General features: G+C 49.0%; 52 protein-coding genes (1 of these 52 cut by a window edge). 31 read left to right on the top strand and 21 right to left on the bottom strand.

Features of this window, described 5'->3' with window-relative positions:
- From ACYVB1_RS02495 to ACYVB1_RS02510, 4 genes are all read left to right on the top strand, one after another.
- The coding region (locus ACYVB1_RS02495) for an IS1 family transposase (protein ID WP_460920165.1) at positions 1 to 364 on the top strand (364 nt) is incomplete at its 5' end.
- 1 nt (position 365) lies between these two features.
- Positions 366 to 710 carry an STAS domain-containing protein gene (locus ACYVB1_RS02500; protein WP_460920167.1) on the top strand — a complete coding sequence of 115 codons (345 nt, stop codon included), beginning with the start codon at positions 366 to 368 and terminating at the stop codon, positions 708 to 710.
- Between the two features lie 6 nt (positions 711 to 716).
- Positions 717 to 1,091, top strand: coding sequence for an STAS domain-containing protein (locus ACYVB1_RS02505; protein ID WP_460920169.1), 375 nt, complete (start codon positions 717 to 719; stop codon positions 1,089 to 1,091).
- 232 nt (positions 1,092 to 1,323) lie between these two features.
- Positions 1,324 to 2,592, top strand: coding sequence for a metal-dependent hydrolase family protein (locus ACYVB1_RS02510; protein WP_460920171.1), 1,269 nt, complete (start codon positions 1,324 to 1,326; stop codon positions 2,590 to 2,592).
- Between the two features lie 13 nt (positions 2,593 to 2,605).
- On the opposite strand, the gene ACYVB1_RS02515 is transcribed toward ACYVB1_RS02510, so the two are convergent.
- Positions 2,606 to 3,523: a mechanosensitive ion channel family protein gene (locus ACYVB1_RS02515; RefSeq protein WP_460920173.1), complete on the bottom strand. Its 918-nt coding sequence runs from the start codon at positions 3,521 to 3,523 to the stop codon at positions 2,606 to 2,608.
- A 256-nt stretch (positions 3,524 to 3,779) separates the two neighbouring features.
- Here ACYVB1_RS02515 and ACYVB1_RS02520 point away from each other — a divergent pair, with 256 nt between their 5' ends.
- The 3 genes from ACYVB1_RS02520 to ACYVB1_RS02530 all read left to right on the top strand — a co-directional run bounded on the left by ACYVB1_RS02520 (position 3,780) and on the right by ACYVB1_RS02530 (position 8,108).
- Positions 3,780 to 5,195, top strand: coding sequence for a sugar MFS transporter (locus tag ACYVB1_RS02520; protein ID WP_460920175.1), 1,416 nt, complete (start codon positions 3,780 to 3,782; stop codon positions 5,193 to 5,195).
- A 171-nt stretch (positions 5,196 to 5,366) separates the two neighbouring features.
- The gene (locus ACYVB1_RS02525; protein WP_460920178.1) at positions 5,367 to 6,266 is read left to right on the top strand and encodes an alpha/beta hydrolase family protein; all 900 of its coding nucleotides are present in this window, start codon (positions 5,367 to 5,369) and stop codon (positions 6,264 to 6,266) included.
- A gap of 468 nt (positions 6,267 to 6,734) precedes the next feature.
- Entirely contained in the window at positions 6,735 to 8,108 is a 1,374-nt protein-coding gene (locus tag ACYVB1_RS02530) for an ammonium transporter (protein ID WP_460920180.1), read from the top strand.
- A 208-nt stretch (positions 8,109 to 8,316) separates the two neighbouring features.
- Here the strand turns inward: ACYVB1_RS02530 and ACYVB1_RS02535 are convergent, their stop codons facing one another.
- Positions 8,317 to 8,895 carry an AraC family transcriptional regulator gene (locus tag ACYVB1_RS02535; RefSeq protein ID WP_460920182.1) on the bottom strand — a complete coding sequence of 193 codons (579 nt, stop codon included), beginning with the start codon at positions 8,893 to 8,895 and terminating at the stop codon, positions 8,317 to 8,319.
- Between the two features lie 257 nt (positions 8,896 to 9,152).
- Between ACYVB1_RS02535 and ACYVB1_RS02540 the strand changes: the two genes are divergently transcribed.
- On the top strand, positions 9,153 to 9,560 hold the full coding sequence (locus tag ACYVB1_RS02540; protein ID WP_460920184.1) for a hypothetical protein: 408 nt from the start codon (positions 9,153 to 9,155) through the stop codon (positions 9,558 to 9,560).
- Positions 9,561 to 9,626: 66 nt separating this feature from the next.
- Here the strand turns inward: ACYVB1_RS02540 and ACYVB1_RS02545 are convergent, their stop codons facing one another.
- On the bottom strand, positions 9,627 to 10,496 hold the full coding sequence (locus ACYVB1_RS02545; RefSeq protein WP_460920186.1) for a pirin family protein: 870 nt from the start codon (positions 10,494 to 10,496) through the stop codon (positions 9,627 to 9,629).
- 380 nt (positions 10,497 to 10,876) lie between these two features.
- On the bottom strand, positions 10,877 to 11,533 hold the full coding sequence (locus ACYVB1_RS02550; RefSeq protein WP_460920189.1) for a response regulator transcription factor: 657 nt from the start codon (positions 11,531 to 11,533) through the stop codon (positions 10,877 to 10,879).
- Positions 11,534 to 12,023: 490 nt separating this feature from the next.
- Between ACYVB1_RS02550 and ACYVB1_RS02555 the strand changes: the two genes are divergently transcribed.
- Positions 12,024 to 12,422, top strand: coding sequence for an STAS domain-containing protein (locus ACYVB1_RS02555; RefSeq protein ID WP_460920191.1), 399 nt, complete (start codon positions 12,024 to 12,026; stop codon positions 12,420 to 12,422).
- 197 nt (positions 12,423 to 12,619) lie between these two features.
- On the opposite strand, the gene ACYVB1_RS02560 is transcribed toward ACYVB1_RS02555, so the two are convergent.
- Entirely contained in the window at positions 12,620 to 13,483 is an 864-nt protein-coding gene (locus ACYVB1_RS02560; RefSeq protein ID WP_460920193.1) for a hypothetical protein, read from the bottom strand.
- A gap of 140 nt (positions 13,484 to 13,623) precedes the next feature.
- Positions 13,624 to 14,412, bottom strand: coding sequence for a hypothetical protein (locus ACYVB1_RS02565; protein WP_460920195.1), 789 nt, complete (start codon positions 14,410 to 14,412; stop codon positions 13,624 to 13,626).
- 191 nt (positions 14,413 to 14,603) lie between these two features.
- Between ACYVB1_RS02565 and ACYVB1_RS02570 the strand changes: the two genes are divergently transcribed.
- The 3 genes from ACYVB1_RS02570 to ACYVB1_RS02580 all read left to right on the top strand — a co-directional run bounded on the left by ACYVB1_RS02570 (position 14,604) and on the right by ACYVB1_RS02580 (position 16,796).
- Positions 14,604 to 15,338, top strand: a complete 735-nt coding sequence (locus tag ACYVB1_RS02570; RefSeq protein ID WP_460920198.1) for a DUF72 domain-containing protein — start codon at positions 14,604 to 14,606, stop codon at positions 15,336 to 15,338.
- 121 nt (positions 15,339 to 15,459) lie between these two features.
- Entirely contained in the window at positions 15,460 to 16,476 is a 1,017-nt protein-coding gene (locus ACYVB1_RS02575) for an NAD(P)/FAD-dependent oxidoreductase (protein ID WP_460920201.1), read from the top strand.
- Positions 16,473 to 16,796: a 2Fe-2S iron-sulfur cluster-binding protein gene (locus ACYVB1_RS02580; protein ID WP_460920203.1), complete on the top strand. Its 324-nt coding sequence runs from the start codon at positions 16,473 to 16,475 to the stop codon at positions 16,794 to 16,796. The genes ACYVB1_RS02575 and ACYVB1_RS02580 overlap by 4 nt, the downstream gene beginning before the upstream one ends.
- A gap of 83 nt (positions 16,797 to 16,879) precedes the next feature.
- Here ACYVB1_RS02580 and ACYVB1_RS02585 read toward each other — a convergent pair whose 3' ends face one another.
- The gene (locus tag ACYVB1_RS02585) at positions 16,880 to 17,620 is read right to left on the bottom strand and encodes a (Fe-S)-binding protein (protein WP_460920205.1); all 741 of its coding nucleotides are present in this window, start codon (positions 17,618 to 17,620) and stop codon (positions 16,880 to 16,882) included.
- 2 nt (positions 17,621 to 17,622) lie between these two features.
- Positions 17,623 to 18,468 carry a hydroxymethylglutaryl-CoA lyase gene (locus ACYVB1_RS02590; protein ID WP_460920208.1) on the bottom strand — a complete coding sequence of 282 codons (846 nt, stop codon included), beginning with the start codon at positions 18,466 to 18,468 and terminating at the stop codon, positions 17,623 to 17,625.
- Positions 18,469 to 18,630: 162 nt separating this feature from the next.
- On the opposite strand from ACYVB1_RS02590, the gene ACYVB1_RS02595 reads away from it, so the two are divergent.
- The 8 genes from ACYVB1_RS02595 (at position 18,631) to ACYVB1_RS02630 (ending at position 29,711) form a co-directional block, all read left to right on the top strand.
- A complete protein-coding gene (locus tag ACYVB1_RS02595; protein WP_460920210.1) occupies positions 18,631 to 20,058 on the top strand; it encodes an aldehyde dehydrogenase in 1,428 nt (475 codons plus the stop codon).
- A gap of 144 nt (positions 20,059 to 20,202) precedes the next feature.
- On the top strand, positions 20,203 to 20,598 hold the full coding sequence (locus ACYVB1_RS02600; RefSeq protein WP_460920212.1) for a hypothetical protein: 396 nt from the start codon (positions 20,203 to 20,205) through the stop codon (positions 20,596 to 20,598).
- A gap of 78 nt (positions 20,599 to 20,676) precedes the next feature.
- Positions 20,677 to 21,735: a CNNM domain-containing protein gene (locus ACYVB1_RS02605; RefSeq protein WP_460920214.1), complete on the top strand. Its 1,059-nt coding sequence runs from the start codon at positions 20,677 to 20,679 to the stop codon at positions 21,733 to 21,735.
- 1,393 nt (positions 21,736 to 23,128) lie between these two features.
- Entirely contained in the window at positions 23,129 to 26,323 is a 3,195-nt protein-coding gene (locus ACYVB1_RS02610) for a PA14 domain-containing protein (protein WP_460920216.1), read from the top strand.
- Positions 26,324 to 26,591: 268 nt separating this feature from the next.
- On the top strand, positions 26,592 to 27,608 hold the full coding sequence (gene murB / locus ACYVB1_RS02615; RefSeq protein WP_460920219.1) for a UDP-N-acetylmuramate dehydrogenase: 1,017 nt from the start codon (positions 26,592 to 26,594) through the stop codon (positions 27,606 to 27,608).
- Positions 27,609 to 27,865: 257 nt separating this feature from the next.
- Positions 27,866 to 28,348 carry a lipocalin family protein gene (locus ACYVB1_RS02620; protein WP_460920221.1) on the top strand — a complete coding sequence of 161 codons (483 nt, stop codon included), beginning with the start codon at positions 27,866 to 27,868 and terminating at the stop codon, positions 28,346 to 28,348.
- A gap of 333 nt (positions 28,349 to 28,681) precedes the next feature.
- Positions 28,682 to 29,014 carry a lipocalin-like domain-containing protein gene (locus ACYVB1_RS02625; RefSeq protein ID WP_460920224.1) on the top strand — a complete coding sequence of 111 codons (333 nt, stop codon included), beginning with the start codon at positions 28,682 to 28,684 and terminating at the stop codon, positions 29,012 to 29,014.
- Between the two features lie 283 nt (positions 29,015 to 29,297).
- Positions 29,298 to 29,711: a hypothetical protein gene (locus tag ACYVB1_RS02630; RefSeq protein WP_460920226.1), complete on the top strand. Its 414-nt coding sequence runs from the start codon at positions 29,298 to 29,300 to the stop codon at positions 29,709 to 29,711.
- 121 nt (positions 29,712 to 29,832) lie between these two features.
- On the opposite strand, the gene ACYVB1_RS02635 is transcribed toward ACYVB1_RS02630, so the two are convergent.
- Positions 29,833 to 32,226 carry an endonuclease MutS2 gene (locus ACYVB1_RS02635; RefSeq protein WP_460920228.1) on the bottom strand — a complete coding sequence of 798 codons (2,394 nt, stop codon included), beginning with the start codon at positions 32,224 to 32,226 and terminating at the stop codon, positions 29,833 to 29,835.
- Between the two features lie 159 nt (positions 32,227 to 32,385).
- On the opposite strand from ACYVB1_RS02635, the gene ACYVB1_RS02640 reads away from it, so the two are divergent.
- Positions 32,386 to 32,835, top strand: a complete 450-nt coding sequence (locus ACYVB1_RS02640) for a NanQ anomerase/TabA/YiaL family protein (protein ID WP_460920230.1) — start codon at positions 32,386 to 32,388, stop codon at positions 32,833 to 32,835.
- A 70-nt stretch (positions 32,836 to 32,905) separates the two neighbouring features.
- Positions 32,906 to 33,907: a nucleoside hydrolase gene (locus tag ACYVB1_RS02645; RefSeq protein WP_460920233.1), complete on the top strand. Its 1,002-nt coding sequence runs from the start codon at positions 32,906 to 32,908 to the stop codon at positions 33,905 to 33,907.
- 97 nt (positions 33,908 to 34,004) lie between these two features.
- Here ACYVB1_RS02645 and hemA read toward each other — a convergent pair whose 3' ends face one another.
- A complete protein-coding gene (hemA, locus tag ACYVB1_RS02650) occupies positions 34,005 to 35,273 on the bottom strand; it encodes a glutamyl-tRNA reductase (RefSeq protein ID WP_460920235.1) in 1,269 nt (422 codons plus the stop codon).
- 376 nt (positions 35,274 to 35,649) lie between these two features.
- On the opposite strand from hemA, the gene ACYVB1_RS02655 reads away from it, so the two are divergent.
- From ACYVB1_RS02655 to tcmP, 4 genes are all read left to right on the top strand, one after another.
- On the top strand, positions 35,650 to 36,303 hold the full coding sequence (locus ACYVB1_RS02655) for a (2Fe-2S)-binding protein (protein ID WP_460920237.1): 654 nt from the start codon (positions 35,650 to 35,652) through the stop codon (positions 36,301 to 36,303).
- Positions 36,300 to 37,283: an FAD binding domain-containing protein gene (locus tag ACYVB1_RS02660; RefSeq protein ID WP_460920239.1), complete on the top strand. Its 984-nt coding sequence runs from the start codon at positions 36,300 to 36,302 to the stop codon at positions 37,281 to 37,283. The genes ACYVB1_RS02655 and ACYVB1_RS02660 overlap by 4 nt, the downstream gene beginning before the upstream one ends.
- A 22-nt stretch (positions 37,284 to 37,305) precedes the next feature.
- Entirely contained in the window at positions 37,306 to 39,504 is a 2,199-nt protein-coding gene (locus ACYVB1_RS02665) for a xanthine dehydrogenase family protein molybdopterin-binding subunit (RefSeq protein WP_460920241.1), read from the top strand.
- 355 nt (positions 39,505 to 39,859) lie between these two features.
- Positions 39,860 to 40,993, top strand: coding sequence for a three-Cys-motif partner protein TcmP (gene tcmP, locus ACYVB1_RS02670; protein ID WP_460920243.1), 1,134 nt, complete (start codon positions 39,860 to 39,862; stop codon positions 40,991 to 40,993).
- Positions 40,994 to 41,018: 25 nt separating this feature from the next.
- Here the strand turns inward: tcmP and ACYVB1_RS02675 are convergent, their stop codons facing one another.
- Both ACYVB1_RS02675 and ACYVB1_RS02680 read right to left on the bottom strand, forming a co-directional pair.
- Entirely contained in the window at positions 41,019 to 41,429 is a 411-nt protein-coding gene (locus tag ACYVB1_RS02675) for a hypothetical protein (RefSeq protein WP_460920246.1), read from the bottom strand.
- Between the two features lie 101 nt (positions 41,430 to 41,530).
- On the bottom strand, positions 41,531 to 41,836 hold the full coding sequence (locus tag ACYVB1_RS02680) for a hypothetical protein (RefSeq protein ID WP_460920248.1): 306 nt from the start codon (positions 41,834 to 41,836) through the stop codon (positions 41,531 to 41,533).
- A gap of 135 nt (positions 41,837 to 41,971) precedes the next feature.
- Here ACYVB1_RS02680 and ACYVB1_RS02685 point away from each other — a divergent pair, with 135 nt between their 5' ends.
- Positions 41,972 to 45,088 carry an adenylate/guanylate cyclase domain-containing protein gene (locus ACYVB1_RS02685; RefSeq protein WP_460920250.1) on the top strand — a complete coding sequence of 1,039 codons (3,117 nt, stop codon included), beginning with the start codon at positions 41,972 to 41,974 and terminating at the stop codon, positions 45,086 to 45,088.
- A 187-nt stretch (positions 45,089 to 45,275) separates the two neighbouring features.
- Positions 45,276 to 46,214, top strand: coding sequence for a ribokinase (locus tag ACYVB1_RS02690; protein ID WP_460920252.1), 939 nt, complete (start codon positions 45,276 to 45,278; stop codon positions 46,212 to 46,214).
- Between the two features lie 52 nt (positions 46,215 to 46,266).
- On the opposite strand, the gene ACYVB1_RS02695 is transcribed toward ACYVB1_RS02690, so the two are convergent.
- From ACYVB1_RS02695 to ACYVB1_RS02705, 3 genes are read right to left on the bottom strand one after another with little or no spacing between them, the layout of a single operon-like run.
- Entirely contained in the window at positions 46,267 to 47,367 is a 1,101-nt protein-coding gene (locus ACYVB1_RS02695; RefSeq protein ID WP_460920254.1) for an ATP-binding protein, read from the bottom strand.
- Entirely contained in the window at positions 47,316 to 48,194 is an 879-nt protein-coding gene (locus ACYVB1_RS02700; protein ID WP_460920257.1) for a tetratricopeptide repeat protein, read from the bottom strand. The genes ACYVB1_RS02695 and ACYVB1_RS02700 overlap by 52 nt, the downstream gene beginning before the upstream one ends.
- Positions 48,191 to 48,655, bottom strand: coding sequence for a DUF1569 domain-containing protein (locus ACYVB1_RS02705; protein WP_460920259.1), 465 nt, complete (start codon positions 48,653 to 48,655; stop codon positions 48,191 to 48,193). Before ACYVB1_RS02705 ends, ACYVB1_RS02700 begins: the two co-directional genes overlap by 4 nt.
- A gap of 489 nt (positions 48,656 to 49,144) precedes the next feature.
- Between ACYVB1_RS02705 and ACYVB1_RS02710 the strand changes: the two genes are divergently transcribed.
- The gene (locus tag ACYVB1_RS02710) at positions 49,145 to 49,630 is read left to right on the top strand and encodes a VOC family protein (protein WP_460920261.1); all 486 of its coding nucleotides are present in this window, start codon (positions 49,145 to 49,147) and stop codon (positions 49,628 to 49,630) included.
- Positions 49,631 to 49,733: 103 nt separating this feature from the next.
- Here the strand turns inward: ACYVB1_RS02710 and ACYVB1_RS02715 are convergent, their stop codons facing one another.
- The 4 genes from ACYVB1_RS02715 to ACYVB1_RS02730 form a co-directional block, all read right to left on the bottom strand.
- A complete protein-coding gene (locus ACYVB1_RS02715) occupies positions 49,734 to 50,528 on the bottom strand; it encodes a TIGR02757 family protein (RefSeq protein ID WP_460920263.1) in 795 nt (264 codons plus the stop codon).
- A gap of 83 nt (positions 50,529 to 50,611) precedes the next feature.
- Positions 50,612 to 51,331 carry a pirin family protein gene (locus tag ACYVB1_RS02720; protein WP_460920265.1) on the bottom strand — a complete coding sequence of 240 codons (720 nt, stop codon included), beginning with the start codon at positions 51,329 to 51,331 and terminating at the stop codon, positions 50,612 to 50,614.
- A gap of 172 nt (positions 51,332 to 51,503) precedes the next feature.
- Positions 51,504 to 52,292: an XRE family transcriptional regulator gene (locus ACYVB1_RS02725; protein ID WP_460920267.1), complete on the bottom strand. Its 789-nt coding sequence runs from the start codon at positions 52,290 to 52,292 to the stop codon at positions 51,504 to 51,506.
- A gap of 345 nt (positions 52,293 to 52,637) precedes the next feature.
- Positions 52,638 to 52,793 carry a hypothetical protein gene (locus tag ACYVB1_RS02730; protein ID WP_460920270.1) on the bottom strand — a complete coding sequence of 52 codons (156 nt, stop codon included), beginning with the start codon at positions 52,791 to 52,793 and terminating at the stop codon, positions 52,638 to 52,640.
- 129 nt (positions 52,794 to 52,922) lie between these two features.
- On the opposite strand from ACYVB1_RS02730, the gene ACYVB1_RS02735 reads away from it, so the two are divergent.
- Positions 52,923 to 54,305 carry a S8 family serine peptidase gene (locus ACYVB1_RS02735; protein WP_460920272.1) on the top strand — a complete coding sequence of 461 codons (1,383 nt, stop codon included), beginning with the start codon at positions 52,923 to 52,925 and terminating at the stop codon, positions 54,303 to 54,305.
- Between the two features lie 72 nt (positions 54,306 to 54,377).
- Here the strand turns inward: ACYVB1_RS02735 and recQ are convergent, their stop codons facing one another.
- The gene (gene recQ, locus ACYVB1_RS02740) at positions 54,378 to 56,519 is read right to left on the bottom strand and encodes a DNA helicase RecQ (protein ID WP_460920274.1); all 2,142 of its coding nucleotides are present in this window, start codon (positions 56,517 to 56,519) and stop codon (positions 54,378 to 54,380) included.
- 172 nt (positions 56,520 to 56,691) lie between these two features.
- Here recQ and ACYVB1_RS02745 point away from each other — a divergent pair, with 172 nt between their 5' ends.
- Positions 56,692 to 57,027, top strand: coding sequence for a four-helix bundle copper-binding protein (locus ACYVB1_RS02745; RefSeq protein ID WP_460920276.1), 336 nt, complete (start codon positions 56,692 to 56,694; stop codon positions 57,025 to 57,027).
- An 81-nt stretch (positions 57,028 to 57,108) separates the two neighbouring features.
- On the opposite strand, the gene ACYVB1_RS02750 is transcribed toward ACYVB1_RS02745, so the two are convergent.
- Positions 57,109 to 57,358 carry the 3' portion of a phage holin family protein gene (locus tag ACYVB1_RS02750; protein WP_460920278.1) on the bottom strand. It continues 89 nt past the right edge of the window, so only the last 250 of its 339 coding nucleotides appear in the window; the start codon falls outside the window, past its right edge; it ends in the stop codon at positions 57,109 to 57,111.

Here is a 57,358-nt window from a genome sequence, read left to right on the forward strand (position 1 = left end):
AGACGAGGTGTGGACCTTTGTCAGGCGGCGCAAAGAGTGCAAGCGCTGGCTTTTCTACGCCTACGCGCCGGAAACAGACGAGGTGCTGGCCTGGAGTTGGGGAAATCGCAGCCAGCACACAGTCGCAAAGCTATACAAGCAGCTGCAGGCGCTGGAAATCGGCAGGTTCTGCACTGATGACTTGCCGGCTTTCACCAAAGTGCTGCCGGAGGAAAAGCACATGATTGGAAAGGTAAACACCAGGAACATTGAAGGGGTGAACCTGTGCCTGAGAACAAGAAACAGAAGATTGGTCAGAAAAACAGCCTGCTTCTCTAAAAAAGAGCAGAATCACTACAACGCCNTTAGTGATAAGAGGTTTTAGCATGGCGTTAATAGTGCAACAGGTACAGGATTGTCTTTTTGTGACAGCAAACGGCTGCCTGGATGCTGAAGACTGCCGTCAGCTAAGGCAGGTTATTGCAAATGCAAAGGAAAATCATACCCGGCACGTTTTATTTGACTGTCAGCGGATTACTACCGTTACAACCGAAGCCCTGCGCATCGTACTTTCCCAGACTACACACGCAGAAACAACCGGAATAAATCTATTATTTTATCATGTTAATCCAAATTTGCAGGAAATTATAGACAAAACCGGACTCAATTCCGTACTACACATTGATCTGAATTTAAAAGAAGCATACCAGTACTGTAAACAACATACCTAGCCTTATATGAACAATTCCCTGCACCATTTTACTACTGATTTTATGCCTGTTGAGAATGGCATTATCTTAAGTATGACAGGTGAACTTGATGCAAGCTCGTCACTTATGGCCATCAACATACTGGAAAATATGGTGGCATCTGGTGTGGGTCATTTAATTTTAGACTGCAGCCAGCTTTCTTCAATTTCCTCGGCAGGTATCGGCGTAATTCTTTCTGTATACCACCTCTCCCTGGAAAAGCATACCAGACTGACACTATACGGTTTACAACCCCAGATTAAAAGCATGTTTGATGCGTTAGGCATCGACAAAATCATGCACATCACCCTGACCAGAGAAGAAGCAATGGCGCCTACGGCAATAGCTTCGCGCCTGGCTTAGGCCCACACTGTATTGTATTCGCCATAGCTGGGCCAAGATTGTGCTACCAGAGGGCAAAATCTCATAAAGCAGGGGAAAGTTTATTTTGAAATAGCTGTAGCACTTGCACCTGATGACGCACGCCATATACGGCTGCTTCTTTTTGAACCTCTACCTGAGTTTTCAACTAAAAAAGCATCTTTTCAGCTTTATTTTATAGTTTAGAACTGCTAAACTATTCGCGTATATGCACATGCTCCACATTAGAGTTCTTTTTCTGTTCATTTTCCTCTTCTCTTTTTCACTTCTTAACGCACAACCCACAGATACCTATTACCTCCTGAAGCCGGACAGAGTGTTTGACGGGGAAAAGATGCACACAGGTTGGCAGGTGCTGGTAAAAAACAACCTGATTGAAGCTGCAGGTGTCAGCCTGACGGCACCACCTACCGCCAAAATTATCGAACTGAAAGGCCAGACCTTACTACCAGGGCTGATTGAGGGACACAGTCACCTGTTCCTGCACCCTTACAATGAAACTCCCTGGAACGACCAGGTACTGAAAGAGTCGCGGGTAGAGCGTGTAGCAAGGGCAACGGTGCATGCCAGAAACACCCTGCTGGCCGGCTTTACCACAGTAAGGGACTTAGGCACAGAAGGAGTAGGCTATGATGATGTAGGCCTGAAGCAGGCGATTCAGAAAGGTGTGATTCCCGGGCCCCGCATGCTGATTGCCACCAAGGCCATTGTGGCATCGGGCAGTTATGGCCCTAAAGAATTAAGCTATGAGATAGAGACTCCAATTGGTGCCGCAGTGGCCGACGGTATTGAGGGGCTGACAAAAGAGGTAAGAACGCAGATCGGCAACGGAGCCGATGTCATAAAAGTGTATGCCGACTACCGCTGGGGCGTAGATGGCGCCGCAGCCCCTACCTTCACTATAGAGGAACTGAAGACGATTGTAGAGGTTGCTGGCGCAGCAGGCCGGCCGGTGGTAGCGCATGCCTCCACCCCGGAAGGGATGCGGCGCGCTATTCTGGCAGGTGTATCCACAATAGAGCATGGCGACGATGCCACACCTGAAATTTACCGGCTCATGAAAAAGCACAAGGTGGCGCTCTGCCCTACCCTCGCCGCCGGCGACGCCATCTCACAATACCGTGGCTGGCAGAAAGGCAGCCAGCCGGAACCGGATCGCATACAGCAGAAACGCAGAAGTTTTAAAGAGGCACTGGATGCCGGCGTTACCATTTGCATGGGAGGCGATGTGGGCGTTTTCACCCACGGCGACAACGCACGTGAGATGGAGATGATGGTGGCCTATGGAATGAAGCCGCTGCAGGTGCTGCGTGCTGCCACCTCTGTGAACGCTAACGTGTTTCAGCTACAGGACAAAACAGGCCGTATCAGGCCTGGGTTGCTGGCAGATATTATTGCGGTGGAAGGAGACCCCACAGCGGATATCTCGCATGTGAGAAACGTGCGCCTGGTCATGAAGGACGGAAAGCTCTATAAGCAATAGCCGCCTACCTGCGCTAAAGGGGTTGCTGCTCCGGCCCCTGCCGTGCTGTGCCTTGGTAAAAACGGGTGGTAGGGTAAGCGAAGTGTATATCCGGAGCGGCCAGAAACCGTGTCAGCACCTCTTCCCATATAAGATGGGAACTCTGTCGGCGACGCATTACCCCGCACAGGTACCGGACTGTGAGTTGGATGCCGTTCTCACGGACAGTGGTATAGAGTTTCGGCTGCAGGTCCTCGTAAAAAATGAGGTGCCGCTGCGACTGTCGCTTTACCTGCTGCACGGCTGCCTCGCTGAGTTGCTCCGCATGCCGGGCTGTTATTTCCTGCAGTATTTGCTTCGCTTTCTGCCAATTGCTTTCAAACGTGATGTTTACCGGTATCTCCTGCCACACAAAAGGAAAGCCATAGTTGTAATTGGCCTGTGGCTCCATGAACACCCGCGCGTTTGGCACATTCACCACCCGGCCTGTCGCCTGATCAGCGTCCACCCAGCCCCTGATCTCGTTCAGGGTAAACTGGAACAGCCGGATATCAATCACATCTCCGATGGTGTCGCCTACCTGAATGCGATCCCCTATCCTGAAAGGCCGCTTCCAGAGAATATAGAGCCACCCGGCCATGCTCAGCAGCGGGTCCCGCAGGGCCAGCACCAGACCAGCCGACAGAAGCCCCAGAAATGTAGCAATGGATTCAAACCCATTGAACCAGATGTTCGAGAGGAGCAAAATGGCAATACCAGTGGCCACATAGTTGGTAAACCTTCGCCATTGGTATTGCTTCCGCAAATCATTTTCGCGCCGGAAGATGGCCCACAAAAGTATTCTGCTGAGCAGCCAAAGTACCAGTATCACCCCTGCCGAGTAAAACAGGTCGTGATAGAATCCTGCTGTCAGGCCAGTGTTTGTCTCAAGCCATAAGGTTATTCTGCGCATTACGAAAGGTTTTCCCTTGCTTACGGAAATCAAGGACTCTTATGTTTTTTCCTGAACCGGGGAGGCTACCGTCACTTCTGCTGTATGGCCCAACCTGAAAATTTTATTTTACGGCTTCAGAGAGGGGCATTGGTAATTGTACAGAATCATTCTAACTTGATAACCTTTATCTGCTATGCATAACTTATTACCTTAATGAGAAGCTTAGCAGCTGGAATACCTTACCTGTTTCTTACTCAAACAACAGCAATCATTTATGGCCGGAATTTCACAACAAGCACAAAAGGAATATACCGCAGCGCCGTCGCGCAACTACAGTGCCCCCCTGGTTATTGTGACCCTCCTATTCTTTATGTGGGGATTCATCACCTGTATGAACGATATCCTCATCCCGAAGCTACAGCAGGTGTTTACGCTGCAGCTCTGGCAGGCGATGCTCATTCAGACCGCCTTCTTCGGAGCTTACTTTATCGTGTCGCTGTTGTACTTTATTTTTTCCATCACCAAAGGCGACCCAATCCAGAAGATTGGCTATAAGAACGGAATTATAGTAGGACTGGTGGTAGCCGCAGCAGGCTGTGCCTTGTTTTACCCGGCTGCCAGCATGCTGAGCTATGCTTTTTTCCTGCTAGCCCTTTTCATACTTGCCTCCGGTATCACGATTCTGCAGATTGCCGCAAACCCCTACGTTGCCATATTGGGTCCTCCTGAAGGAGCCGCCAGTCGCCTGAACATGACGCAGGCCCTGAACTCACTGGGTACTACGGTGGCTCCGATTATTGGAGGTTACCTTATTTTTGAGGGGGTTAACGCCGTACAAAATACGGGTGCCGACTCTGTAAAGCTTCCTTACCTGGGGCTGGCAGCCACGCTGCTTGCCATTGCCGTGCTGATTAAAGTAGCAAACCTGCCGCGCATCCAAAGTGAAAATGGGGAACAGCTGGCACCTGATGCAGGCGCTCTGAAGTACAGGCACCTTGTGCTGGGTATTATCTGCATCTTTATGTACGTGGGAGGCGAAGTAACCATTGGCAGTACGCTTATCAACTTCTTCAGGCTGCCAGAAATTGCCGGCTTGGAGGAAGCAGCAGCAGGCCACTACCTGGCCTTTTACTGGGGTGGTGCCATGATTGGCAGGTTCTTTGGTGCGGTGGCACTGGCCCAATTCCGAAACAACAGCTACAAATACCTGATCATTGCCCTTATCAGTATTATCTCTTTTGTGCTGCTCTTCACCATCTATGGAATGAACGAGGCATTGATTGGCATAGGGCTGATTACACTGAACTTTGTGGTATTGCTTTTAGGTAAGTTCCTGCCAGGCAGAACGCTGGGTTTCTTTGCAGGTACAGTAATCATCCTGCTCCTCTTCACAACCTTTGCCTCCGGTACTGTGGCAATGTGGTCTGTGATTGCCATCGGCTTGTTCAACTCCATCATGTTCCCGACAATCTTCACACTGGCTATAGAGGGCCTTGGGGTGCACACCAGCCAGGGCTCTTCGCTACTGGTTATGGCTATTGTAGGTGGTGCCATTATTCCTCCGCTTCAGGGCTGGGTAGCAGACGCATCTAGCAGCCTGCAGCTTTCCTTCCTGGTGCCGATGGCCTGCTATGCTTACATTGTTTACTATGGCTTCGTTGGCTCAAAAGTGAAAAAGGTAGCCGCTTAGCCACAGCGCGCCCACCAATGAAGAAGCCTGCCGTTTTACTTCGGCAGGCTTCTTCATTGGTGGGTATGCTGACCGAAGTACAGGAGGAACAGGTTGCAAAATTCAACCTACACGCCTCCAGGCACGGCGGAATTGCTATTTTTGCATTCTAACGGCACCAGCAGCACGACTATGTCACGTATATTCAGTTTATTTATCTTAAGTTTTACGCTTTTGACCACAAACAACCTCTTCGCTCAGGAACAGCAGCCTAAACTGGTTTCCTGGCAGGACATAGCGGCACTCCCTGTTCCTCCTGCCGATAAAGTTATTTCCTATGGGCCTGATTCGTTGCAGTTTGGCGAGTTACGTCTACCCAAGGGAGAGGGTAAATTTCCTGTCGTGGTGGTGGTGCATGGCGGTTGCTGGCTTTCAGCCTATGACAGGCAGTACATGGCGCACCTGAGCGAGAAACTCACCCAGGCAGGCTACGCCACCTGGAACCTCGAGTTCCGCCGGGTAGGTGATGCGGGAGGTGGCTGGCCGGGCACTTTTCTGGATGTAGCCGCAGGTACCGACTACGTGCGCGAGCTGGCAAAAACCTACCCACTTCACACCAGGAAAGTAATCGTGATGGGGCATTCTGCCGGTGGCCACCTGGCACTATGGCTGGGGGCGCGGCACAACCTGCCCAAGAACAGCACACTCTACACCAAAAAGCCGCTGAAGATAAAAGGGATTGTTTCACTGGCCGGTATTCCTGACCTGGCAACCTACAGCCAGCAGAAAGGGAGCTGTAACGAGGCGGTTCCTCAGCTAATGGGTGGTATGCCAGATGAGCAACCTGAGCGTTATACAGATGCCTCCCCTACCACGCTGCTGCCGCTGCGCGTGCCCTCCCGGCTCATACAGGGTGCCCTTGATCCGATTGTGCCGGTTATTCAGAGCCAGCGGTTCGCTGAGCAGGCCAAAGCCAGCGGTGATGACTCCAAACTTATTTTACTCGAACAAGCCGGACACTTTGATATAGTGGCTCCACATTCTCCGGTATACAAGAAGGTGGAGCAGGCTGTGCGGGAGCTTCTGAATTAGATGGTAATGGCTCCTACCTTCGCAAGAGAGGCCACTGCTTAAGTGACGGTAGCCTTTTTAATAACAGCAGGGATTCCACGTAAATCACTCAGGTCGCCCAGCCGGTGCCGGAGCGGAACTGTTGGCTGCAGGCTTCATATCCGGTCAGGACCCCATTCCGATTTCTCATAGAACTTGCTCTTTACCTTCCCTTCTACAAGAAGGTGACACCTGCATGTACTTAACATAATAAACAAACCGAAGAAGCATCTTTACTGAACACCTTCGCCCATTCATTTGTCCGGAGTAAGGACTTACTTATACTCCACACTTTCTACAGTATTAACCAAATGTTATTTATTTTAAAAATTATTCATATTAAACTTTACATTAAAAGTATTTTATTAATAATTTAGGCTTTATCATTCCATTTTCACAAACAAACATAGTGTTAACTAGCTTATTGTAATACTTTTTACGAAATTAAGTATGGCTCCAAGTTTATCTAGAATCCCCTTTTTACTGCTGTTGCTGGTTGTGGCAGCCACTTTTGTGTTTCCCTCCCTGCCCTCCACTGAAAGTGCAGCGGAGATAAGTGCCGCAGACACAGCCTGGATGCTGACAGCAACAGCTCTAGTGCTGATCATGACGCCCGGCTTAGCTTTTTTCTATGGTGGTATGGTACGCAAAAAGCACGTGCTTTCTACAATGCTGCAGAGTTTTATCTGTATGGCCATTGTGACAGTTATATGGGTTGTATTCGGCTTCAGCCTTGCCTTTGGCGAGTCAGTAGGAGGTGTATTCGGCAACCCTGCTACCTTTTTTATGATGCAGGGCGTGATAGATGGTGCTCCCTGGCCGGCAGCCCCTACTATTCCATTGCTGCTCTTCGCAATGTTCCAGCTTAAATTTGCCATCATCACTCCAGCGCTTATAACAGGAGCTTTTGCAGAGCGAATCCGTTTCATTTCCTACACCGTTTTTATCGGGCTCTTCTTTGTCTTTATCTATGCACCTTTAGCTCATATGACATGGCATCCGGATGGGTTACTTTTTAATTATGGAGTACTGGATTTTGCCGGTGGAACTGTCGTACACATGTCGGCTGGCTGGGCTGCGCTTGCTTCTGCCATTTTCCTGAAAAGGCGCCGCGACGCTAGTCACCACAAGCCGGCACACATTCCTTACGTCATGCTGGGAACCGGGCTGCTTTGGTTTGGCTGGTTTGGTTTTAATGCAGGTTCGGCGCTGGGCGCTAATGCTTTGGCCGTTGTAGCATTGGCTACCACCACTACAGCCTCCGCTTCCGCAGCCATTGCCTGGATATTTTTTGATGCAATCAAAGGGCGCAAGCCTTCCGCTATGGGTACTTGCATTGGTGCCGTTGTTGGTCTTGTGGCTATCACGCCTGCCGCTGGATTTGTAACCATACCGCACTCCCTGGCCATTGGTGTTATTGCCGCTATTGTTAGTAACATAGTGGTAGACTGGCGCACACGTACCAGCCTCGACGATACATTGGACGTGTTCCCTTGCCACGGTGTTGGCGGAATGGTAGGGATGCTGCTGACAGGTGTATTCGCAAGCCAGGCTGTGAACCCAGGTAACGAAACAGGTAACGGGCTCATCTTCGGTGAAACCACCCTATTCATCGTTCACCTGTTGGCTTTGATAGCTGTGTCTGTATTTGCTTTCGGGGGCTCCTGGGTGCTTCTGAAAATAACAGATCTGATTTCGCCGCTTCGCGTAACAGCTGAGGAGGAGTTTGAGGGCCTTGACCTGAGCCAGCATGACGAAAGTCTGAATGATATAGAAGTACCTCTCCCTAACGTAGAAAAGGAACTGGCTACTTCCCGGGCCTGAACAGTGTATTCTCTTTAGTTTTTAGTTTATAGTTTAGTCCCTTACCCACATCTGCCATGCTTCACCGCTGGCGGGTGTGGGTTTCTTTTTACCCATTACACTACAATGGTTAAATTTACAGCATAAGGCAGCGATAAGCTCAGATACAAAAAAAGCGTGACAGGCCCCTTTCTGCCCATCACGCTCCTTTCATTTATGGGACCGGAACCTACTCCTGTACCCTGTCTATTGTTTTCCGTTTCTCAGCTTTTACCTGCTTAAAATGGCTCGGTGTGAGGCCGGTCACTTTTTTAAACTGGTTGGATAAATGTGCGACACTGCTGTAACCCAGCTTATAGGCAATTTCCTTCAGGCTTAACTCATTGTACACCAATAGCTCTTTTACCCGCTCTATGCGCTGCAGGATCAGGTATTTTTCAATGGTGATGCCCTCGAAAGAGGAAAACAGGTTGCTAAGGTAGTTGTAGTCAAGGCCTACTTTTTCGGCTATATAATCAGAGGTATTCACCTGCAGCTCTGCCTCCTCGCCCTGGTGCACCAGCTCTATGATAACTACTTTTACCTGCTCGATAAGCTTCGTTTTGCGATCATCCAGTAGCTCAAAACCATTGTCATGCATTACAGTGCGTATCTGCTCCAGGTCAACTTCTTTGCCTGTGGTGGCAAGTTCTGCCTCGCCTAAACTTACCTGTAATACAGTATAGCCCAGATTAGTGAGTTCCTCTGCTACTACCCTTTTACAGCGGTCGCAGACCATGTTCTTAATATAGAGTTTTATATTCGCCATAGTATAAAGCTAAAAGATTAAACAGGTAAAGGCATAAGATGCATCATAAAGGGAATCCAACAGGACAAAGCACCTGCTCAGCCTTCAAACAAGATAGAACAAACATAAAGACAAGTTATCTATTATTTCTGACTTCAGATAATAAACAACGTGCTACTGAAAAGGTCTGAGACCTTTAGCCTGCTTCCTTCTCCTAGCCTCTGTAGCTTAATTTATTGTTATATAGCTATTTTTAACTATATTCGTCAGCGAACGTGATGAATATGGTTACTGAAGTACACGATTACCTTTCGATATCCTTGAAGAAGGAAGAACAGCTGTTGCATTCCAAATGGCTTCGGAACGTAACCAGCGCTGAGTACAGGGAAGGCGTTGCTGCCATGAAGGACATTATCATCAAAGAAAGCGTGTCACTCTGGCTGACAGACTCCCGTCTGCTGGATACTATCCCCTTTGCTGATCAACAATGGATAAAGCGCGAAATCGGCCCACTCTTCAAATCCTCAAACCTTCAGCGGATTGCCCGCGTGCTCACCGATGATGTTTTCAATTATATCTCGTTTGAAAACATCATGGAACAAATTTCCAAAGAGCATAATGTTCCTGTGGAACTGGCACAGTTTTCCTCGCTGGAAGCAGCTTATGACTGGCTCCGGTTGGATTAAACACCCCCCGCGCAATCAGACCTGTTGCAGTGAAACTTCTACGTTCCCTCTTTTATAATGCCGTCGTTAATCCTCCACCAGCATTCCCATCTTTCCCTGCTGGTAATCGCGCATGGCCTGCAGAATCTCTGTCTGGTTGTTCATCACAAAAGGGCCATGAGAAGCAACCGGTTCGTTTAAAGGCATGCCTGCTACCAGCAAAATACGTGTGGGTTCTTTTGCCGTGATGGTGCACCCTTCCCCGTCGCGGTTTAGCTGAACAAGGTGGTGCCCCTCCACATCTCCATAGCCTTCCAACCTGATTTTCCCATCCAGGAGATATAGGAAAGCATTATGTTGCTCCGGAATCGGAAACGCATAAGTAGCGTCTGGCTTCATCTCGATGCGGAGCACCAGCACAGAGGTGGGTGGTTTTATCGGCCCCTGAATTTCCCCGAAGGTTCCTGCCACCACTTTCACCTGTATGCCGCCGCCCTCCAGTGCCAGTACCGGTGTTTCCTCTGCCTGTAGCGGCGTATACTCCGGCTGGTTCATTTTGTGGGCCTTTGGCACATTCACCCATAATTGTATAATTTCCTGTACCCCTCCCCGCTCATGTATATCAGCAGGCGGGCGTTCGCTATGCACCACGCCCATTCCTGCGTTCATCCATTGAGTGCCTCCTTCGTACACCACACTGTTATTGCCCCGGGAGTCGCGGTGGTGCACACCACCCTTGTAAACGAATGTAACAGGAGAGAACCCCCTGTGCGGATGTGGTCCTACACCTGAGTAGTGCGGCACAGCCCCCTCAGGCACCTCAGTAACATGATGGTGCAGTAACAGGAAGGGGTCAATTTGCTCTACCTGCTGCGTAGGTAATGGCTGCCGCACAGGCACTCCGCCCATGTCCACGTTGTCAGCATATAGCAACCGGTTTACAGTTCGATTCTTCATAGTACAGTATTTTTTTTATTTGTTGGCATGCATGGTGCATCCTGCACCTCTTTCTACACAAACAACATACAACAGCAACCTGCCTGTACTATTAAAAACGAATTTAATATAGAAATGTGTGCGCCTGAAAGCACGAACGCTGGCTAAACTTGGCCACACCACCTGTAACAGCCTGTGCTTAGCTTTTAATACACAGCACCAAATGGCCTTAGCCACTCATTTAAAAGAAAGACAAAGAGGGCAGCGTAAAAGAGAAGAGCTTCGGACCAGGCCCGGGCTTCATTCTCTGAGCTGCAAACAGAGGTGCTTTAACAGCACAAGGCGGGAAAGCAAACGCGCAGGAGTTCATTCCTGGAGAGGCGTGGAGGCGTGTTTTCTCTTCAGGAGATGATGCCGTTCAGAACAGCAAACTTGATTAGGGCGGCAGTATTCTTGGTTTGGGTCTTCTCGAGCAGGTTCTGGCGGTGTGTTTCTACGGTTCGTTTACTGGTGAACAACACCTCTGATATTTCCGCATTGGTGTGTCCTTCAGAAATGAGCTGCAGTACCTCTGTTTCCCGCTTCGAAAGTTGTTTATATGCTTTTTTGCCGTTCCCCTGGTTAAAGAGAAACTGCGGAGACTTCTTAACCCTGTGCAGCAGGTTTAAAGTTAGTGCAGGGCTGACATACTGTATTCCACCTGCTATCAGCTGTATAGCAGACAGCATCTCGTTCACACTGGTGTTCTTCAACAGGTAACCGGCGGCCCCACCCTCCAACATCTGATGCACATGCCGCTCATCATCCATCATGGAAAGTACAAGTACCTTAACGTCCGGATAATTTTTGCGAAGCAACTTCATAGTCTCATAGCCATCCATATCAGGCATACTGATGTCCAGCATCACGATATCAACAGGCGTGTGCGCGAGGAATTCCAGTAGTTCTTTGCCGCTGGCAGCCTCCCCGGCCACCTGCACAGAATTGTCCTGGTTTAACAATGCTTTGATACCTTCCCTTACTATTTTGTGGTCATCAGTGAGAACCAATCTTACCATAGTTACTTTAAAATGTCAGTTTATTTGCGTAGTTAGGCATCCGGGAAACAGGTGCTGTGAAAAACTTGTACCTGCAAATATAATGTCTTTGTCATTTCTGCCTGTTTAAAAACAAACAGAGCTTATCCTCTGCCAGCGTACATACTGCCTGCTTTTGAACTTTAAGAACAGAAAAAGAATATTTACCTATATCTATATTGCTAAATATATGGCCATGCGCACTTAATTTACCAGTTCGTACCAGCACTTTACGTAATAAACCTAGTATGATTAAGTATAAACCGCTACATTTTTGCTCATTCTGAGTGGCTATATTTGTTTCAGGCTAGGTTTTTTCATTTTCCTCAGGGCTTCCATAAAATTGCATTTTTGAGCAACGCAGGCGCTTCCTGAGGCGATTTAAGCTAATGCATCCGGACACTGTATGTTTAGCTCAAACAGGAGTGGCAACGAAGAAACATGATATTGAAGAAGACAGGTTTAGCAGTATATGAAAAAGACAGCGGAAGAGTACGGCGCTCAGCCTTTTCACGTAAAAGTGGAGCAGCTAAATAAAGTAGCCGTGATCCAGCTTGCAGGAGAACTGGATGCAAACACAGCTGTTGCAGCAGACGATGCGCTCTCTAACACTGTACAGGCTTCTTTTGAGTATCTGTTGGTCGATTGCCAGGAATTACACTACATTTCCTCTGCAGGTGTCGGTGTGCTCCTGTCCTCCCTGCACGCCTGCACAGAAAAGAAAATCAAGATTATCTTCTGTGGCTTACAGCCCAAAATTAAGAACGTGTTTTCTATACTTGGCCTGGAAAAAATCATCACCCAAGCCGATACCCTGGAAGAGGCCTTACAAGATACAACTCCTTCGGACAGGCCTACCCTGCATTCGTAAAGCAACCCTTAGTTCTAAAGAGATTGTACCTCGCCGCTACTACAGTTCTCTCCAGAACTACAGCAGGAAATACTCCTGGCAAGAAAACATAGAAAAAGCCTACCTAGAGAGGCAGGCTTTCCCTAAAAACATGACTGCCAAGTACGGGGATAAAAAAGGCACTACAGCTCATTACCTGCATACTTGAACCAGCTTAATTAGTAGTCACGGTTGCGGTCTCTGTTCACATAGCCACCCCGGTCTGAATTGGATGAATAACGTTCTTCATCCAGGATAGACCGGCCGCTGTACCCGGATGTTCCCTGGCTTCTGGAGCCATACCCGTAATTATCTGAGGAGTTGCCTCTGATATTTCCTGCACTTTCACCGTATGTACTTCCGGTACCAGCGCCATATCTGTCTTCAAAGTTACGTGTGCTGTAATCTGGCTGCCCCCTGTCTGAGTAAGAAGAGCTGCCATATCCTGATGAGTTTGACAGGTTATCCATGTCGCCCCCGCTTCCACTCATAGATCCGTAGTTGGAAGAACCGCCGAAATCGCCATGCGCACTGTAGTTAGAGCCACCATAACGTGAGCCACTGTAGCCGCCGATCGTGCCACTGCCATAGCCCTGGTCATTCTGCGCGCTTCTGTTTCGCTGCATGTCGTTTATCCTGTCATAGCGGTCTGAGGTACCTGAAAAGCCAGAAATTCCGTAGCCCTGCCGAACGTTACCAAGGGTCCCCCTGTCGCCTCTTGTATTGCTGTAGTAGTTGCGCTCCATGTCATAGTCGCGGTTGCGGTAGTCACGCGAACTGTCCCTGTCACCGAAACGGGCATTATCAGCATAGCGGTCGTTGTGATGGCTTTGGTATTCCCTTTCAAACTGCTGCTTCAGTTCTCGTCCCGGTCTTTCCTCCCGGTCGTAGCGGTCATTGCGGTCATACCTGTTATACCGGTCGTTTCTATCGTCATCATACCGGTCGTAGCGGTCTCTGTTGTTGTTATTGCTGTAGTCGTAATCGTACCTGTTGTCGCTGTAGCCACCTGTGTAGTAGCGGTCTCTGTCGTTTCTTTCCATAGTGTTTTTAGTTTTGTTTAGGTTATCAATTCATTTACTTCTTACTCTAACGGAGCACGGTAGCTTCAGTTTACATCGCTGTCACCCGAAGCCTTCAAAAAGAAGTGCCCGCGTATGATGCGGGCATTTCTCCTGTTTTTCTATCTGTCGCGGCGGTCGCGGTTATAGCGGCTTCTGTCAAAGTCACTGTCTCTTCTCTCTCCCCGCTGGTCATAGTCACGGTCGTAAGCCGATCTGCCTTCCTGGTCTGAGCCCCTGTAGCTGTTCCGGCCGGAGGTGCCCCTCATGCGGTCTTCGTCGCGGTTGTTGTAGCCTGTAGAGCCGTAGCCTGTATGCCTGTACTCGTCGAAGCTGTTATCATACCCGGTGCTGCCACGGCCAGTGTCTCCAAAGTCGGTTCCTCTGTTTCCGGATCTTTCAATGCCTCCACGGTGGCGGGACTCATTGTTGCGGTTTACGTAGTCGTTGTAGTCCCTGCCGTCAGCAAAACTACCGTAGTTACGGCTGCTGTAATCTGCAAAGTTTCCGTAACCGTTTCGCACATTCTCAGATTGGTTTCTGTCCCCGCCTAAATTGCGTGGGCCCTGCATGCGGGATGAGCCGTAGTTAGAGTGGCCGTAGGCAGAACCACCGCCGTAGGTGCTGCCGCCTTCGCCATAGCGGGTGCCTCCGCTGTAATCGCCTTGTGCACTTGCCCCGAAGGTAGAGCGGCTATAATCATCGTCGCGGCTGCCCTCGTTGTGACGGTCTCTGTAGCTGGTGAACTCACTGTTCCTGTCACGGTTAGACGAACGATATTGTTCATGGTTTACCTGGTTGTTTCTGTTGTTGCTATCGCCTTGCCCCCTTTCACGGCGCGACCCGTCTTCGTTGAAGTCGGCGTAGTGGTTGCGGTATGAGCGGTTGTTATTATCATCGTTTCTGTTCATAGCTTTCGTTTTTTAAGTCAAATATTTACCTGTTATAACGAAGCCCCCAGGTGCCATGTTTTATTCTTCCCTTTCCAGGTATCCTATTCTGCGTCTTCACTGCCTGCATTCAGAACCACAGAATCCGGCCCCTGCAAACTAAGGTGGTTCTATAAAAGTATAACCCCTGAATTAACTTATGGCACAGACGCATGGAACAACAGATTCACATTGGCACTTCAGGCTGGCACTATAAACACTGGATGGGGACCTTCTACCCCCCGGAGGTAAAGCAGAAAGGTTTCACGGATTATTACACGCGCTTTTTCAGGAGTGTGGAGATAAACAACTCCTTTTATAAACTCCCCTCTGCCGAAACGTTTGGCAACTGGCGCGCCTCTGTGCCCGACGACTTTCTTTTTGCGGTGAAAGCCAGCCGCTTTATCACGCACATGAAAAAGCTGAAGGACCCGCAGGAAAGCATTGCCCGTTTTTTTAACAACGTAAACGCGCTGGAGGAGAAACTAGGCCCTATCCTGTTTCAGTTGCCCCCGGGCTGGAGCGTAAATGTTGACCGGCTACGTGATTTCCTGACCCTGCTGCCCCCCTACTACAAGTATACGTTCGAGTTCCGGCATCACAGCTGGTACAATCCGCAAGTATTGGACCTGCTTCGAAACTTTAATGCCGCTTTTTGTATTTATGAACTGGAATGGCACATGTCGCCGATGGAGGTAACGGCAGACTTTGTGTATGTGCGGCTGCACGGGCCGGAGGGAAAATACTCCGGCAGCTACAGTGAAGAGACCCTGCGGTGGTGGGCAGGCAACTGCCTCAACTGGAAGAACCAAGGCTTACAGGTATACATATATTTTGACAATGACCAGTCGGGCTACGCTGCCTTTAATGCGAAGCGGCTGCAGGAAATTGTACAGGAGCAGGGATAAAAGCTGTAAATTGTACTGAGGCAAAACCAGAAGCCGGATAAAACCTGAATTTTTCTGTGTAAGCTGCCATTTCAATATTAAATTTGCCTCCACAACATTTGTTGCAACAAAAATTAACGTAATGAACAGAATAACAACTGATATATGCATCGTAGGGGCTGGCCCGGTAGGCTTGTTTGCCGTATTTGAGGCAGGCCTTCTGAAGATGCGCTGCCATGTAGTGGACGCACTGCCTGCCGTGGGCGGTCAGCTCTCTGAGATATACCCTAAAAAACCGATATACGACATACCTGGTTTCCCTGAAGTATTAGCGGGCGACCTGATTAAAAACCTGGAGCAGCAGATAGCACCTTTCCACCCTACTTTTACGCTGGGTGAGCGTGTGGAGCACCTGGACAAGCAGGAAGACGGGTCTTTTATAGTAACCACAGTAGATGGCACGGAGATAGCCTGCAAGGTGGTGGTGATAGCCGGTGGCCTGGGTTCTTTTGAGCCCCGCAAGCCTGCCATCGAGAACCTGGAGAAGTACGAGGGCAATGGTGTGACGTATATGGTGCGCGACCCGGAGCATTTCCGCGACAAGCGTGTGGTGCTGGCCGGTGGTGGCGACTCCGCACTTGACTGGGCTATTTACTTGTCCGGCCTGTGTAAGGAACTGACGCTGGTGCACCGTGGCACTACTTTCAGGGGTGCCCCTGAGTCGGCTGAAAAAGTAGTAAGCCTGGCAGAGGAAGGCAAGCTTAACCTGATTCTGAAATCCAACGTGACGGAAGTGCACGGAGGTGATAGCCTGGAGAAGGTAACGGTGGTCGTAGACAATGCAGCTCCGCTTGAGATAGAGGCAGATTACTTCATCCCGCTTTTCGGCCTGGTGCCAAAGCTGGGGCCTTTAGAAAACTGGGGACTGGAGTTGGAGAAAAACGCCATTGTGGTGAACACAGAGGATTACTCTACCAACATACCGGGAGTATACGCCATCGGCGACATTAACACCTACCCTGGCAAGCTGAAGCTTATCCTGTGTGGTTTCCATGAGTCGGCCCTGATGGCGCAGAGTGCGTACAACATCATTAACCCAGGCAAGAAGTTTGTACTGAAATACACCACTGTGAACGGTATACAGGAACTACAGGCATGACAGATTCAATAAACATTTATGTGGAGCAGGACAACGGCGAGCGCATCGCCCTTGAAGCTCCGACGGACATGGGCCTTTCGGTGATGGAAGTGCTCAAAGCAAATGAGTTTGAGGTGCAGGCCGTATGCGGTGGCATGGCCATCTGTGCCACCTGCCACGTGGAGGTGCTGCAGAGCGGCGAATTACCAGAAATGAGCGACGATGAGGCTTATATGCTGGAAACGCTTCCGCACGCCACTGAAAGCAGCCGCCTGAGCTGCCAGCTGCGGGTAAACCCCGAGTTGGATGGTCTGGTGGTGCGCATCATGCCGGAGGCTTAGTAAGAAGCAAGTACTAATTCTAATTAAAGAAGGCCTGAGCAGTATTTGCCCAGGCCTTCTCTGTTTTATAGCGGCTCACGAACTTACCACCCACTGGCCAGCACGTCCGCAATGTGCATCGTCTTAATCGGCTTGTTCTGCTTCTGAATATAAGCTTCGAGATGCATCAGGCAGCTGCTGTCCGTTGACACAATGTAGTCGGCACCGGTGGCAATGGCATTCTCAACCTTCTGCTCGGCCATGGCCGTGGAAATAGCCTCGAACTTTACGGCGAAGGTACCACCAAAGCCGCAGCAAGTCTCGCTATCCTCCATTTCTACCATTTCCAGCCCCTGTACCTTACTGAGCAGGGCGCGGGGCCCCTCTTTGATGCCGCATTCGCGCAGGGCACTGCAGGAGTCGTGGTACGTAAACTTTCCTTGTAGGGCAGCGCCCGGTATAGCCGTCACTCCCAGCACATCTGTCAGAAACTCCGTCAGTTCATACACCTTCTTCTGCATGGCGCGGTACTTCACAAGCTTCGAAGATTTCACGAAAATATCCTGGTAGGCGTTGCGCACCATACCCACGCAGGAGGCAGACGGGGCTACAATGTAATGGGAAGTTTCATTTGAGAAATCATCCAGAAACTTGTTGGCCACTTCCCGGGCTTCGTCAAAAAAACCGGCATTGAAAGCAGGCTGACCGCAGCAGGTTTGGTTTGGATTGTAGTTTACCTCACAACCAACTTTCTCCAGCACCTTCACCATGTTCATGCCTGTTTCCGGAAAAAGCTGGTCTACAAAACACGGAATAAATATATCTACAATTATTCTTCTTGCCATAGTTAGGAAAACACAGCGCCCGACTGGGTCATTGCGGATGCAAACGCTGCTTTGTTCAGGTTCAAATTTAAACCAATATTTTCGAAGTAAGCGATCAAATTTTCAGTAGGCATGTTCCCAACCAGTTCGTCTTTTGCCATAGGGCAACCCCCATACCCCCTTACGGCACCATCAAAGCGGCGGCAACCGGCCTGGTAGGCAGCCTCCACCTTCTCCTGGCAGGTGGAGGGGGTAGTGTGCAGGTGCGCCCCAAACTCAATGTCTTGAAACGATGGAATAAGATGCTGAAACAGGTAGGTGATATTGGCCGGATCTGAAACGCCAATGGTATCAGACAAAGAAATAATCTTTACCTGGAGCCGGTGCAATTCCTCCACAAATTTTATCACCGTCTCCGCACCCCATGGGTCGTTGTATGGGTTGCCAAAGCCCATGGAGATATAGGTTACCAGGATTTTGCCGTGCTTGTGGCAGATGTCCTGGATCCGGGCCAGCTGTTGCATGGCCTCTGCTATGCTTTTGTTTGTATTGCGCTGCTGAAATGTCTCCGATACTGAAAGCGGAAACCCAAGGTAAGCTACTTCCCGGTGCTGGGCGGCATCCTCGGCTCCACGCACATTGGCAACAATGGCCAACAGTTTAGAGTTTGTCTCCTCCAGCTCCAGGTTGGCCAGCACCTCGGCAGTATCACGCATCTGCGGAATGGCTTTGGGCGAGACAAAACTACCAAAGTCAATCGTGTCGAAACCTACCTTTAAAAGCTGGTTGATGTATGCGATTTTCTGCTCTGTCGGTATAAACGCTTTGATGCCTTGCATGGCATCGCGGGGGCATTCAATTATTTTCATAGTGTGGCTTTTCGTCTTCCAGGCCACCTGGTGGCCTCCATCAAAGATACAAATTTAGAGGAAGCATCTGGTGTAAAATATACAGCGCAAAACTTTCTGGTACGGTTTTATTTACCTACATTAATCTACTTTTCCTGTGTTTTAAACAAAAGATTTAGCACAATGGCCTTACAAAACTTTGCTCATACCACAGCCTCTCCTATGGCAAGCGACCGGCAGCGCATAGAGCAGCTGGTTCAGAAGCAGCGTGCTTTCTTCGCTACCGGGAAAACACTGGAACTGCCGTTCCGCAAAGAGCAGCTCAGGAAGCTGCAGCAGGCAATCAGGAAGTATGAGCAGGAACTTTTTGACGCCATGTATGCCGACTTCCGCAAACCCGAGTTTGAGTCGTTCATCAGTGAGGTGGGGTTTGTGGAAACAGAATTAAAGCTCACGCTGAAGCAATCAGAAAAATGGGCGAAGCGCAGGCGGGTGAAGGATTCGCACATAAACTTTCCGTCACGCAGCTACATTTACTCCTCCCCTTACGGTGTCAACCTCATCATAGGGCCCTGGAACTACCCTTTCAACCTGCTGATGACGCCCCTTATAGGGGCCATGGCCGCAGGCAATTGTGTTATCCTCAAGCCCTCTGAACTGGCATCCAACACGTCTGCAGTTATTGCAAAACTCATCGGAGAGAACTTTGATGAAGGTTATATTGCAGCTGTAGAGGGCGGCGTAGAAACAACACAGCACCTGCTGGCACAACGTTTCGACCACATCTTTTTCACGGGCAGCACACGGGTAGGGCAGATAATTATGAAAGCTGCGGCAGAACACCTAACGCCGGTTACACTGGAACTGGGCGGAAAGAGCCCGACCATTGTAGCCGAAGATGCGGATCTGGAACTGGCAGCCCGCCGCATCACCTGGGGTAAGTTTCTGAATGCGGGCCAGACCTGTGTGGCCCCGGACTATCTACTCGTGCATGAGCAGGTAAAGGAGGAACTGGTACAACTCATTTCCCAATGCATTACTGACTTCTATGGCGACGAACCGGATAAGAGCCCTGATTTTGCCCGCATTGTTAACGACAGGCACTTTGAGCGGCTGCAGGCTTACCTGCAGAATGGTGTTGTGCGTGCAGGTGGGAAAACAGATGCGCAGCAACGGTACATATCACCAACCCTGCTGGACCAGGTGAGCTGGGAGCACCCGGTGATGCAGGAGGAGATATTTGGCCCTATCCTGCCTGTGCTAACCTACAGAAACCTGCAGGAAGCCATAGAAACTGTAAACAGAGGTGAAAATCCACTGGCGCTGTACTTCTTCTCCTCCAGCAAGAAAAAGCAGCAAATGGTGCTGCGTTGCACCCAGTTTGGGGGCGGGTGCATCAACGACACAGTTTCACACCTGGTTAACCCCAACCTGCCCTTCGGGGGCGTGGGCGGAAGCGGCATGGGCAGCTACCACGGCAAAAGCAGTTACGATGCCTTCTCGCACCAGAAGAGCGTACTGCACCGTGGCACATGGCTCGACCTGCCCCTGCGTTACCCGCCTTACCTGAACCGTTTGCCCCTGCTTCGCAAACTCTTTCACTGGCTGTAGCTGATAGTCAGCACCTTCTTATTTGGGTGTTTTTTGTTCAAACCTGGCCGCATTTATCTTCGTTTTTAAGGTAAAAGCCTGTTGCCAGGCTTTTACCGGCATCAGGCATGACATCTTGTATCACCTTTATACAAAAAAGAACAAATGGAAAATCTTGTAGAGTACCTTGATGAGTCGCTGGTACCGCTGGAGGAGAAGATAAAAACTTACCTGGACGTAGAGCATGCTATGCGCCTGCTGGAGGTTGAACTACTCTCGCTGCAAAGCATCGGTCCCGACTTCTCCCCGAACAGCCAGGACACTGAGCAGACAGGTTCAGAAGAAAGCTTCAGCAGGAAGTTAAACGATAAGGAGAAACGACTCGAAGAACTGGTAGCGTATTATAAGCAACTTCGCCAGGAGGTAATTGCTATGCTGCCTGAACAAAACAAGCTGTTTGAGCTGAACTTAGGTTACGGACCGAGCATGGTGGGGTACTTTACAATAGATAGTGAAACGCACCAGCCACTTCCTGAGCCAGTCCTCCGCATAGTACATTGATTCATGCTGCCGCCCTTGCGGCTGCCTCTGTTTTAGACTGTCGCTATTCGCTTTTTACTATTCCACGTAGTCAAACCAATGGGTTTACTTTTACTATACTTATCTATTGCACTTTTTTTCTCGTTTCTATGCTCCGTACTCGAAGCTGTCCTGCTCAGCATCACCCCTTCTTACATCAGCATAGCCGCTCAGGAAGATCCAAGCCTGGGCAAAGACCTGGAGAATTTTAAAAATAATGTTGACCGTCCACTGGCCGCCATTCTAACCCTCAACACCTTTGCCCACACCATTGGAGCGGCAGGCGTAGGAGCACAGGCACAGGCCATCTGGGGAGATGCTTACCTCTCCATCACCTCAGGCGTCCTGACCATTATCATCCTTATCTTCTCTGAGATCATACCCAAGACCATAGGTGCCAACCACTGGAGGCAGCTGGCTCCCTTCACTATTCGCACCCTCAAGATCATGATCTATTCGCCGCTGTACCCTATCATCATCCTGTCTCAGTTCATAACGCGGCGGCTCAAAAACGAAAAAAACCGCAGTGTACTTAGCCGGGCTGACTTTACAGCCATGGCAGAGATAGGCATAAAAGAAGGAATTTTTAAGACGGGAGAGTCGCAGATCATCCGGAACATCCTCCGGTTTAACAAAATAATGGTGCGCCATGTCATGACGCCACGCACCGTCATGGTAAGTGCGCAGCAAGATATGCCCATCATCGATTTTTTCAGAAGTTTCCCGGACCTGCGCTTCTCACGCATCCCTATTTATAAGGAGAACTTAGATGATGTATCTGGTTATGTGCTGAAGGATGAGGTAATGTATAAGCTCATCAACAACGACGGAGCACTTCCCCTTCGCACCATCGCCAGAAAAATTCAGGTGGTGCCAGAACATATGCCTATTCCTACCCTTTTTAACCGACTGCTGGAAAAGCAGGACCAGATTGCCCTGGTGGTGGACGAGTATGGCGGCACGGCAGGATTAATCAGCATTGAAGACATCATCGAAACCTTGCTCGGCATGGAGATCATAGATGAGATGGATCAGGTCGCAGACCTGCAGACATGGGCAAGAAACAATTGGGAGAAGCGCGCCAGGCGTTTGGGTTTCAGACCAGGAGAAGAGGTATAAGAGAAAGCTTACTACGCCAGAAACTGCCCCTGAATCGCATTTTTACTTAAAGAATGTTGGCATAAATTTTCAAGCCGTAGGCTGACCTTACAGGCTTTCCCTGCCTCCCGTTTTTTCCGGGCTAACAACGTACCCCGCCCGTTCCTTTCAGCAAAAATTGCACCGTTTGCAGCAAAAGATTAAAGTGGTTTCAGATTGCCTGGATCACAATTCAGAAGTTTTACCCTCTCTTTCTTGAAAATTTGTTTCTAAAACCAATGTTTAAACTGCCATTATAAGAAAATATGCGCACCTGTCAGAGCTTTTTTGCACTGTTTGCGAACCATATTTATATAACAAAATGGGGTAGCTTTCTACAAAGTGAGGAAAATGTCTACAATCCTGCTGCTTTCCTACATTTCGCCTCCCACAGCCTTATGCATACATACCATTGACATTTAGGAAGTTATAAAAGGTTGCCTTTACTGGCATAATTATTCCTAATAGGCTGCCAGAACTTTGGCATTAAAAAGACGATTCAGCATGTACAGAACTCCGGACTTAGCCACCCAACTGGTAACAACGGCGATGGCCCCAACACAATTAGGTATATAATGGGACTGAATAGCTGGTTACATAAAACAAAGTTACCATCAGATCGGCAGCCTTCCTTTTACGCACTGCCTGAAGAAGAGTTACCTTTTTACAAGGCTCAAAGCTCTTCTTCTGCTGCAAATGAAGCTTCAAAAGGTCGGTTTTATAGCACAATTAGTAAAGCTTGTTTTTACAGGCCCCACAAACTGACTTTCTGCTTTTCTCCTTCTTTGTTTTATATAATAGCACACTGTCTCACCGCTCTTACATGCTATATGAAAACGTTTCAAGAACCCACAATTCAAAACCAACTACCTCAATATGAAAAAACACATACACCTTAATTCTCCTAGTTATTCATCAGGTACTACGAAACCTGCAATATTATTTCTATTTTAATATTAAGGACTTTGTGGATTTTACCATTTTTTGCACCGTTTTTCGAAAAATATTTTTGAAGTTGTTTTTTGATATAAGTTTTGTTTTATAATATTAAACCACACAAGCTTATATCATTCATAAAATACAAGTTTGGTTAGCTAACACAGAACAGTTCTCTTGTACATTTTACTTCAAATAATTTATGAGACAGCAAAACTTTACCTGATAAATCCAATTAAAATCCGTGTTCATACATCATTATATCTATATTAATTAATTATAACGATTCTGTTAAAAAAGCTTAATTAGCTGTTTTTAATATATTACCAGTTGCTACGTTGATTCCGTTCAATTTTCCAGTTTCAGTAAAGCAACGCTCCGCCACCCCAGCCTTAACAAACTTTCTATAGTTCAATAAACCTTATTTGTCCTAAAACACATGAAACTCTTTACTAAACCTTCGCTTATCCTCCTGCTGATAAGTTATTTTTATGTATTTCAGTCCTACTCGCAGAGTATACCAGTCAGAACCGCCAATGAGTATGTGAAACCTTATTCTGGAGCACTCCAGGTAGGCAGTAACATGGGTGCCTTTGGAAACGGGTGGACTGATGAAAAACTTGTAGATGTCATGAGCAAGGCCGGAGGAGGCTCTCTAAGGCCTACCCTGCCGGAGCACTTTGTAGAAAGATGGGGCTATGGTATTCGTCTGGACGCTTTCAGAGGCTATGTAGGCAAATCCGGGATGTCTGAAATCACCTGCTTTATTGAGGGTCCTTCAGATGCACACCGTGATAAGACAGTTTACACCGGAACAGAATCTTCGAAGTTGTTTGCCAACATGTACGAGCCCATCTGGAATGCAGATGGCACAGTGAACGCCAACAATTACTATGCAATTTATGTGTACAAACTCATCCAGACATACGGTGACTACATCCGTTTCTGGGAAGTACTAAACGAGCCGGACCTGGGGTATGCAAACCGTTCAGAGTGGTTAACAAGAGCCCCTTATCCTTCAGAGTCAAACAACACAAAAGCTCCCTTCTTCCATTATGTGCGGATGCTGCGCATTACTTGGGAAGTAGTTAAAAAGTACAGCCCTGAAGATTATGTAACCACAGGAGGTATTGGCTATTCACAATACCTGGATGCCCTCCTGCGCTATACAGACAACCCGAACGGCGGCGCCGTTACCTCTCAATACCCGAACAAGGGTGGCGCCTATTTCGATGTAGTAAGCTACCACTACTATCCACAACACGCGCTTAAGTACTGGGATGGCACCATGATTTATACCCGTACCTCCGACTATGCCGCTGACAAGGTAATAGACCATAAAAAAGAGATGGAAGCCACTTTGAACAAGTATGGCTACAATGGTTCTACTTACCCTAAAAAAGAGTTCATCATAACAGAGACTGGTGTTACCCGCCGCACGGCAGACATACACGTCTCTTCTGATGAAATGCAGCGTAACTATGCGCTTAAAGTAATGGTGCAGGCTCACAAGAATGCAATCAGGCAGCTTTACTTCTTCACTATTGGTGAAAGCGATGACTGCCCGGCTCCAGGCTCAACCATACCCACTTCGAAAATGTATGGTAACATGGGCTTTTACGAAAACATGAGAAGAGATGCTCCGGGAAGTGAAAGAATGACCGACCAGGGTAAAGCTTTAAAAACTTTCAGCCTGCTTCTGGATGGTTACACCTATGACGCCTCCCGTACAGCAGCCCTTAACTTACCAAGCCAGACAGAGGGTGCCGCTTTCCGCAACGGCACAGACTATGTTTATGTGCTGTGGGCAAAAGCCCTGGTAGACACCAGAGAAACAGCCAGTGCCTCTTACTCTTTCCCATCAGGCTTGGGTATTTCCAGTGTGGATCGTTTTGAGTGGAACCACGCTTCCACCAACAGCTCTTCAAGGCAGTCTGCTTCAGGCATTACGCTAACGGGTTCACCTGCGTTCTTTAAGGCAGCTTCTACTACAACCATAACAAAGCAGTCGCAAACTATCAGTTTCCCGTCTATTCCTTCCAAGACGTACGGCGATGCTGACTTCACTATCAGTGCGACGGCATCTTCAGGCTTACCGGTGTCTTTCAGTACTGTATCCGGACCAGCCAGAATCACGGGCAGCACCATCACCTTAACAGGCAGCGGAACAGTAACAGTAGAGGCTACACAAAGTGGGAATACTACTTATAATGCCGCTACCCCTGTTCGCCAGAGCTTCAGTGTAAGTACTGCTACTGTTGATCCAAGTGCGGCTAACTGCTCAGCCACAGGCTCGATTTTACGTGAGCAGTGGGACGGTGTTTCCGGAGGCAGTGTGTCTGATATCCCACTGAACACAGCGCCTAGCAGCACCAGTCAACTGAACCTGTTTGAGGCACCAAGCGGCGTGGGCAACTACTACGGTGCCCGCGTGAGGGGCTACATCTGCCCTCCGCAGACCGGGGACTACACCTTCTACATCGCCGGTGATGACAACGCCGAGCTGTGGCTGAGCTCTGATGATAATCCTTCCAACAAGAGAAAGATTGCCTCCGTAACCGGCTGGACCTACGCCCGTCAGTGGAACAAGTATGCTTCTCAGAAGTCTGCTGCAGTGCGCCTGGAGGCAGGTAAGCGCTACTACATCGAGGCCCTGCACAAAGAAGCCGCAGGTGGCGATAACCTGGCTGTGGCCTGGACCATGCCTGACGGAAGAATGGAGGCTCCAATAGCGGGTAGCAGACTTTCTCCTTACACCGGAACAACAGATGCAGCACTGGCACCATCTGAGCCGACTCCTACAGAACCAACTGAACCAACTGAACCAACTTCCTGCTCTGCTACGGGCAGCATCCTGCGCGAGCAGTGGGACGGTGTTTCCGGAGGCAGTGTGTCTGATATCCCAGTGGACAGGACACCTAGCAGCACCAGCCAGTTGAGAGTATTAGAGACGACCAGCGGCCTGGGTTACAACTACGGTGCCCGCGTGAGGGGCTACATCTGCCCTCCGCAGACCGGGGACTACACCTTCTACATCGCCGGTGATGACAACGCCGAGCTGTGGCTGAGCTCTGATGATAATCCTTCCAACAAGAGAAAGATTGCCTCCGTAACCGGCTGGACCTACGCCCGCCAGTGGAACAAGTACAGTTCGCAGAAGTCTGCCCCTGTGCGCCTGGAGACCGGCAAGCGCTACTACATCGAGGTGCTGCACAAGCAGGGAGGACAGGGCGACAACATGGCTGTGGCCTGGACCATGCCTGACGGAAGAATGGAGGCCCCGGTAGCCGGAAGCAGGCTCTCCCCTGTTATGTCTGCCTCCACAAGTTCCGGCCTGACTGGCGCCTCTGAACTGGCAGGCCCACTGCAGGACGAGGCTGAGCTGAAAGCTTACCCGAACCCGTTCACCACCGACGCCACTGTGCAGTTCACGCTCACAGACGCAGGAGAAGTGTCGCTGGAGTTGTATGACGTACAGGGCAGAAGGGTGCGCAGCCTCTACAAGGGCGCAGCAGAGGCCAATGCCACGCGCAGCTTTGAGCTGAGCGCGGAGGGACTGACCCGCGGTGTGTACATCATCAGGCTCGTGACAGGCGCTAAAGTCATCACGCAGAAAATAGTGCTGGAGAAATAACCTCCACAGCACCCCTGCCTCAAAAACCCGCTCCGGAATACCGGAGCGGGTTTTTGTTTTTATCAGCCCAGAACATTTTGTCCTTTATCTGATTCATTTGAAACAGGCTTATATTCAGTGTGGGTGGCGTTCCTTAAACAGACAATGCAAAGGAGCCTGTTGCCGTTAAAGGGGCTAACATAAACCATCCCTTCGGATGGCTGCCTAATTGCACTGCACCTCTTTTAACTCTTACCACACAGAGCTACCTTTGTGAAAACATCCGCTTATGAAACTGCAGCCTGATTTTCCGCTGAAACCTTACAACACCTTTGGCATTGAAGCCAAAGCAAAACTCTTCGCTCGCTTCGAAAGTGTGGAGGAACTGCAAACGCTCTTACAGATGCCGGAGCTCCGGCAGGAGGAAAAGCTGGTTTTAGGAGGGGGCAGCAACCTTCTTTTCACAAAGGATTTTGACGGGGTGGTGCTGCAAAACGGCATCAAAGGCATAAGGGTGCTGGATGAAGATGAGGCGCATGTTTTTATTCAAGCCGGAGGCGGTGAAGTGTGGCACGACTTTGTGCTGTACGCCTTGCAGCAGAACTATGGAGGAGTGGAGAATCTTTCACTTATACCGGGCACAGTGGGAGCTGCTCCGCTGCAAAACATTGGGGCTTATGGTGTAGAACTGAAGGACATCTTTCATGAACTGGAGGCCGTGCATTTGCAGACAGCAGAAGTACACACGTTTGATAACGCTTCCTGCAAGTTCGGTTACCGGGAGAGTGTCTTTAAAAACGAACTGAAGGGGCAGTACATAGTCACCGCCGTAACCTTTAAACTGCACAAGCAGCATACCCTCAACACCTCCTACGGTGCTATCACCTCAACGCTGGAAGAGATGCAGGTGCAGCAACCCAGTATTCAGGATGTGAGTGCAGCTGTTTGCCATATCCGGCAGAGCAAGCTCCCGGATCCAAAACAAATCGGGAACGCCGGCAGCTTTTTCAAAAATCCGGAGATTCCGCTGGAGCAGTATCAGCAGTTAAAAGAAAAATATGCTACAATGCCCTCCTACCCTGTTTCGGACACCACTGTAAAAGTGCCGGCTGGCTGGCTGATAGAGCAGTGTGGCTGGAAAGGGAAAGTGCTTGGAAACTATGGGGTACACAAGAACCAGGCACTCGTGCTGGTTAACTATGGCGGCGCAAAAGGGGAGCAGGTGCGTCAACTGGCATACGACATCATCGAATCTGTGGAGCAGCAGTTTGGCATACAGCTGCACCCGGAGGTGAACATTTTATAATTTGTACTTTTCCTGTTAATGTATAAAAGAAGCATCTTTTCTTTCAAAATACCGTTTCCACAATATTAAGGTAAAAAACAACAGGGAAAATTAAGAAATCTGTACGCCAGCACTTGTAAAGCCAGGTGTGATGGCATTCGCCAATCTTTTGATGCCTGCGAAGGTGAGAAAGAACACGCTCTGCTCTTCTTCCCGGTTAAGAAATTAAAAGACATTATACTGGCGGAACACGTATAACATTCAAACTAAAACATACTATGAAAAAGCTACACCTATTTGCCTTGCTAATGATGGCATTGTGCACCCTTACCCTTTCAAGTTGTAAAGACGACGAGGAAGATGTCTCCCCTAACGTGGGCTTTTTAACTTCCGGAGAATGGAAAGGAGATGCCATCTATGTTAGTAACACACCTATCCGGACACTTATTGAATTACTGGCGCCAAATGATATAAAGGAGGAGTTAAAAGCGCAGACAGATATTTCTGGCTGGAGATTTAACTTTGAAAGAAACGGCAACTTTACTGCGTCCGGTAGCGGTACTGCCGGATCCGGCAAATGGAGGTTTGAGGATAATGAACAGGTGCTTGTACTGACTGACGAAGACAATGCAGAGCAAAGATTCCGTATTAAGAAAATCAGCGCAACAGAGTTAAACCTGGAAGCCAATGTGGAAGACTTCGGCTTTTCCCCTGATGATGTTTTCGACATTCAGACCTTTGAAATACGTTTAAAAAGATAGTGCCCGTTGGTAATTCCCTATAGGCACACAAGATAAACAGCTCCCCATGAAGGAGCTGTTTTTGCTTTAAAAGGTAGCTAAGTTCATATACCTGAAGGTTCCAATCACAGCCATCGTCTCCCGCTGTTGGGTAACACAAGTTTAAATGCAGGCACACAAAGAGCAACATAATTGGCTTTTGGCAAGTACCTATCTATATAGCTTCGCTCAGAACACTTTATCCTAAACAAAATGAACAAATTCAGATCCTTTTATTTTTTCGTCGCCACGTTATGCCTCATTTCTTTTACAAGCTGTAATAATGATGAAGATACTGAACCCTCAGATCAGGCTTTGCTTACAGCAGGAGAATGGCAGGGCTCCAGGGTATATGTAGATAACCAGGATTTCACACAGTACTTCCGCGACTCAATTGAATTCGACGTAACTGAATTCTCCTATAGGTTTGACGACAACGGTGAGTATCGCCAGACATACGGACGCACCATACTGGGAACCTGGGAATTTTCGGACATAGACCCGGAGCAAATTGTACTGGACAGAGGAGAGTCTTACGAATCAAGGGTGACAATCAATGAGCTGTCTGCAACAGAACTCCACCTGGAGAGTACCGGTTGGTTTGGCCCACAGGCCCCACCCATCGAAATAAGATTTACACGCCCCTAAGTATTTCAAAGGCTCCATCTTCGGAGCCTTTTTTATTTATAGCTATTCAACCCGTATAATCCGGAACAAGAGTCAGTAAAGGAAACTTAGCTTCTATTTATAATCCAAATCTCTCCACTAAAATACAGGCTCATTGCTTGCTTCATATAGGTGTTTTATATATACTGCTACACAATTAAACTCAACACATAACAGAGCCACCAATTCGCAATAAAGTTATACTGTTTGCTTACATAATATTAATATACATCAAACATACCTACTAAAGTGCAATGACCATCTTATGAAGACCCTGAGACAAATCCCCCTCCTGCTCGCCTTTTTCTTTATGCTTACCCTACTTAGCTGTAGTAAAGAGGAAGCGGACACTGTTTCCCCAAATGTTTCATTTTTGACCGCTGGCGTATGGACAGGAAGTGCAGTTCATTATAACGGGCAAGACCAAACAAATTCGTTTGAAGAGTCAAACGCAATTGAATGGAGCAACTACACGGCTAAATTTCATAAAGACGGCACTTATGCTGAATATTACGACGGCAACACTTTAGTAGAAGGTGTGTGGGAATTCGAAAATAACGAGCGGGTAATCGTGTTCGATAGAAACAAAGAAGACGAGTACAAAGTTGTTATCTCGAAACTGGATGATGATGAACTCTGGTACATTCAATCTGGCATTGAGTTCAGATTAAAAAGATAAGAATTCTCCCTGGCTCTCACTTTTTGAGTGAATACTTTTTGTAAAACAAACCTGTACATAAACAGCGAAGGCTCCTCATGAGGAGCCTTCGCTGTTTATAGATGATATGACATCCCTACTACTACTTCAGCACAGCCAGGGTAGCACCATCGCCACCACGTTCCGTTACTTCATTTCCGACACTTGCCACTTCCGGCACAGAGTACAGGTAATCACGCACTACCTGTCGTAATACACCGTTGCCCCTGCCATGGATAATCTTAATCTCCGGAATGCCCAGCATGATGGCTTCGTCGGTAAAGTTCATAAGCTTCGTTAGAGCGTCCTCGGCATACTCTCCCCTGATATCGATGGTCGAGGCAAAGTCGGCCATGCGCTGGGTAATGTTCATCCCGCGGGTATAGCCTTCTGCCGCCGCTTTTTCTTTCTTTGGCTTCGTGGCTGCCTGCCGGTCTAGCTTCTCCAGGTTATCTACTTTCACAATGGTCTTCAGCCCACCGAAAAGCACTTCAGCTGTTTTCCCCTTAATGCTAACCACCTGTCCGGATGAGTCCTGCCCTACCAGCGAAACATAGTCACCTTCTTTGATGGCGCCATTGCTCACGCGCCGGTGTGCGGGACGCGGCTCTTCCTTGCGCACTTCGGTGGCAAAGCTTTCCAGTTGCTGCCGTGCCTGCTTCGTCTGCTCTTTCTCCGCCTGGCTCTGCTTGATCTGCTGAATCGTGGATTCGATTTTCTGGTTCGCATCCTTCAGCAACAGCTTCGCTTTGCCTTTGGCCTCGCGCATAATGTCCTGCTTGCTGTCCTCGAGGTAGTTCTTCAGGTCCTGGTACTCCTTCACGTTCCGTTTCAGCTTCTCCTCCAGCTTGGTCGCCTCGCGCACTTTCTTCTCCAGCTCCTGCTTCTCTGTCTCCAGTTCTTCCAAAAGGCGGTCGTACCGGATTTTATCTTTACCCACTAGGCTGCTGGCCTTGTCCACAATGTGCTTTGGCAAACCGATTTTACGGGCAATCTCAATCGCGAACGAAGAACCCGGCTTGCCAATCTCCAGCTGGTAAAGCGGCTGCAGGTTCTTATGGTCGTAACGCATGGCACCGTTTATCACACCAGGGTTACACTCGGCAAAGTTCTTCAGGTTGGTGTAGTGTGTCGTAATCACACCATACACTTTGCTGTCGTTCAGGTTCTGCAGCACCGCCTCCGCGATGGCACCACCCAATACCGGCTCTGTACCCGTACCAAACTCATCAATAAGCACGAGGCTTTTCTTATCAGCCACCGTCACAAACTTCTTCATGTTCGTGAGGTGAGAGCTGTAGGTACTCAGATCGTTTTCGATAGACTGCTCATCACCGATATCGATAAAAATATCGTGGAATATACCGCCTTCCGAATTGTCTGCTGCGGGTATGAGCATACCGCACTGCAGCATATACTGCACCAGCCCCACCGTTTTCAAGCTCACCGACTTACCGCCCGCATTAGGCCCGGAAATCAGCAGGATGCGTTGATCCTGGTTCAGCTCCAGATCCATGGGAACGGTTGGCCGGCCCAGCTGCCTGTGCGCCATGTACAGCAGCGGGTGTATCACCTGGTTCCACTTAATGTAGGGGTACTTGTGCAGCTTTGGCATCGTCGCCTCCACACGGCGCGCAAACGCCGCCTTGGCCCGGATAAAGTCCAGCAGGCCCAGGTATTGGTAGGCCTTGCGCAGCTCCGGAATATGGTTGCGCAGCGTATTCGTCAGCCCCACCAGGATGCGTATCAGCTCCCGGTGGTAAGCGTTTGTCAGGTCTTTGATATCGTTATTGAGTCCAAAGATGGCTTCCGGCTCTATGTAAACCGTTTGCCCCGTGTTAGACTCATCGTGTATCAGACCTTTTACGCGCCGCTTGTGCTCTGCCAGCACCGGAATAACCAAACGGCCACCCCGGATGGTTGGCTCCACATCAGCGGGTGTCCAGCCTTCGTTTTTGGCGTGCTTGATGATGGATGTGATAGACTTCCGGAGCACCGCCTGCTGCGCAATCAGGTCACGCTTCAGGCGCTGCAGTTCCGGTGTGGCATCGTCGCGCACAGCCCCGGCATCGTCCACCACTTTGTCCAGTGCGGCAATCAGGTTTCGCTCTACCGTCACGCCGGCGCCCAGGGCTTTCAAAGACTCGTACTTTCCTTCCTCAGCGGAGGATATAAAGCGCAGAGAGTCACGGATAGTACGCAGCGACATCTTTATCTCGAAGAAGTCCTGTACATCCAGGTAGGTTCCCTGTATCGCGGCACGGTCCAAGCTGGCCGTTACATCAAAATAATGCTGCAGCGGAATCTCGGCATCAGACTCCAGCAGCTGTTTAAATTCATTTGTTTGTTCTAATAGCCGCTGAACAAGGTCGTGCCGGTTCAGGAAAGCCATGCGGTTTACAAACTGGCGGCCCAGCGGGCTAAGGCAGAGCTCCAAAAGCATCTCGCGCACCTGTGTAAATCCAATTTTTATTTCAAAGTTCTCTGGGTAGATCAATTCTTATCTCTTAATTTATGCAAAATTAGCAATATCTATAACAACTATGCAGGGCTGTTTTGTTCGTTTCGTTTTATGTATTTCACAGCACGTAACATGTAACAAGACTCCTGACTTTTTGCTATTCAAGCTAACTCTTTAACTTTCTAACCCTCTAACATGGTACTAGACACACTACAAAACGCATACCGGTACTACACCCTGCACCCGCTGTTTGCAAAGGCTTTCCGGTTTCTACAGGAAACAGACCTGATGTCGCTCTCACTGGGGCAGCAGGCTATTGAAGGAAGGGACTTGTTTGCCATTATTTCGGAAGGCACCGGCACAACAGAGAAAGAGGCACAGCTGGAAGTGCACCGTAAATACATTGATATACAGTACGTCATATCCGGCACCGACCACATGGGCTGGAAAAGCCTTGCTTTTTGTGCGCAGCCTGTTATTCCGTATATTGAAGAACGCGATGCTGCTTTTTTCCCTGACACCACAAACAACTGGTTTGACGTGCCGGCCGGCTACTTCACCATCTTTTACCCGGATGACGCCCATGCCGCCATGGTAACAGAGGAAACAGTTCGAAAAGTGGTGCTGAAGATAGCAGTGCAGTAAGAGTACCAATACACCCCTGCCTTATGCAGGGCCAGTAAACTTTGTTTTGAAACATAATTGGTAAAAAGCCATGAAAACACTTTTGAAACTCGTTCTCGTGTCAGGATGTATGCTGTTGATTTACAGCTTCACGAACAGAAAGGAAGCCAGTACCCAATCTGCCTCCCGGATACCGGTGATTTTTGACACAGACGCGAACAATGAGCTGGATGACCAGCATGCACTGGCATACCTGCTGCTGAACGATGGCACTTTCGATGTAAAAGGCATCACAGTGAATGCCACAAAAAACGGCGGAGACATAAACGAACAGTATGCAGAGGCGGAGCGCGTGCTAAAGCTCCTGAAACAGGAAAGAAAGGTGCCACTCCTGAAGGGAGCCAACGGGTCGTTTACCGATATTATGCTTCATACCGGCAACAACGGCTTCGACGGTGCCGAAGGAGTTAACTTCATCATCAAAAACGCCAGGCAAGCAAAAGGGAAGCTTACACTGATTGCAGTAGGTAAATTAACGAATGTTGCCCTGGCCCTGCAGAAGGATCCTTCCATTGCAGATAAGCTGAGGGTAGTGTGGTTGGGTTCCAATTACCCTGAACCGGGGGAGTACAACCAGGACAATGACATCCCTTCTATGAATTACGTCCTAAATACGCATGTGCCTTTCGAGATGGTAACGGTCCGGTATGGCAAACCCAGCGGCACTGATGCGGTGAGAGTAACGCCGGAAGAAGTAAAACAAAAAGCTTCCGGTAAAGGTCCTAAGGCATCAGCGCCAGTAACAGGGCGGCACGGCGGTCAGTTCTACACGTTCGGCGACTACTCCGTCAACCTCTTTGAACATATTCAGCTGCACGGCAACCCGCCGGCCCGCGCCCTGTTTGATATGGCGGCTGTGGCCATTGTCAAGAACCCGGATTGGGCTGAAGCCATTACTATTCCCAGCCCTGTTCTCCAGGAAAAAGAAAACAAATGGGTGGAGCAGCCAGATAACAAGCGCCAGATAGTGGTGTGGCAGAACTTCGACAAAGAAAAAATAATAGCAGATTACTTTGCCTCACTTGATAAGTAAAAGAGCGGCCGCACCAGCAATATCGGTGTGGCCGCTCTTTTTATTAAGCTGTTTTCAGATATGTAAGGTATGATTTTAATTTTTTCGCAGGCTGCTGCTAGCCTTTTACTGCCTCTTGCTCCAGATTAAACAGGGTGTTAAGGCTTTGCAGCAGGGCCTCTGATTCGCCGCGCTGGCAGGCTGCCTTCAGTTCCAGCGCAGGTAGCTTCACTATCTTATTCAGAATATTTTTGGTTAATGCCTCTACCAGCTCTTTCTCTTCTGCACCCAGCTTTTTCATATACCGGTTTAGCTCCTGCTGCCGGATTTCTTCCAGCCTGTTCTTAAAGCTCTGAATAGCGGGTGACATCCCCATTTCCTGCGTCCAGGCCTCAAATTCTGCAACGGCCTCCGCTATAATTCCCTGTACCTTCGGAATAGCAGTCAGGTGCTTTTCCAGCGCTCTGGTGGTGCGGTTTCGGATGTTATTGATGTTGTAGACACGGACACCCGGCAGGTGCTGCAAATCGCTGCTGATACTGCGTGGCATCTTCAGGTCAATAAAAAACTTAGGTGCTACCGCTGCTTGCTTTTCAATATTCTGCCTGCCTATATAAAAACAATCGCCGGGCACAGATGAGATAACCACATCTGCTAACGTTATCTCTTCCCACACATTTTCCCAATAGGCTGCCTTCACGTTGCATTTCTGTGCCAGTTCCAGGGCTTTATAGTGTGTTCTGTTTACTACTACGATGTTGCAGATGGCAGACTTCTGAAAGTTATCACAAACATCTGCCCCTATCTCTCCCACTCCTATCATGAGCACGCGCGGGTTCTCCATTCCTTTGGTAAGGTCCTCTACCAACTCAACCGTTGCATACGAAACAGAAGCAGCGCCATTGCGGAAGCAGGTTTCATTCGCAACCCGTTTGCTGGAGTAAAAGATGGTGTGCATGAGCCGGTGCAGAAAAGGACCGGCCGTTCCTGCATCACATGCCCACTGGTAGGCATATTTCACCTGATTCATGATCTGCATATCCCCCACTACCTGCGACTCCAGCCCGAGCGCCACCTGAAACATATGCTTCACTGCTTCATCGTGGCAGGTAATGTGCTTAAAATAAGGGTGCACGGCCTTTGTGGCAATAAAGCCCTTTTCGATGGCAAGCAGCTTGATGATTTCGAGGGAGTAGTCGTGCTCGGCAGCATAATAAATCTCTGTGCGGTTGCAGGTAGAAAGCACCAGTACGTCAGTGGCTCCTGTAAACTCCTTCACTTTATCCAGCAGGTTGCGGCTGGCTATCTCGTTCAGGAATACGGCCTCGCGCACAGCAATGGGCGCGTGTTTATAAGATAAAGTCAGTGCTTTGAACTGGTTCTGCATTTTTTTCTCCTTTCACTATGCAAACTTCCCAAAACCGTGAAAGGAAAAATATGACGTATGTCAGTTTTAGTGATGATATCAAGCAGGCATTCCCACATCCGGCACACCTACCCTTTGGCTTAAAAGGTATGTGGCAGGCGATATACATAAAGCTTCTGCTAAGGTTGCAGAAGAAAAGGCTGTGAACTCAGCAGGAAAAAGAACATAAATTCGACTTACATGGCAGCAGTGCGTATGAAAGAACAGTATATGTTTTAGCTGATAATCAACCCAAAACAAAAGAACTTAAGCTGCCCCATTGCTTAGCGCATAAACCGGCAGCCAGAAGTTCTATTACTATAAAACCGGCCAGTCCTGGCCCAATAACGAATGTTTTATGGCAGACGAAAGCACCTATACCCCCACATCGCCAGCAGATGATGAATCCCAAAATCATAACGAAGCCCGCAGAACTTTTTTAAAACAGTCCTCCCTCCTGACGGCCCTTGCCCTTGCTCCACCTTCGGTAGTAGAGGCCGCTGAAGAAAAATTAGACGAAAAGGTTGCAGACAAGCTTGAGAAAGTGCCGGTAACGATGCAAGTAAACGGGGTAGTGAGGAAATTATCCATTGACCCGCGAACCACCACACTGGACCTGCTGCGCGAGCAGTTAGGCTTAACAGGCACCAAGAAAGGCTGTGACTATGGCCAATGCGGTGCCTGCACCGTGCATGTAGACGGCGAGCGCGTAAACTCCTGCCTGACCTTTGCTGTGATGCAGAACGGGAAGAAGATTACTACCATAGAAGGCCTTGCCAGCAACGGCGAACTGCACCCCATGCAGGTTGCTTTTGTAGAGCACGATGGCTTCCAGTGCGGCTACTGCACCCCGGGCCAGATAATGTCGGCGGTGGCTTGCATCCGCGAAGGCCATGCCAACACCGATGAAGAGATAAGAGAGTACATGAGTGGCAACATCTGCCGGTGCGGGGCTTACCCGAACATTGTGCATGCCATCAAAGAGGTTAAAAACAGCGGTAAGAAGATATGAAGCAGTTCCAGTACATGCGGCCTGCCAGGCAGAAAGCAGCCACCGATGCCGTCGCCAAAGACCCTTATGCGTTTTTTATTGCCGGAGGCACAAACCTGATTGACCTGATGAAACGGGAAGTGATACAACCGGCAAAGCTGGTCGACATTAACCTGCTGCCCCTCAAAAAAATAGAGCAAAGAAAGGGCAGTGTGCGTATCGGCGCCTTAGCCTCTAACCGTGCAGTGGCTGAAGACAGGCTGATAATAACCAAATTCCCACTCCTCTCCCAGGCGCTGGTGTCTGGTGCCTCGGCCCAACTGCGCAACATGGCGACGGTTGGAGGCAACATGATGCAGCGCACCCGCTGCTATTACTTCTACGATACGGCCCTGCCCTGTAACAAGCGGGAGCCCGGCACCGGCTGCGGTGCCCTGGAAGGCATCAATGACCAGCATGCCATCTTTGGTTTCAGCGAAAAATGCATTGCTGTGCATCCCAGCGATATGAGTGTGGCCTTGGCGGCCCTGGATGCCAGCGTGCTGCTTTCTGGCCCGAAAGGCGACCGCCGCATTCCGTTTGTGGACTTTCACCGCCTGCCTGGCGACCACCCGGAAGTGGACACGAACCTAATGAGGGGCGAACTAATTGTAGCAGTCGACATTCATGAGTCGCCCTACACACAAAACGTGCACTACCTGAAGGTTAGGGAGCGGGCTTCCTATGCCTTTGCCCTGGTTTCAGTAGCAGCCGCACTGGATATTCAGGACAACACCATACAAAGCGCCCGGCTTGCCATGGGTGGCGTAGCACACAAGCCCTGGCGCTTGTTTGATGCGGAAAAAGCCCTGGCCGGAAAACCTGTTTCGGAGGAAAGCTTCCGGCAGGCGGCTGAAGTGGCCATGCAGGGAGCAAAAGCCTTTGAGCACAACGCCTATAAACTTAAGCTGGCTCCCAACGCCATGGTGCAGGCCCTGAAAACAGCAGCAGGTATAGTGTAAACACCTACATGAAGAAGAGCAAATGACAAAAGTAAAGATGGGCGATCCGATGAGCCGCGTAGAGAGTCTGCTGAAAGTAACAGGCGGCGCAAAATACGCGGCAGAGTATAACCTTCCCAACGAAGCCACTGGTGTGCTGGCAACCAGTACAATAGCAAGAGGGCGTATTAAAAGCATAGATACAAAGGCAGCCGAAAGAGCACCGGGCGTAATAGCAGTTGTCACACACCAGAATGCCCCCGAAGTACCCGGTTACAGTGCTTCTGTCAACAATGAGGGTTCCAGGGTGTACGGGCAGGAATTCCGCTTGTTTTTTGACGGAACCATCTACCACAGTTACCAGCCTATCGCGCTGGGGATAGACGATACTTTTGCAAGGGCCGACCATGCCGCCACACTTCTAAGAATTGAATATGAAGAGGAGCCACATGACACAGATGTACGCAATAGCCTGGACAAGGCTTTTAAACCGGAGCGGCATGACAACTACGCCCGTGGCAAAGCGGGTGTTTACCTTTCAGCCCCTGTAAGAATAGAGCAGGAATACCAGACGCCGATACAGGTGCACAACCCTATGGAACCGCATGCTACAACCGCTGTCTGGAAGGGTGCGGACAAAGTAAAAGTTTACAACAAGACACAAGCAACGAAAATATCACAGAAAGAAATTGCCAAGTCTTTCGATTTGAAAGAAGAGAACGTGTGGGCGCATTCTCCTTTTGTAGGCGGGGCTTTTGGTAGCTCATCCCGTGTGTGGCCCCAGGAAATGGCTGCCATTATGGGTTCTAAAGTAACCGGCCGGCCGGTGCAGGTGGTACTCAAGCGGAACCAGGTGTTTAACATGGTGGGATACAGACCCCGATCCATTCAGAAGTTTGGCATTGGCGCTACTACCGACGGCACCTTAACAGGTATTACGCACGAAGCTTACGGATCCACCTCACAGTACGAGCAGTTCACAGAGCGCCTCCTCGACCCAACCAAAACAACCTACAGGTGCCCGAACTTAGACACTAAATACAGACTCGTGAAGTTGGACATGAGCACCCCCTGCTGGACCCGCGGCCCCGGTGAGACAAGCGGATCCTTTGCCCTGGAATCGGCCATGGATGAACTCGCTTACGCGCTGAACATGGACCCATTGGCTCTGCGCCTGAAGAACTATGCAGAGGAAGACCCGGAGAATAACAAGCCATGGTCGAGTAAATACCTCAGGGAGTGCTACGAACAGGGAGCAGAGCGCTTTGGCTGGGGCAAACGCAACCCGGAACCACGCTCCACGCGCGAGGGAGACTGGCTCATAGGCATGGGCATGGCATCGGGGATCTACAAAGCCGCGCGCGACAGGGCTGTAGTGTGTGCAAGACTTTCGCCGGACGGATCCCTGCTGGTGCAGAGCGCTGTAGCCGACACAGGCCCCGGATCGGCAACTATTTTCACCCAGATTGCAGCCGACGTTATGGGTGTTCCTGTAGAGAAAACCCGCTTTGAGTGGGGCGACTCTACCCTACCCTATGCTCCCGGACAGTTTGGCTCGCACACCACGGCCTCTGTTGGCTCGGCTGTATATGAAGTGTGTGCTGCTTTAAAGCAGCGGTTGCAACAACTTTCTTCTGATACCGCCATCCAGCAGGCTCCCCCCGAATCGCTGGTTTTCGAAAACGGTGCAATGGGCCTGAAAAGCCGCCCCACCAGCCTTAGCTATGTGGATGTACTCAAACAAAACAACCTGTCGCAACTGGAGGTGATAAAAGAGTCTGAAGGGGGGCCTTTGCTGGATGAATATTCAAGCAAGTCCTTCTGTGCCAATTTTGTAGAGGTACGGGTACATGCATTAACCGGCGAAGTCCGGGTAAACAGGGTCGTTTCAGCTGTTGATTGCGGCAAGGTGATGAACCATAAAACGGCCGAAAGCCAGGTGTATGGTTCCGTGGTATGGGGTATAGGAATTGCCTTGATGGAAGAAGGAAAAATCGACCACCGTTTTGGCCGCCATGTAAACAACGACCTGGAGAAGTACCATGTGCCCATAAGCGCAGACGTACCGGAAATAGAAGTCATTCTCATAGATAAGCCTGACCCTGTTGTAGACCCGATGGGCGCGAAAGGCATCGGCGAGATTCCACTGGTAGGCTTCACTGCTGCTGTAGCCAATGCTGTCTACCACGCCACTGGCAAGCGCATCCGGGAACTCCCCATTACGCCCGCCAAGGTGGTTTAGGGCAATCAATAAAGCTATCTTTCCTGTACAGTCATGGCTCAACGTCTTCAGCTACGTTGAAACCTGTTGAAGGGCTACAAAATGATTAACCAACTGATACATAAAAATTTACCTCCATTCAACGAGGGTGGTGGATAAGCATGTGCACAAATAAAACTAATTGGATTAGCTTTAATCCATAACAATCTAACTAAATTAGCGATTGCTTCATCCCTTTACGTGAGGCACAGAAGCAGCAAAACAGCTTTTTATGCTCCTATGTGATACTCAGTCAGGATATGCTGGCATCGTAAGTGCAAAATCTTAATTCAACACATGTAAAAATGTGGTTCCAGGGCGAACCATCTCATTATCTATGTCTGCAACAGTACCCAATAATTTCTTTGAATCGAGACGCAGCTTTACGGAGATAAAACAAGAGATCCTGGGCCAGTACTTCAATACCTGGTGCGGCATTCGGCTCGACACTTTGAAAGGCGAGGCTAAAGAAGCTATGTTGTTCATAGACCTGCACACCGGCGCGGGATACTCTCCGGAGCAACACGCCGAGACACCTGCAAAGGCAACGGAAACTCTTTATAAAAGCATTTTAAAGAGGCCTTTGCTGAATGAATCAGTCAGAACTTTTTTCTATGATACTAACAAGGCGGTGCTGGAGCATGTAAGTGAAACCATGGAACTGCTTCCATTTTACGAAGAGTTGATACACCCGCCTGTTCCGCTAAACAGCCCGGATAACAAGGCGCAAGTGGCTGATTTTATAGCGGGTGGCAGTCCTTCTTTGATCTTCCTGGACCCTTTCAGTGGGCGTTATGCGCAGGAAATGCTGAAGCACGCTTTAGACGCTGGGCAATCCGATGTCTTCATGCTAATCAACCCGGAAAATATACTGAAAGCTGTTGCTGGCAGGAAGGTAACACAGCCACTCGCAGAGCTTTTTGGGGACCAGCTCCAGAAAATCAGTAGCTACTGCAAAAAAGAGAAAGACAACCATAAGCGGCAGGAACTGATACTAAGCTATTTTACCAGCTCGCTCCAGGAGAAAAGCCATTATACGCAGCTGTTTAAGGTGAACCGTCCTGACATAAAACAACCCGACTACTACCTGCTCTTTTCCTCCCCTGACAGTAAGGCTTACAGAAGTTTTAAGGAAACCCTGCTGCCCTATACCACTTTTCAGGAGGATGGGGTTCCTTTGTTTGTCGCCAACCAGGTAGTGCTGCCGCAACTCTTCCTGTTTGAGCAGCGGCCCGAGTTTACGATCACGGACCTCCTAGCACGGCTAAGAGACCAGGCGGGCAACTACAAGTACAAGTCAATAGAAAAGATTTACGAGCTCGACAGCTGCGGCACCAACTATAGCCGTGAAAATTATGTGGCAGCATTCGAGCTGCTACAGAAAGAGAAAAAAGTAGCGTTTCTGAATGCCAAGACAATGCAAACCATCCGGCAGCCTACTCCTGCTTCCGTAGTCAAGTACACGTTGTGATAACCCCGAAGCTGTGTTCTCTCCGTTACCTCCTACTATCAATTGTAACGGCGGCAAGTAGCAGCACAGAGGCAAACACCGCCACAACAGTCAGCAGGTCGACCGGAACAGGAACGATTTTCTTGTTCAGTTTTTTCACCCCCACCGCACCTTTCATCGGTTTGGTTTTTGTATTGTCTATATTGAACTCAACAAAGTCACCCTCCTTCAACACACCCGCTGTATCTTCATACCATACCACGGTTCTGAATTTTCTAGGAAGAAAGCGTTTCCTTTCATCCTCATAAACTTTTATGTAAACTAAATTAGCTACAGGGTTTGGCTCTTCAGGGCTGCGGAAACTGTAGTTGGTTGTTTCTGTAATGCTGGCATTCATTACCTCTGGGTCGCTTACAAAACCAACCGGCTTAACGGCAATAACTGTTCCTTGTGGCATGGCTATAGGTGTTTATGTTTACATCAAAAACTAAAGTAAAATGCAGGTAATAGCTAACTCGGAGATTAACTCACGGAATATTGCCGGGGCTGTATCTCCGGCTAAACCCTTCTTAAATCATATCCAAATTTTACAGGGACTCTGCCAACTTTGAAATTAAATACCGTAGCTTCAGGATTACCACATTCTCCCTCTACAAAATCAGGAGGTAGCTGATTGTCCAGTATCAGGCAAGGCAATCTTTCCCGAGGATTTATGTCTGGTTCTCCTTCTGTACTGCAGACATCAAGCATCCCTCTTAATATCCTTTGCCTGTCGGTTCCCTCAAATTGTGTTTGGATAACTTCATCAAACTCATTTTCATGCAGACCCACTGGTCTTACGGCTACTACAGTTCCTTGCGGCATATTACAACTATCTTAAGGTTTTCACTTTCATACTCAATCAAAACCGGCTTTCACTTCAAATAAAAGTACTAAATTATATCTAAAAATAAATAGTTCGTATATGTATTTAGTTTTATCGGATCAAAAAATATCCACATGATTAAATATCTTCTCATTGCCATATTCTTTCTGATGGGTAGTGACGTGGCACTGGCGCAACTGGGAGATCCATTTGTACAGACCTTTCCGCCATCGGCCTATCTAAACAAAGGGTTTGTCTCCAGTCCGCAGAACTGGGATATTATACAGGATGACAGGGGTGTTATTTACATCAGCAACACGAGCGGCGTGATGGAATATGACGGGCTGACGTGGCAGGCAGTAAAAGGGACAGCCTATGAGGACCGTTTCCAGTTGGTTAAAAACAGCGAAGGCAGAATATTTGTGGGCAGTACCCACGACTTTGGCTACCTTAGTCCGGATTCTGCAGGCAGCATGCAGTTCATTTCTTTGCTGCCTCACCTGAAGGGCAGGTACCCCGAAGTTCGTATAGGCAAGGTAGCAGCCGTAGGGCCAGATGTATATTTCAGCGCCGAAAACAGCCTCTTTCGCTGGTCTGGCAAGGGGTTCAAGGTTTGGGAAAGCAAAACAAGGCTGGGCCGTATTTTCTCCATCCATAATAAGCTTTACCTCATAGATAAAAAAAGGGGACTTTGCGTACTGGAAAATGAACGCTTCAAACCTTTGCCTGGGGGTGAAAACTTTATTGCTTTGAACACAGTAGCTCTCCTGCCCCTTCCTTCTGTTACCGAAGGAGGAAGCAACTTTTTTGTGGTTACTTTTGATCAGGGTTTGTACACGTTCAAAGACCGTGAGTTAAAAAAGCTGTTGCCTACCCCTGCCAGCGTGCTGGAACAGGAGAATTATATGCAGGGGCTCCCTTTAGCAGATGGTACCATTGCCCTCGCTACTCTCTCCAGCGGCGTGGTGGTCATGAACTATGAAGGGCAGATAAAAACTGTAATAGACAAACAAGACGGCCTAAGTGACAATGGTGTCTTAAACCTCTACACCGACAAAGAAGGTGGTCTGTGGGCTGGCTTAAATAAAGGCCTGAGCCGCATTGACTATCCTTCGCCTGTCACCTACCTGAGCGCTTCTTCGGGTCTGGAAGGCATTGTACTGGATGTGCTGAAGAAAAATGAACAGCTATACGCCGCTACGTCTTCGGGCTTATTTGTGCTAAACGAAAATGAAGCGCTTCCCTCTTTCCGGAAGTTGCCCGAACTGCAAAATGAGGTGTGGCAGGTGCTTGATGTAGGAAAGGCCCTGCTGGTAGTAAGTACCCCCGGGGTATACTTACTCAAACAGAACAAACTGGAAAGGATTTCCCCACCACCTGCGGAAGATATTATCTACAAATGCGTCTACCGTTCGAATAACAACCCGGACAAATTTTATATTGGCTCATCAAAAGGCCTTTCTATCATGACGCACCACAGAGGGAAGTGGAAGTGGCATGGAAAAGTAGAAGGCGTGAACCATGATGTTATATGGTTGGCAGCAGACAAACATGATTTGCTTTGGGCATCCTCCAAAAATGACATATCTGCGCTCGACGATTCCGAAGAAAAGAGCTTACAGCCGCCCGTACGCAACTTTAAACCACCTGCTGAACAGGCTAAGAACCTGCGCAGGTTTCAGGCACAAAGCGTAGACGGAAAAGTGTACTTCGGCACCAGCAAAGGCATCTACAGCCTGCAGCAGGTTGGGAAGCGATTTCAGCTGACACCGGATGCTACATTTGGTGGAAGTTTTGCGGACGGCTCCCGGGAGGCAATCAACCTGACACAGGACAGAAAAGGACATGTGTGGCTTACGTCAGAGTTCCGTACGGGCCGGTTGCGCAAGCTGCAGGACAAGGCTTACGTGTGGGATACCATTGCCTTAAGCAAAATGCCGCAGGTGGACGTCTGGAAAATTTATACAGATGCAGAAGGAGTTGTCTGGCTGTGTACCACCGAAGATATTTACCGTTATAACCCCCAGGTTCCCAAAGACTATAAAGCCAGGCAGCATACGGTACTCAGAAAGATAAAGCTGGCTGGTGATTCCACAGTCTTTCATGGTGCTTTTGCCGGTGCGAACGCCGCTGTCGTGGAACAGTCTGCCAGTTTTAAGTTTAAGCTGCCGCATGCTATCAGGTCCATCAGTTTTGAATATGCCGGCACTTCTTTTGATGCCCCTGGTCAGCAGGTGTACAGCTATATGCTGAAAGGAGGCGAAAACGAAAAATGGTCGCACTGGACCTCTGAGACAAAGAAAGAATTTTCGGGCCTGGATGAGGGGAAATACATCTTCAACGTAAGGTCAAAAAACATTTATGGCAGTATCAGCCCGGTTGCTAGTTTTGAGTTCGAATCGCTGCCTCCTTTTTACCGCACCTGGTGGGCGTATGGTACATACATCATCGTATGGGGTCTTCTTGTCTGGGCCATCATCAAAGTGAAGCACCGCCACCTGATTGCATCAAAAATAGGCCTTGAAAAACTGGTGAACGAGCGGACGGCGCAACTGGAGGCCGAAAAGAAAAAGTCGGATGACCTGCTGCTCAGCATCCTGCCAGCTGAAACGGCTGGTGAACTGAAAGCCAATGGCCGTACCGTTGCCCGAAGCTATGAAACCGTGACGGTTCTGTTCACTGATTTCAAAAACTTCACCAAGATAAGCGAGGATCTGTCGCCGGAAGAACTGGTTGCTGTTATTGATTTTTACTTCTGCGCCTTCGACCGCATTATCGCTAAATACAACATCGAGAAAATCAAAACAATTGGTGACGCTTACATGTGTGCGGGTGGTATACCCAACCCGGATGCGAACACGCCTGCTGATGTGGTCAGGGCCGGGCTGGAGATACTGGCCTTTGTAGAAAACCTGAACCCGGATAACCAGCCCAGGAAGCATCGGTTTGAGATTAGGATTGGGATACATACCGGGCCGGTAGTAGCCGGTGTTGTAGGCACGCAAAAGTTCGCTTATGACATTTGGGGAGACACCGTGAACACGGCTTCACGCATGGAGTCCAGCTGCCAGGAGGGAAAAGTAAACATTTCGGGGGCTACCTATGAGCTTGTGAAAGATGATTTTGTTTGCACCTACCGCGGTAAAGTGGACGCAAAGAACAAAGGAGAAATAGACATGTACTTTGTAGAGGCTATTGTTCCAAAAGCAGCGTTAAGCTTTACGGAATTACACGCCGCTCCTACACCTTAAAGCCCTATCGAAATCCTCACCACCCCCTGCTTCATTGTGTGGCGAGCCTGTTCCTGGAGGTGCATACCCTTTAGGACGAAACAGGTGTGCTGCGCCCTTATAAAACCTTTCGTTGTACACCTGTAAAGCAGGATATCCGTAACCAAAGAAGGAGCAATATTTTCACCGCACCCTCAAATAAATAACAATGGACGGAGCCTATATCCTTTCTTTAGGAAGCATCAATAAAGACATACAGGTAAGAACTGAGCGCTGGCCGGACCCTGGGGAAACGTTATTAGCGCATGATTTTATGACACTGGGAGGTGGGAAAGGCGCTAACCGCGCGTTCCTGGCGCGCAAACTCGGAGCTCCTGCACTGTTACTGGCCCGAACCGGCGACGACAGTGAAGCACAGGAGGCACTAAACCCTTTGAAAGAGGCAGGCATAAACCTGGAGCATGTAAAAAAACTACAGGGTCAGCGCACAGGCCTTTCCATGATAGTTGTGCGGGCTGACGGCAAGAAAACCATCATCCTCTCCGCTAATGCAAACCAGAATTGGGAACCTGAGGGCCCGGACCTGGTGAAACAGGCTATCGCAGATGCTCCTGATGGCTCCGTGCTCGGCGTGGATTTGGAAGTGCCCGCTACTGTTGTAAAACAGGCAATGGAGGCGGCCATAAAGAGAAAACTCAAAGTCGTTCTGGATCCTTCCCCCGCTGACCAGATGCAAGAGGACTATTATGAACTGGCAGACTATCTTACGCCAAACAAGTCAGAAGCCGAGCGTATTGTTGGGTTTGAAATAAAAAATAAAGCCGATGGTTTCCGCGCATGTGAGGAGATCCAGAAGAAAGGTACACGCCACGTCATTATAAAACTTGGGGAAGAAGGTTTTGTCATGACTTCAGTCAACCAACGTCATTTTGTGCCGGCTCCGGATGTGGAGGTGACAGACACCACAGGTGCAGGCGATGCTTTTGCCGGTGCTCTTGCCTTCGCTGTCTGGGAGGGACAGGAAGCAGGAAATGCTTTACGCTTTGCTGTAACAGCCACCTCTCTTGCCACAGAAACCTATGGCTCACAACCGGCATACCCTGACAAAGAAACAATAGAAAGAAAATTAGAAGAGTTTAATTTATAGGAAAAGAAACCTCCTGCTCTTTTATAACAGGAGTTAAAAAAGATGCTTTGCGCTACTGCGGCAGCTGCAGCGTAAATTCACTAAACTCCCCTTCTTCTGACTCCACACGGAGCACGCCGCCATGGCCTTTGGTTATGATCTCGTAGCTAATGGAGAGGCCAAGACCTGTCCCCTGTCCTGTTGGCTTGGTAGTGAAAAAGGGCTGAAAGATCTTGTCTTTTATTTCATGCGGCACGCCGATACCGTTATCCCTTACCCTGATTTCTACTTTCCCGTCCTGCTGATGCGTTGTCACTTTCAACTCCGGCTGATAGCCGTTACCGGTTTGCTTTAGCTTTTTCTGCGTAGCGTAAAAGGCGTTATTGTAAAGATTAAGCAGCACGCGGCCGATTCCCTGTGGTACCGCGTTCACTTTTGCCAACCCTTCTTCAAACTCAGTAACAAGTTTAGCTACAAAGCTTTTGTCTTTCGCCCGGAAGCCATGGTACGACAGGCGCAGGTATTCATCTGCCAGCACATTCAGATCAACAGGTTGCTTCTCCCCTCCTGATGCCTTTGAATGCTCCAGCATGTCTTTTACAATACTGTCGGCTCTTTTACCGTGGTGGTGTATTTTTGCCAGGTTATCTTCCAGCATTTTAATGATGTCATTTTCCAGGTCGGCATCTCTTACTTCTTTTTGCCTTTCTTCCTGCAGCTCCTGTATCAGCTCTATGCTTACCTCCGAAAAATTATTCACGAAGTTTAAGGGGTTCTGTATCTCATGTGCCACTCCGGCAGTAAGCTCCCCCAGCGAGGCCATTTTTTCAGACTGTATTAACTGCTCCTGCGTGTTCTGCAGCTTTTCGTAGGTTTTCTTCAGCTCTATATGGCGAAGGCGGTGAATTTCCGCTGCTTTTCTTTCTGCTTCTATCTGGTTGGAGAGCTCCAGGTTTTTAAGTTTGGCACTAGCCGAAAGGTTGATGACTTCTTCTTTGTTCAGGTGGAACTGCTCATAGTACTTTAGGGCCTTTTCGAAATCTCCCGTTTTCCTGTAGACTTCTGAAAGGGCGAAATAGACATCGTACAGGAGGTACTTCAGGTTTGCCCCAATGGCGGTAGCTAAAGCCTGTTCCAGGTAAGCAATGGCCTCCTCGTGTTTTTCGCAAGCCATACCACTCTAGCCATGCTGGTACACAAACGGCAATAGTTAGCCGGGAAAGGGTTAGAATGCTGCTTTGCCTGTGCCAGTGCCTCTGCATAAAGCGCTTCCGCCTCACTGAGCCTGTCCAACTTGTAATACAGGTCACCGAGGTAGTTCATAGAAACCAGCCACCCATGCATCTCTCCTATCTCTTTCCGGATGGCCAGGCTCTCCAGCAGATGCGCTTCCGCCTGTTTAAATTGCTGCCACTGCTGCTCAATGATAGCCACACCTACCAGCACAGCTGCAATTCCTGCACGGTCATTTATTTTCCTTCTGATTTCGGTACTCCTGGCGTAGTGTTTATAAGCTTCTTCCGGATTTCCGAACTGCACGTTTATGTAGCCCAGCTGCATCAGGCAAGCCGCCTCCCCTTCCTGGTCACCAATGGCTCGCCGCAACACAAGGCTTTGCCGGCTGGACTCCAGTGCCTGGTTATAGTCGCCGATGCTCCTGTACACAAGGCCCGCATTATAAAGCGCACGGCTCCTCCCCTGTTTATCTTTTAACTTTTTGAATATATGGGCTGCTTTAGTAGTTAATTCCAGGGCCGTGCTATAATTAGCCAGCACCATTTCCGCAAACCCTTGGTTCAGGTAACCGTCGGCCACCCCTTTTCGATAAGCCGCCTCTTCTGCAAGCGCAATAGCCTCCCGGCTTCTTTGCAAAGACAAGGAAGTATCGGTGTGCCTTAACTCATAGGCCAGGCGATTTAACAGGTCAACCCTGCAAACTGTATCTTCAGATACCTGCAGTTGTTCTTCCAGAAGCTTTATACTTTCGGTGATAGCACTCAAATGCCAAACTGTGTAAGGTGGTAATCAGCATGGGCATACGCTAAGTATCCCCAGTCGTTTCTGCTCATCTTTCCGAAGACTGTGTGCGTTTTGCTTAACGCAGGAGTACGAATCAGCCGCTCTACTATGGCTTTGTACTTTTTCTTTTCAGATTCAATATCCTCCACTGCTATTCCCAGGCCCACTACATCCACCTCCGGGAAAGTCTTCACGTTACCTTTTTCCCTCCCCGGGGGTTTGATATTGCTCAGAAACATCCATTTAAACAGCGTGCGGGTCATGAAATTGCTCCTGTCAGGCATTGGTACTTCATCAAATGCCATGCGGTTTGCCTCCGTAAGATGGCGTATCATCTGGGTTGCAGTTAGCTTGCCCCACCTGCCTGGGGTATCTGGCTGGAGCTTATCCACCCGCTCAAAAAGCAGCGGTTTGATTTCGGGTTCGAAAATGCTGTGCTTCATCTGAAAAAGATATGAATAGAGTTTGAATCTTATATAAACAGAACCAACACAAGAAATCTTCTGCACTTTACACCCACAAAATATACTATATTTTTTCTAAATAAATTTAAAATTTCGAAGATTTTATCTGTGCACCTGTTGCACTGTCTTACGGCCTTCTGTCTCCTTGTACCGCAGTTTCAGTGTATGGATATCTTTTGTTGCTGCGGCCCCTTTGCTGAGGTTTTTTTCTGGTACTTCAGGTCATCCAAAGGCAACTTGCAGGGTACTGGAAAAATGCGGTTTCGAAAAAGAAGCAGTGCTAAAAAAGCTATCAACATGAACGACAGGATTTTGAATGAAACCAGAAACGGTATAATCAGGAAAGACAATGCCACATCATCATTGGAAGTAAACTGGTGTCCCTTGATTGCAGTCAAATATTTGCGGCTTTTGACCTGTTTTGATAAATAATCTGTATCTTGATTTAACCAGATATACACCGCTTTTATGAAAACCAGCCTCCGTTTCATATTCTTAGTTTTATTCAGCCTTTCGCTGCAAGCTGCAAGTGCGCAGACTACAAAGCAGGACAATGCTCCAACCATCGCGCTGAACCATATTGCCATGTATGTGCACAACCTGGAGAAGAGCACCGCTTTCTATGAGAATGTATTACAACTTAAGCAGATTCCGGAGCCTTTTAAAGACGGAAAACACACCTGGTTCACACTTGGGCCTGCAGGTCAGCTTCACCTGATCCAAGGAGCAGAACAGAACATAAAACGCGACAAAAATGACCACCTCTGCTTTAGTGTTCCATTAATAGAGGACTTTATCGCCAACCTAAACAAACAACAGGTAAACTACACCAACTGGCCCGGCACTGCCAAAGCACCCACTGTGCGCGTGGACGGCGTGAAGCAGGTATACTTTCAGGACCCGGACGGACACTGGATAGAGGTAAATAATGATACTATAAGGAGACAGCCCTAGTTAAGTGTGCTGCATTTACCTTCCTCCACTGAAGCGATAGCGAAGAAGATTAGGATAGTACCACCTTTCTGAGGTGCATCAGAGCCAGGGAAATACCTTTTCGCTAAAACTTTTCCTCTATCCCGAGGCCGAACAAAGCATAATCATACTTCACCGGGTCGTGTGGGTCGAAATCTCTTAGATGTGCGGTTAGCTCCGCGGCTGTTTCCCAGTCCATGCCTTTTCGCGTGATGAGACCGAGGCGGCGTGCCACCCGCTCCACATGCACATCGCACGGACACACCAAGTCACTCATTTGCATTGCGTTCCACAGGCCAAAATCCACCCCGGCATTATCTTTCCGCACCATCCAACGCAGGTACATATTTAGCCGTTTGCAAGCAGACTTACGGGCAGGAGTGGCAATGTGCTTGCGCGTACGTTGTGGCGCATCTTCCAGGCTGAACACCAGGTTATGAAAATGCTCCAGCCTGTCTTTCTGATTCTGATACTCCTTCTGCTCACCGGTAAAGGCTGTTTCGAGGGAATCATGCTGTTGGTAGTACTGCCGAAAAAAGTAAATCAGGTACAGCAGGTCGGTGTCGTTGAAAGTACGGTGCTTAAAACCCAGGAAGCGCTGCAGGTCATGCTCCTGGTGGTGCAGGATAAAATCGTGTGGCGCATTGTCCATGAGCTCCATCAGTTTCAGACAGTTGTTGATGATGGTTTTGCGTTGCCCCCATGCCAGTATAGCCGCAAAGAAGCCGCTGATTTCAATATCCTGCTTCTTCGTGAAGCGATGCGGAATAGAGACAGGGTCGTTCGGGATAAAAGCAGGCTGGTTATATTTCTCAACCCGATCATCAAGCAAAGCTTTTATAGATGGAAAGTCTTTGTACATTATAAAAAATAGCAGCATGTTTGCACAGGCTGCTATAAAATAAGTTGCGTTATCAAATTAAGGTACATGGCTGACAAAGAAACCAGCTGTACCGTAAATTCTTAATAGTTAGCCTCTGCGGCAGGCACATCAATCAGCAGGAACCTGGCATCACTTCTACCATGCAGCGATACCACATCCAGAAACTCCAGCCGCACCTGGTCATGCTTGTCCACCTCCATGTTATTGACAAGCATGCTCCCATCAATCAGATAAATGAGGGTCTTGCGAATTTTGAAAGTCTTAAAGTCATAGTTCTCGCCCTGCCCCAGGCTACCATAGTATACAGTAGAATTCGAGTTCATATAAGCCACATTCTCCAGCACCTTCTGCCCGGTCACCAAAGGTACGAGGTTGTTTTTCGTATCCAGAAAGTCCAGCGTCATAGACTCGTAGGACGGTGCTAAACCACGCTTGTTTGGCAGGAACCACAACTGGAAGACGTGAAGCGGGTTGTCAGTTTCATTCGTTTCGGTCACGTTGATTCCCTTACCAGCAGTAATTCGTTGCACGCTTCCCGCTTTTACGGTTGCTTCATGCCCCAGGTCGTCTTTATGCGTCAGTTCTCCGTCCAGCACAATATTAACAATTTCCATCTCCGCATGCGGGTGTGTGGGGAACCCGGAATGAGGTTTGATGATATCTTCGTTAAACACGCGCAAAGGCCCGAACTCAACATTATTAGGGTCGTAGTAATCGGCAAACGATAAATGGTAGTGGGACTTCAACCAGTCCCCTACTTCTGCATTATGACGCTCGGCGGCGGTTATCAGTGTGATCATAGTTTTGTATCTGGTAGTACGTTTGTGTTTGAATATGTGCTTTGGCTTTGCTATGGCTTTACGCATATTGTTCTTTCTTGTTAGAAAATAGGCTGATTGGGCAGTGTCGGGCATAAAAAAAGCCTGGCACTGCTCGTAATGCAATGCCAGGCTTGAATAAATGCCCTGCGTTTTAGTCGACTTTCTTAAGCTTTTGCACCTCTTTCTGAAGGTCCAGCACAATAGATGAAAGCTTATCCAGTGACAGGTCAGCAATCGGAAAGGTGGAGCTGATATAAGACTTGGCTTCCCAAATCTCCACCACGTCCTCTACATGTACCTCGTACGGCGAGTACACCGGGTTGTCGGAGTGCAAGTGTAATACCGCTGTATCTTTGATTTTATTGAATACCCGCTTGAAAACCACCCCTTCTTTCTGGCTCACAATAATACACGGCGTGCCGTCCTTTATCTGGTTCCAGTCTTCTATATAACGCCCTACGATCACGGTGCCTGATGCGATCGGCAACATGGAATCGCCACTTATCTCAAAGGCTCTGAAGGTACCGGTAGTACCTAGCATAGGCAAGCGGAAGCGTGGCAGGTCTTCTATAAACTCAGCATCGGCATAACCATTAAGGTAACCGGCACTGGCCTTGTAAGGCACCAACTCTATATTTTCTTTTTCTTCGTCGTTTACGGTGATGGCCAGCACGCGCATGCTGCCGCCGGTAGTTTTAGCCTGCCCATCGGTAGCCGCGCCTCTTACTCCTTCTCTTGTTAAATCTGCCGTAATGAGTTCGTCAAGCGACACATCGAAAAGCTTTGCAACATTCACCAGCGTACTAAGCTTTGGTTCTGCTCTGCCCTCCTCATAAGCCCCGACCAACGATCGCTTTATATCTAATTTCTCTGCCAGTTGCGCCTGGGTGAGTCCAGCGCCCTTGCGCAAATGCCTGATGTTTGAAGTTACCAGTTGCATATATAGCCTAAGCTTTAGTTCATACTTCTCTGTGGCTACATCGCCACTTGTTTGTAAAAATACTAAACGCAAAGCAATATTACTAATTATTTTAGCAGTTTTTGCTAATAAATTTAAAATTGTACTCCTATAAACGAACTTAAAAAGATTCACTCAACATAACAGGCAAAAATAGTTTATAAAATACAATTTTTTGTTGTAACCTCACCAGCTATATATTTGGTTTATAGCTTTTAAATCAACTACATTTACAATATTAAAAACCGCTATTATTGGAGATATGCAATAACTCTACAAAATTAACATTCCCTAATATATCACGATTAAATCCTATCAATGGCAGTGTTATTCTCCTATCAAGAGGAGTTCCACCTCCATAACGGGAGTGGTATGTCTGTAGGTTTTTGATAGAAAAACAACCGCCTCCGTCGCAAAAGCAGGAAAAGGCTCCTTTGGAACAGTGCCTGCCTGCAACCGGATAGCCGCTTCCGAAAATAGCATGCTGCCAGAAAATACACCCTTATATAATTGTATGCTATGTTGTTAACAAGCACTTTAAGAAAATCCTTATCCTGTGTCGCGCTTGCATCTGTGTTGGCTCTCACTTCCGGTTGCCAGAAGGAAGACCTTATGGAAGATCAATTCTCATCCCCTGTCGCTACTGATGCTTTTAGCCATGGGCAGCCAATTGAAGGGCAATACATTGTCGTGTTTAAAAATGGCAACACTGGTGTCGCCTCAGGCAGTGACGGAAACAACTTTTCAGCCGTGCGGGCCTCAGAAGCCAAAATACGCCAAACGCTATATGAAGCCTCCGGCATTAACGCTGCTGTTGTGAGCCAGGTGTATGAGGGGGGTATAAGAGGTTTTGCCGCCCGTCTTACGGAAGAGCAACTTGCTGCGCTCCGCAGCAGGCCGGAAGTAGCCTATGTGGAGCAGGACCGTTACGTTTTTCTTGGCAAGGCATCCAGGGTTATCTCAACGAAGGGAGGTACCAAAGGAGGCAGCACCAAGGGCGGTGGCAACGGGAAAGACAAAACTGTTACACCGGATCCGGAACCAGAACAGCCGGCACCAGCTGAACCTGCTCCTACAGAGCCTGCACCAACTGAACCAGAACCAACGGAACCTACCCCTTCAGAACCGGAACCAACAGAACCAGAACCAACAGAGCCTGCACCAACTGAGCCAACCACTCCGTCTGAACCTGCAACAGCAGCGCCAGCCTACCCTACTATTGCGCCTCTGGCGGGTGAGCATGTGCCCTGGAACATTGAATTGGTTGGCTACGGAGACGGCACAGGCAAAACAGTTTGGGTAATAGACTCTGGTATAGATACCGACCACCCGGACCTGAACGTAGATCTGAACAGAAGCTTGTCTCTTATCTACCAGAACCCGTCTGTTGAGGACGGCTTCGGCCACGGCACTTCTGTTGCCGGCATCATAGCTGCTAAAAACAACGGCTCCGGTATGATTGGGGTAGCAGCCAACGCTACCATCATTGCCCTGCGTGTGTTTGATGATGCAGGAGCTGGAACACTGTCAAGGGCTATTAATGCTGTAAACCACGTGTCCAATAACGGAAAGCCAGGTGATGTAGTCAACATGAGCCTGGGCAGCGGCATGTCTACTACCCTGGATAATGCGGTGCGGACAGCAGCAGCCAAAGGCATTCTTTTCGCCATAGCAGCAGGCAACAGTGCCGTGGACTGCTATGAGAGTTCTCCTGCCCGTGTAGATGCGCCCGGTGTTTATACCGTTTCTGCTATGGATATATACAGGCGTTTGTGGGACAAATCAAACTATGGTGCTTCCGTTGATTTTGCAGCCCCTGGTGTGAACGTGACTGTTACTACAAAAGGAGGCGGCTTTAGTGGCGGGGCCTACGGCACTTCCATGGCTGCGCCTCACGTGGCGGGCGTGCTGTTACTAAGAGGTACCGTGTTCTCACAAGGCACCATCACCGGCGACAAAGACAATATACCGGATCCGATAGCATCGGTTAAATAAGCATTCCCAGGTTAAAACAGGAACGGCTGCCCTTTGAGGGCAGCCGTTCCTGTTTTAGGGATTCAGTTTTTATCAGGCCCAGGAATTCTGCTTTTTATAGATAGAGACGCACAGCCGGATTTTGTAGTATTCATACTGTTCCCCAAGTGCCTCATACAAATCCTTCAACTTCGCCTCTGTACCGTGCCTGGAAATGGCGATGGCAATGGCTTTGTATTCTGCCTTCGTCACATACTTCGACATGTCTACGTTGTAGCCTTGCTCGTAAAGCGTGGCCAGGTGAGAGTAAATGGTAACAGGGTTAAGGTTCCGCTGCCTGGAGATTTGCTCTACTGTGTAGCCTTGCTGCAACATCTCAAAGGTGGCAAGGTGGGTGGCACCTTTCATTTTGTTACCCTTTGCCTGCTCTTCGTTAATGAAGTCTATGATTTCCGTGATGAAGGCATCGCCAAACCTGTCAAATTTTTGCGCCCCTACCCCTGATATGGACAGCATGGCAATCCGGTTGGTTGGGCGCTCTGCTGCCATCTCCTGCAGTGTGCTGTCAGTAAACACCACGTAAGGCGGCACGCCCATTTCATCTGCCAGGCGCTTCCGTAGTGCACGCAGGCGATCGAAAAGGGCATCCTTGATCAGCTCCCGCTTCGGACGTGGCTTCACAGCAGCTTCTTCTGCCTGCTTCACTTCCTCAAACTTCACTAACTGCACCTGCTTGCCATCGAACAGCACCTTGCGGCTTTGCTCTGTCAGCTTCAGGGTATAGCCCTGGTCATAGGCCATTTCCACCAAACCACTGTTCAGCATCTGGTGCAGGTAGCGGTGCCAGTCCAGGGTGTTTATATCGCGTCCGGCACCGTATGTCTTGATTTTGTCGAAGCCAGATTGCAGCACCTGGCTGTTGCGTGCGCCACGCAACACATCCACCAGCAGGCCCATGTTGGCGCGCTCCTGCGTACGGGCAATAGCCGAAAGCGCTTTCTGCACCAGCTGCGTCCCGTCGAAGGTGGTGGGCGGGTTGCGGCAGATGTCGCAGTTGCCGCAGTCCTTCTGCATGGTCTCCCCGAAATACTGCAGCAGAATACGGCGGCGGCAGGCGGCAGCTTCCGCAAACTGCTGCATACGCTCCAGCTTTACCAGCTGCAGCTCTGTCTGGTTCTTATCGCTTTCGTTTTCCTGCAGCATGTTGCGCATGTTCATCACATCAGCAAAGGAGTAAAACAGCAGGGCATCCGCCTTGGCGCCATCACGCCCGGCACGGCCAATTTCCTGATAGTACCCTTCAATGTTTTTAGGCAGGTTGTAGTGAATCACCCACCGCACATTAGACTTGTCGATGCCCATCCCGAACGCCACCGTAGCGCAGACAATCAGCACATCATCTTTCAGGAAAGCCTCCTGCGCCTTCGCCCGCTGCGGGGCAGACATACCAGCATGGTAGAAGGTGGCGTTAAAACCATTCTGTTTCAGTTTCTGTGCCATCGACTCCGTTGCTTTCCGGCTAAGGCAGTAGATGATGCCCGGCTGCTTAGGCCGGTTGCTGATAAACTCTGTTATTTTGTTAAACCGGTCGCGCCCCGGCTTCACCGTCAGGTTGATGTTTGGCCTGTCGAAGGAGGCGACAAACACTTCCGGATTCTGCAGGTACAGCTGCTCCTGTATGTCTTTCTGGGTGAGTTTGTCGGCCGTGGCTGTAAGGGCGATGACTGGTAAATCAGGGAACTGCTGCTTCAGGGCTTTTAGTTGTGTATACTCCGGCCTGAAGTCGTGCCCCCAGGCGGAAATACAGTGAGCCTCATCCACAGCAAACAGCGACACATTTACCCTGCCCAGGAACGACAGGAAACCAGACGAAAGAAGCTTTTCAGGCGACACGTACAACAGCTTCAGCTTTCCCTCCAGGCAGTCGTTCTCAATCTGATACTGTTGCTCCGGGGTTTGGGAACTGTTGATGTAGGCAGCAGGAATACCGTTTGCCACTAGCGCCTCTACCTGGTCTTTCATCAGGGCTATCAGCGGAGACACCACCACACACAATCCGGGCTGCACCACTGCAGGAACCTGGTAACAAACCGACTTCCCCCCACCTGTTGGCATCAGTACCACTACATCCTTTTTCTGCAGTACACTGTTGATGATCTGCTCCTGCATGGGCCGGAACTGCTCATATCCAAAATATAGTTTCAGGGCTTCCCTCGCCTCTCGTATCGTTACCATGTCTTTGTCTCTTAAAGCCTTATATTCGCTTTATCAGCCTCCAATTTTCTTTACAAAGGTAACCATTATTTTCTGCATCTGCAGGTTCAGGGACCACACCTGCACTGCTGAAATAACTATACCCTCTCCCACCCGTATTTTAGTGCACAAAGTAATATTTAAAACCAAAGCTATGAAATCAGAGATAACGAACAACTTAGAGCACGTACTGGTAAAATGCATGACAGCCTGCGAAACCTGCGCCACCCTTTGCCTGCAGGAAGATAATGTTAAAATGATGGCGCGCTGCATCATGCTAGACCGCGACTGTGCCGACATCTGCCTTTTAACAGCACGCTTTGTGGCTCGTAACTCCGACCATGCCAAGCATGTAATGAAGGAGTGTATTGAAATTTGCCGCCTGTGTGCAGAAGAATGCCGCAAGCATGAGCACGACCATTGCCAGAAGTGTGCGGATGCCTGTGAAGAATGCGCCAGCGCCTGCGAGGAGTGGATGCAAAAGAAATAAGCGCTCCCGGGCATACAAAAAAAGAGGCGGGGCCAGCACTGTTTGCTGGCCCCGCCTCTTTTTTTGTATGTTTTTATCCCCTTAGCGCGCAAATATCATATCCAGCACAGCGGTAGTGACAGACATGACAAGGCTAAACAGCAGCGCCCACAGGAAGCCGTCTACAGTGAAACCCGGCACAATGGCACCAGCCAGTAAGATAATAAGTGCATTGATTACCAGCAGGAACAGGCCTAGCGTTAGAATAGTAACCGGAATGGTCAGGAAAACCAGTATCGGCCTTACAATCGTATTTAATATGGCCAGCACAATAGCTAATATAACTGCCGAC

It is taken from the genome of Pontibacter brevis (assembly GCF_054779655.1).

Bases quoted from the DNA above. Each gene is read 5' to 3' on its own strand.
- ACYVB1_RS02510 (WP_460920171.1), top strand. From the start codon at position 1,324: ATGCTCCACATTAGAGTTCTTTTTCTGTTCATTTTCCTCTTCTCTTTT.
- ACYVB1_RS02690 (WP_460920252.1), top strand. From the start codon at position 45,276: ATGGACGGAGCCTATATCCTTTCTTTAGGAAGCATCAATAAAGACATA.
- ACYVB1_RS02525 (WP_460920178.1), top strand. From the start codon at position 5,367: ATGTCACGTATATTCAGTTTATTTATCTTAAGTTTTACGCTTTTGACC.
- ACYVB1_RS02730 (WP_460920270.1), bottom strand. From the start codon at position 52,793: ATGCTATTTTCGGAAGCGGCTATCCGGTTGCAGGCAGGCACTGTTCCA.
- ACYVB1_RS02610 (WP_460920216.1), top strand. From the start codon at position 23,129: ATGAAACTCTTTACTAAACCTTCGCTTATCCTCCTGCTGATAAGTTAT.
- ACYVB1_RS02685 (WP_460920250.1), top strand. From the start codon at position 41,972: ATGATTAAATATCTTCTCATTGCCATATTCTTTCTGATGGGTAGTGAC.
- ACYVB1_RS02680 (WP_460920248.1), bottom strand. From the start codon at position 41,836: ATGCCGCAAGGAACTGTAGTAGCCGTAAGACCAGTGGGTCTGCATGAA.
- ACYVB1_RS02580 (WP_460920203.1), top strand. From the start codon at position 16,473: ATGACAGATTCAATAAACATTTATGTGGAGCAGGACAACGGCGAGCGC.
- ACYVB1_RS02500 (WP_460920167.1), top strand. From the start codon at position 366: ATGGCGTTAATAGTGCAACAGGTACAGGATTGTCTTTTTGTGACAGCA.
- ACYVB1_RS02640 (WP_460920230.1), top strand. From the start codon at position 32,386: ATGGTACTAGACACACTACAAAACGCATACCGGTACTACACCCTGCAC.
- ACYVB1_RS02735 (WP_460920272.1), top strand. From the start codon at position 52,923: ATGGAAGATCAATTCTCATCCCCTGTCGCTACTGATGCTTTTAGCCAT.
- ACYVB1_RS02515 (WP_460920173.1), bottom strand. From the start codon at position 3,523: ATGCGCAGAATAACCTTATGGCTTGAGACAAACACTGGCCTGACAGCA.
- ACYVB1_RS02535 (WP_460920182.1), bottom strand. From the start codon at position 8,895: ATGGCGAATATAAAACTCTATATTAAGAACATGGTCTGCGACCGCTGT.
- ACYVB1_RS02695 (WP_460920254.1), bottom strand. From the start codon at position 47,367: ATGGCTTGCGAAAAACACGAGGAGGCCATTGCTTACCTGGAACAGGCT.
- ACYVB1_RS02655 (WP_460920237.1), top strand. From the start codon at position 35,650: ATGGCAGACGAAAGCACCTATACCCCCACATCGCCAGCAGATGATGAA.
- ACYVB1_RS02595 (WP_460920210.1), top strand. From the start codon at position 18,631: ATGGCCTTACAAAACTTTGCTCATACCACAGCCTCTCCTATGGCAAGC.
- ACYVB1_RS02720 (WP_460920265.1), bottom strand. From the start codon at position 51,331: ATGATCACACTGATAACCGCCGCCGAGCGTCATAATGCAGAAGTAGGG.
- ACYVB1_RS02605 (WP_460920214.1), top strand. From the start codon at position 20,677: ATGGGTTTACTTTTACTATACTTATCTATTGCACTTTTTTTCTCGTTT.
- ACYVB1_RS02715 (WP_460920263.1), bottom strand. From the start codon at position 50,528: ATGCTGCTATTTTTTATAATGTACAAAGACTTTCCATCTATAAAAGCT.
- ACYVB1_RS02570 (WP_460920198.1), top strand. From the start codon at position 14,604: ATGGAACAACAGATTCACATTGGCACTTCAGGCTGGCACTATAAACAC.
- ACYVB1_RS02560 (WP_460920193.1), bottom strand. From the start codon at position 13,483: ATGGAAAGAAACGACAGAGACCGCTACTACACAGGTGGCTACAGCGAC.
- hemA (WP_460920235.1), bottom strand. From the start codon at position 35,273: ATGCAGAACCAGTTCAAAGCACTGACTTTATCTTATAAACACGCGCCC.
- ACYVB1_RS02550 (WP_460920189.1), bottom strand. From the start codon at position 11,533: ATGGTAAGATTGGTTCTCACTGATGACCACAAAATAGTAAGGGAAGGT.
- recQ (WP_460920274.1), bottom strand. From the start codon at position 56,519: ATGGTAACGATACGAGAGGCGAGGGAAGCCCTGAAACTATATTTTGGA.
- ACYVB1_RS02645 (WP_460920233.1), top strand. From the start codon at position 32,906: ATGAAAACACTTTTGAAACTCGTTCTCGTGTCAGGATGTATGCTGTTG.
- ACYVB1_RS02520 (WP_460920175.1), top strand. From the start codon at position 3,780: ATGGCCGGAATTTCACAACAAGCACAAAAGGAATATACCGCAGCGCCG.
- ACYVB1_RS02705 (WP_460920259.1), bottom strand. From the start codon at position 48,655: ATGAAGCACAGCATTTTCGAACCCGAAATCAAACCGCTGCTTTTTGAG.
- tcmP (WP_460920243.1), top strand. From the start codon at position 39,860: ATGTCTGCAACAGTACCCAATAATTTCTTTGAATCGAGACGCAGCTTT.
- ACYVB1_RS02630 (WP_460920226.1), top strand. From the start codon at position 29,298: ATGAAGACCCTGAGACAAATCCCCCTCCTGCTCGCCTTTTTCTTTATG.
- ACYVB1_RS02660 (WP_460920239.1), top strand. From the start codon at position 36,300: ATGAAGCAGTTCCAGTACATGCGGCCTGCCAGGCAGAAAGCAGCCACC.
- ACYVB1_RS02590 (WP_460920208.1), bottom strand. From the start codon at position 18,468: ATGAAAATAATTGAATGCCCCCGCGATGCCATGCAAGGCATCAAAGCG.
- ACYVB1_RS02710 (WP_460920261.1), top strand. From the start codon at position 49,145: ATGAAAACCAGCCTCCGTTTCATATTCTTAGTTTTATTCAGCCTTTCG.
- ACYVB1_RS02505 (WP_460920169.1), top strand. From the start codon at position 717: ATGAACAATTCCCTGCACCATTTTACTACTGATTTTATGCCTGTTGAG.
- ACYVB1_RS02585 (WP_460920205.1), bottom strand. From the start codon at position 17,620: ATGGCAAGAAGAATAATTGTAGATATATTTATTCCGTGTTTTGTAGAC.
- ACYVB1_RS02620 (WP_460920221.1), top strand. From the start codon at position 27,866: ATGAAAAAGCTACACCTATTTGCCTTGCTAATGATGGCATTGTGCACC.
- ACYVB1_RS02530 (WP_460920180.1), top strand. From the start codon at position 6,735: ATGGCTCCAAGTTTATCTAGAATCCCCTTTTTACTGCTGTTGCTGGTT.
- ACYVB1_RS02600 (WP_460920212.1), top strand. From the start codon at position 20,203: ATGGAAAATCTTGTAGAGTACCTTGATGAGTCGCTGGTACCGCTGGAG.
- ACYVB1_RS02540 (WP_460920184.1), top strand. From the start codon at position 9,153: ATGAATATGGTTACTGAAGTACACGATTACCTTTCGATATCCTTGAAG.
- ACYVB1_RS02675 (WP_460920246.1), bottom strand. From the start codon at position 41,429: ATGCCACAAGGAACAGTTATTGCCGTTAAGCCGGTTGGTTTTGTAAGC.
- ACYVB1_RS02665 (WP_460920241.1), top strand. From the start codon at position 37,306: ATGACAAAAGTAAAGATGGGCGATCCGATGAGCCGCGTAGAGAGTCTG.
- ACYVB1_RS02745 (WP_460920276.1), top strand. From the start codon at position 56,692: ATGAAATCAGAGATAACGAACAACTTAGAGCACGTACTGGTAAAATGC.
- ACYVB1_RS02555 (WP_460920191.1), top strand. From the start codon at position 12,024: ATGAAAAAGACAGCGGAAGAGTACGGCGCTCAGCCTTTTCACGTAAAA.
- ACYVB1_RS02575 (WP_460920201.1), top strand. From the start codon at position 15,460: ATGAACAGAATAACAACTGATATATGCATCGTAGGGGCTGGCCCGGTA.
- ACYVB1_RS02545 (WP_460920186.1), bottom strand. From the start codon at position 10,496: ATGAAGAATCGAACTGTAAACCGGTTGCTATATGCTGACAACGTGGAC.
- ACYVB1_RS02565 (WP_460920195.1), bottom strand. From the start codon at position 14,412: ATGAACAGAAACGATGATAATAACAACCGCTCATACCGCAACCACTAC.
- murB (WP_460920219.1), top strand. From the start codon at position 26,592: ATGAAACTGCAGCCTGATTTTCCGCTGAAACCTTACAACACCTTTGGC.
- ACYVB1_RS02725 (WP_460920267.1), bottom strand. From the start codon at position 52,292: ATGCAACTGGTAACTTCAAACATCAGGCATTTGCGCAAGGGCGCTGGA.